Annotated in this window: 48 protein-coding genes, 3 tRNA genes and 1 riboswitch (1 of these 52 running past the window's edge); of the genes, 33 read left to right on the top strand and 18 right to left on the bottom strand. The window is 62.1% G+C overall.

Annotated elements, in window-relative coordinates:
* Both ACP7DE_RS18410 and ACP7DE_RS18405 read left to right on the top strand, forming a co-directional pair.
* On the top strand, positions 1-322 hold the 3' portion of the coding sequence (locus tag ACP7DE_RS18410; protein WP_426073436.1) for a type II secretion system protein N. 239 nt of this gene lie to the left of the window's left edge; the window shows 322 of its 561 coding nt (coding positions 240-561); the start codon falls outside the window, past its left edge; it ends in the stop codon at positions 320-322.
* Between the two features lie 58 nt (positions 323-380).
* Positions 381-2,636, top strand: coding sequence for a patatin-like phospholipase family protein (locus ACP7DE_RS18405; RefSeq protein ID WP_426073435.1), 2,256 nt, complete (start codon positions 381-383; stop codon positions 2,634-2,636).
* On the opposite strand, the gene ACP7DE_RS18400 is transcribed toward ACP7DE_RS18405, so the two are convergent.
* Positions 2,609-3,394, bottom strand: a complete 786-nt coding sequence (locus tag ACP7DE_RS18400) for a helix-turn-helix domain-containing protein (protein WP_426073434.1) — start codon at positions 3,392-3,394, stop codon at positions 2,609-2,611. The genes ACP7DE_RS18405 and ACP7DE_RS18400 overlap by 28 nt on opposite strands.
* Before the next feature lie 168 nt (positions 3,395-3,562).
* On the opposite strand from ACP7DE_RS18400, the gene ACP7DE_RS18395 reads away from it, so the two are divergent.
* Positions 3,563-4,183, top strand: a complete 621-nt coding sequence (locus ACP7DE_RS18395; protein ID WP_426073433.1) for an outer membrane protein — start codon at positions 3,563-3,565, stop codon at positions 4,181-4,183.
* Positions 4,184-4,250: 67 nt separating this feature from the next.
* On the opposite strand, the gene ACP7DE_RS18390 is transcribed toward ACP7DE_RS18395, so the two are convergent.
* The 8 genes from ACP7DE_RS18390 to ACP7DE_RS18355 form a co-directional block, all read right to left on the bottom strand.
* Complete coding sequence (locus tag ACP7DE_RS18390) at positions 4,251-4,445, bottom strand: hypothetical protein (protein WP_426073432.1); 195 nt, start codon at positions 4,443-4,445, stop codon at positions 4,251-4,253.
* 18 nt (positions 4,446-4,463) lie between these two features.
* The gene (gene hslU, locus ACP7DE_RS18385) at positions 4,464-5,822 is read right to left on the bottom strand and encodes an ATP-dependent protease ATPase subunit HslU (protein ID WP_426073431.1); all 1,359 of its coding nucleotides are present in this window, start codon (positions 5,820-5,822) and stop codon (positions 4,464-4,466) included.
* Between the two features lie 134 nt (positions 5,823-5,956).
* Positions 5,957-6,493 (bottom strand): ATP-dependent protease subunit HslV, encoded by a 537-nt coding sequence (hslV, locus tag ACP7DE_RS18380; RefSeq protein WP_010394217.1) that lies wholly within the window; start codon positions 6,491-6,493, stop codon positions 5,957-5,959.
* Positions 6,494-6,714: 221 nt separating this feature from the next.
* A complete protein-coding gene (dksA, locus tag ACP7DE_RS18375) occupies positions 6,715-7,167 on the bottom strand; it encodes an RNA polymerase-binding protein DksA (protein WP_034753066.1) in 453 nt (150 codons plus the stop codon).
* Between the two features lie 481 nt (positions 7,168-7,648).
* Entirely contained in the window at positions 7,649-8,767 is a 1,119-nt protein-coding gene (locus ACP7DE_RS18370) for a CobW family GTP-binding protein (RefSeq protein ID WP_426073430.1), read from the bottom strand.
* Between the two features lie 139 nt (positions 8,768-8,906).
* Positions 8,907-9,854, bottom strand: a complete 948-nt coding sequence (locus tag ACP7DE_RS18365; protein ID WP_426073429.1) for a tyrosine recombinase XerC — start codon at positions 9,852-9,854, stop codon at positions 8,907-8,909.
* Positions 9,855-9,861: 7 nt separating this feature from the next.
* Positions 9,862-10,539 carry a DUF484 family protein gene (locus ACP7DE_RS18360; protein ID WP_426073428.1) on the bottom strand — a complete coding sequence of 226 codons (678 nt, stop codon included), beginning with the start codon at positions 10,537-10,539 and terminating at the stop codon, positions 9,862-9,864.
* Between the two features lie 183 nt (positions 10,540-10,722).
* Positions 10,723-11,802 carry a porin gene (locus ACP7DE_RS18355; protein ID WP_426073427.1) on the bottom strand — a complete coding sequence of 360 codons (1,080 nt, stop codon included), beginning with the start codon at positions 11,800-11,802 and terminating at the stop codon, positions 10,723-10,725.
* Positions 11,803-12,217: 415 nt separating this feature from the next.
* Here ACP7DE_RS18355 and ACP7DE_RS18350 point away from each other — a divergent pair, with 415 nt between their 5' ends.
* Positions 12,218-13,720, top strand: coding sequence for a hypothetical protein (locus tag ACP7DE_RS18350; RefSeq protein WP_426073426.1), 1,503 nt, complete (start codon positions 12,218-12,220; stop codon positions 13,718-13,720).
* Positions 13,721-13,743: 23 nt separating this feature from the next.
* Here ACP7DE_RS18350 and dapF read toward each other — a convergent pair whose 3' ends face one another.
* The 3 genes from dapF to ACP7DE_RS18335 are packed head-to-tail and all read right to left on the bottom strand — an operon-like array spanning position 13,744 to position 16,360.
* Positions 13,744-14,607 carry a diaminopimelate epimerase gene (gene dapF, locus ACP7DE_RS18345; RefSeq protein WP_426073425.1) on the bottom strand — a complete coding sequence of 288 codons (864 nt, stop codon included), beginning with the start codon at positions 14,605-14,607 and terminating at the stop codon, positions 13,744-13,746.
* An 11-nt stretch (positions 14,608-14,618) separates the two neighbouring features.
* Positions 14,619-15,494, bottom strand: a complete 876-nt coding sequence (locus ACP7DE_RS18340) for a lipid A biosynthesis acyltransferase (RefSeq protein ID WP_426073424.1) — start codon at positions 15,492-15,494, stop codon at positions 14,619-14,621.
* Positions 15,491-16,360, bottom strand: a complete 870-nt coding sequence (locus ACP7DE_RS18335; RefSeq protein ID WP_426073423.1) for a lysophospholipid acyltransferase family protein — start codon at positions 16,358-16,360, stop codon at positions 15,491-15,493. Before ACP7DE_RS18335 ends, ACP7DE_RS18340 begins: the two co-directional genes overlap by 4 nt.
* 188 nt (positions 16,361-16,548) lie before the next feature.
* Between ACP7DE_RS18335 and metK the strand changes: the two genes are divergently transcribed.
* From metK to metF, 5 genes are all read left to right on the top strand, one after another.
* A complete protein-coding gene (gene metK, locus ACP7DE_RS18330) occupies positions 16,549-17,715 on the top strand; it encodes a methionine adenosyltransferase (RefSeq protein ID WP_071079821.1) in 1,167 nt (388 codons plus the stop codon).
* A gap of 143 nt (positions 17,716-17,858) precedes the next feature.
* Complete coding sequence (locus ACP7DE_RS18325; RefSeq protein ID WP_426073422.1) at positions 17,859-18,386, top strand: hypothetical protein; 528 nt, start codon at positions 17,859-17,861, stop codon at positions 18,384-18,386.
* 86 nt (positions 18,387-18,472) lie between these two features.
* Positions 18,473-18,541, top strand: a riboswitch (S-adenosyl-L-homocysteine riboswitch).
* A 24-nt stretch (positions 18,542-18,565) separates the two neighbouring features.
* Positions 18,566-19,990: an adenosylhomocysteinase gene (gene ahcY / locus ACP7DE_RS18320; RefSeq protein ID WP_426073421.1), complete on the top strand. Its 1,425-nt coding sequence runs from the start codon at positions 18,566-18,568 to the stop codon at positions 19,988-19,990.
* A 195-nt stretch (positions 19,991-20,185) separates the two neighbouring features.
* Positions 20,186-20,542, top strand: a complete 357-nt coding sequence (locus ACP7DE_RS18315; protein WP_131687970.1) for a phage holin family protein — start codon at positions 20,186-20,188, stop codon at positions 20,540-20,542.
* Positions 20,529-21,359 (top strand): methylenetetrahydrofolate reductase [NAD(P)H], encoded by an 831-nt coding sequence (gene metF / locus ACP7DE_RS18310; RefSeq protein WP_426073420.1) that lies wholly within the window; start codon positions 20,529-20,531, stop codon positions 21,357-21,359. Before ACP7DE_RS18315 ends, metF begins: the two co-directional genes overlap by 14 nt.
* A gap of 15 nt (positions 21,360-21,374) precedes the next feature.
* Here metF and ACP7DE_RS18305 read toward each other — a convergent pair whose 3' ends face one another.
* Positions 21,375-21,974: a 5-formyltetrahydrofolate cyclo-ligase gene (locus tag ACP7DE_RS18305; protein ID WP_426073419.1), complete on the bottom strand. Its 600-nt coding sequence runs from the start codon at positions 21,972-21,974 to the stop codon at positions 21,375-21,377.
* Positions 21,975-22,006: 32 nt separating this feature from the next.
* On the opposite strand from ACP7DE_RS18305, the gene ACP7DE_RS18300 reads away from it, so the two are divergent.
* The 4 genes from ACP7DE_RS18300 (at position 22,007) to ACP7DE_RS18285 (ending at position 26,640) form a co-directional block, all read left to right on the top strand.
* Entirely contained in the window at positions 22,007-23,986 is a 1,980-nt protein-coding gene (locus ACP7DE_RS18300; RefSeq protein WP_426073418.1) for a transglycosylase SLT domain-containing protein, read from the top strand.
* A 22-nt stretch (positions 23,987-24,008) separates the two neighbouring features.
* Complete coding sequence (locus ACP7DE_RS18295; RefSeq protein ID WP_426073417.1) at positions 24,009-24,725, top strand: glutathione S-transferase family protein; 717 nt, start codon at positions 24,009-24,011, stop codon at positions 24,723-24,725.
* Between the two features lie 13 nt (positions 24,726-24,738).
* Positions 24,739-25,836, top strand: coding sequence for a multifunctional CCA addition/repair protein (locus ACP7DE_RS18290; protein WP_426073416.1), 1,098 nt, complete (start codon positions 24,739-24,741; stop codon positions 25,834-25,836).
* Between the two features lie 87 nt (positions 25,837-25,923).
* Positions 25,924-26,640, top strand: a complete 717-nt coding sequence (locus ACP7DE_RS18285) for a GNAT family N-acetyltransferase (protein WP_426073415.1) — start codon at positions 25,924-25,926, stop codon at positions 26,638-26,640.
* On the opposite strand, the gene ACP7DE_RS18280 is transcribed toward ACP7DE_RS18285, so the two are convergent.
* Positions 26,641-27,165 carry an Lrp/AsnC family transcriptional regulator gene (locus ACP7DE_RS18280; protein WP_070220829.1) on the bottom strand — a complete coding sequence of 175 codons (525 nt, stop codon included), beginning with the start codon at positions 27,163-27,165 and terminating at the stop codon, positions 26,641-26,643.
* 125 nt (positions 27,166-27,290) lie between these two features.
* Here ACP7DE_RS18280 and hppD point away from each other — a divergent pair, with 125 nt between their 5' ends.
* The 11 genes from hppD (at position 27,291) to kefC (ending at position 44,417) form a co-directional block, all read left to right on the top strand.
* The gene (gene hppD / locus ACP7DE_RS18275) at positions 27,291-28,418 is read left to right on the top strand and encodes a 4-hydroxyphenylpyruvate dioxygenase (protein ID WP_099377883.1); all 1,128 of its coding nucleotides are present in this window, start codon (positions 27,291-27,293) and stop codon (positions 28,416-28,418) included.
* A 206-nt stretch (positions 28,419-28,624) separates the two neighbouring features.
* Entirely contained in the window at positions 28,625-32,221 is a 3,597-nt protein-coding gene (locus ACP7DE_RS18270) for an indolepyruvate ferredoxin oxidoreductase family protein (RefSeq protein ID WP_426073414.1), read from the top strand.
* A gap of 116 nt (positions 32,222-32,337) precedes the next feature.
* On the top strand, positions 32,338-33,837 hold the full coding sequence (locus ACP7DE_RS18265; RefSeq protein ID WP_426073413.1) for a S41 family peptidase: 1,500 nt from the start codon (positions 32,338-32,340) through the stop codon (positions 33,835-33,837).
* A 128-nt stretch (positions 33,838-33,965) separates the two neighbouring features.
* Positions 33,966-36,686, top strand: coding sequence for a TonB-dependent receptor plug domain-containing protein (locus tag ACP7DE_RS18260; RefSeq protein ID WP_426073412.1), 2,721 nt, complete (start codon positions 33,966-33,968; stop codon positions 36,684-36,686).
* A 134-nt stretch (positions 36,687-36,820) separates the two neighbouring features.
* A complete protein-coding gene (locus ACP7DE_RS18255) occupies positions 36,821-38,632 on the top strand; it encodes a M14 family metallopeptidase (RefSeq protein WP_426073411.1) in 1,812 nt (603 codons plus the stop codon).
* A gap of 120 nt (positions 38,633-38,752) precedes the next feature.
* The gene (locus tag ACP7DE_RS18250) at positions 38,753-39,898 is read left to right on the top strand and encodes an ankyrin repeat domain-containing protein (RefSeq protein WP_426073410.1); all 1,146 of its coding nucleotides are present in this window, start codon (positions 38,753-38,755) and stop codon (positions 39,896-39,898) included.
* Between the two features lie 111 nt (positions 39,899-40,009).
* The gene (locus ACP7DE_RS18245; protein WP_426073409.1) at positions 40,010-41,137 is read left to right on the top strand and encodes an MGDG synthase family glycosyltransferase; all 1,128 of its coding nucleotides are present in this window, start codon (positions 40,010-40,012) and stop codon (positions 41,135-41,137) included.
* Positions 41,138-41,145: 8 nt separating this feature from the next.
* The gene (locus ACP7DE_RS18240; RefSeq protein WP_230540300.1) at positions 41,146-41,616 is read left to right on the top strand and encodes a hypothetical protein; all 471 of its coding nucleotides are present in this window, start codon (positions 41,146-41,148) and stop codon (positions 41,614-41,616) included.
* Positions 41,613-42,188 carry a dual specificity protein phosphatase family protein gene (locus tag ACP7DE_RS18235; RefSeq protein ID WP_426073408.1) on the top strand — a complete coding sequence of 192 codons (576 nt, stop codon included), beginning with the start codon at positions 41,613-41,615 and terminating at the stop codon, positions 42,186-42,188. Before ACP7DE_RS18240 ends, ACP7DE_RS18235 begins: the two co-directional genes overlap by 4 nt.
* 91 nt (positions 42,189-42,279) lie before the next feature.
* Positions 42,280-42,453, top strand: a complete 174-nt coding sequence (locus ACP7DE_RS18230; protein ID WP_426073407.1) for an SRPBCC family protein — start codon at positions 42,280-42,282, stop codon at positions 42,451-42,453.
* A 140-nt stretch (positions 42,454-42,593) separates the two neighbouring features.
* The gene (kefC, locus tag ACP7DE_RS18225; RefSeq protein WP_426073406.1) at positions 42,594-44,417 is read left to right on the top strand and encodes a glutathione-regulated potassium-efflux system protein KefC; all 1,824 of its coding nucleotides are present in this window, start codon (positions 42,594-42,596) and stop codon (positions 44,415-44,417) included.
* Positions 44,418-44,635: 218 nt separating this feature from the next.
* On the opposite strand, the gene ACP7DE_RS18220 is transcribed toward kefC, so the two are convergent.
* Positions 44,636-45,964: an amidohydrolase gene (locus ACP7DE_RS18220; protein ID WP_426073405.1), complete on the bottom strand. Its 1,329-nt coding sequence runs from the start codon at positions 45,962-45,964 to the stop codon at positions 44,636-44,638.
* A 196-nt stretch (positions 45,965-46,160) separates the two neighbouring features.
* Between ACP7DE_RS18220 and ACP7DE_RS18215 the strand changes: the two genes are divergently transcribed.
* Positions 46,161-47,858 (top strand): methyl-accepting chemotaxis protein, encoded by a 1,698-nt coding sequence (locus ACP7DE_RS18215; RefSeq protein ID WP_426073404.1) that lies wholly within the window; start codon positions 46,161-46,163, stop codon positions 47,856-47,858.
* Between the two features lie 49 nt (positions 47,859-47,907).
* Here ACP7DE_RS18215 and ttcA read toward each other — a convergent pair whose 3' ends face one another.
* The 3 genes from ttcA to ACP7DE_RS18200 are packed head-to-tail and all read right to left on the bottom strand — an operon-like array spanning position 47,908 to position 50,113.
* Entirely contained in the window at positions 47,908-48,870 is a 963-nt protein-coding gene (gene ttcA, locus ACP7DE_RS18210; protein ID WP_426073622.1) for a tRNA 2-thiocytidine(32) synthetase TtcA, read from the bottom strand.
* Between the two features lie 5 nt (positions 48,871-48,875).
* Positions 48,876-49,274 (bottom strand): dihydroneopterin aldolase, encoded by a 399-nt coding sequence (locus tag ACP7DE_RS18205; protein WP_426073403.1) that lies wholly within the window; start codon positions 49,272-49,274, stop codon positions 48,876-48,878.
* A gap of 53 nt (positions 49,275-49,327) precedes the next feature.
* Positions 49,328-50,113: an SDR family oxidoreductase gene (locus ACP7DE_RS18200; protein ID WP_426073402.1), complete on the bottom strand. Its 786-nt coding sequence runs from the start codon at positions 50,111-50,113 to the stop codon at positions 49,328-49,330.
* Between the two features lie 99 nt (positions 50,114-50,212).
* Here ACP7DE_RS18200 and ACP7DE_RS18195 point away from each other — a divergent pair, with 99 nt between their 5' ends.
* From ACP7DE_RS18195 to ACP7DE_RS18160, 8 genes are all read left to right on the top strand, one after another.
* Positions 50,213-51,364 (top strand): class I SAM-dependent methyltransferase, encoded by a 1,152-nt coding sequence (locus ACP7DE_RS18195; protein ID WP_426073401.1) that lies wholly within the window; start codon positions 50,213-50,215, stop codon positions 51,362-51,364.
* Positions 51,365-51,512: 148 nt separating this feature from the next.
* Complete coding sequence (locus ACP7DE_RS18190) at positions 51,513-52,601, top strand: J domain-containing protein (RefSeq protein ID WP_426073400.1); 1,089 nt, start codon at positions 51,513-51,515, stop codon at positions 52,599-52,601.
* Positions 52,602-52,664: 63 nt separating this feature from the next.
* Positions 52,665-54,260: a DUF3369 domain-containing protein gene (locus ACP7DE_RS18185; protein ID WP_426073399.1), complete on the top strand. Its 1,596-nt coding sequence runs from the start codon at positions 52,665-52,667 to the stop codon at positions 54,258-54,260.
* Between the two features lie 145 nt (positions 54,261-54,405).
* Positions 54,406-56,052, top strand: coding sequence for a response regulator (locus ACP7DE_RS18180; RefSeq protein WP_426073398.1), 1,647 nt, complete (start codon positions 54,406-54,408; stop codon positions 56,050-56,052).
* A gap of 233 nt (positions 56,053-56,285) precedes the next feature.
* Positions 56,286-56,370, top strand: a tRNA-Tyr gene (locus ACP7DE_RS18175).
* Between the two features lie 71 nt (positions 56,371-56,441).
* Positions 56,442-56,515: transfer RNA gene (locus ACP7DE_RS18170), tRNA-Gly, on the top strand.
* A gap of 43 nt (positions 56,516-56,558) precedes the next feature.
* Positions 56,559-56,633 (top strand) — tRNA-Thr (locus ACP7DE_RS18165).
* An 88-nt stretch (positions 56,634-56,721) separates the two neighbouring features.
* On the top strand, positions 56,722-57,023 hold a 302-nt coding region (locus tag ACP7DE_RS18160; RefSeq protein ID WP_426073397.1), incomplete at its 3' end, for a GTP-binding protein.

The following is a 57,023-nucleotide window of genomic DNA, read 5'->3' as shown; positions in this document are numbered from 1 at the left end:
CAGCGTGGCCATCATCTCGACTGACGGCAAGCCGTCCGTAGCCCTGCCCGAAGGCGCCGAGGTGGCGCCTGGCGTGACGGTGCTGGAAGTACATGCGCGCCATGTGCTGCTGCGTGATGGCGGCGTAAGCAAGCGCATCGACCTGGTGGCCGACGACAAGGCGCTGGCCTTGCCGGCGCAAATGTCTGCCACCCCATCGCCGTCCGCCGCCCCCGCGCCGACAAACAGCCTGGTGCCGCCGCCGCTGCCGATGGAGCAGCAGCGTGCGGCGACCATGATGCCGGCGCCGCAAGTGAGCAGCAGCGTGCCGCCGTCAAACTAACGCTGTTTTTATCGTATTTTGCCGATGGCGCCGTGCCGCCATCGCCACAGGAGTCAACATGTTCTTGATCCGTGCCGTCCTGGCGGGCTGCGTGGCGGCGCTGTGCGTCTTGCCGCCGGCTGCCGCAGCAGACGTCTCCGCTGCCACAGTCTCCCCCGCTGCCACCCTTGCCGTCCCCGCGCCGGTATCGGCGCGTCCGCGCATCGCCTTGGTGCTGTCGGGTGGTGGCGCGCGCGGCCTGGCGCATATCGGCGTCTTGAAAGTGCTGCAGGAGCTGCATGTGCCGATCGACATGGTGGTCGGCACCAGCATGGGCGGCGTGGTGGGCGGCGCGTATGCGGCCGGCGCTTCCGTGGCGGACCTGGAAAAGATGGCGCGCGAGACCAACTGGGCGCGCGTGGTGGCCGACCGGCCGCCGCGCGACGAGCTGGCTTTCCGCCGCCGCGAGGAAGATTTATTACTGCCGTCGCGCATCGAATTTGGTGTGAGCCGCAATGGCATTTCCACGCCGCCGGCCGCGGCCAGCAATGCGGCGCTGGAGATGGCCTTGAACCGGCTGCTGCCGGCCGGCATGCGCGACCGCCCCGCCAGCCAGTTGCCGCTGCCCTTCCGCTCGGTGGCGTCGGACCTGGTCAATGGCGAGCTGGTGGAACTGGTCGACACGCCGCTGTTCCTCTCGATGCGCGCCTCGCTGGCCGTGCCGGGCGTGTTTTCCCCCGTGCGCGTGAATAACCGGCTGGTGGTCGATGGGGGCCTGGTGCGCAACCTGCCGGTCGACATGGCGCGCGCCATGGGCGCCGACATCATCATCGCCGTCAACGTGGGCACGCCGCTGGCGCCGGAAAAAGATCTGGGCAGCGCCATCGGCGTGGCGCAGCAGATGCTGCAGATCCTCACGGAGCAGAATGTGCAGCGCTCGCTCAAGGAATTGCGCGCGCAGGATATCCTGGTGGCGCCGAATTTGACGGGCGTCAGTTTCCTCGACTTTGAAAACTATGCGCGCGCCATGCGCGCCGGCGAACAGGCGGCGCAGGCATTGGCCGCCCGCCTGGCGCCGCTGGCCCTGCCGCCGGAACAGTATGCGGCGCGCGAGCAGCTGCGCCTGGCCGCGCCGGCCTTGCTGGACGTGGCCCTGCCGCTCACGCGCCTGGCCGTGGAGAGCGAAGGCGACATCAATCCGCGCATCCTGCAGGCGCAATCGGGCCTGGTGGAAGGGCAGGCCGTCAGCCAGGAAGATGTGCTCAAGGCGGCGGCCAGGCTGTATGGCCGGGGCGACGTGGCGCGCGTGGAGACGGACGTGATCGATTCCGGCGACCAGCGCGCGGTCACCATCAAGGCGGTCGAAGCGCCGTGGGCCAGCAACCGCCTGCGCGTGGGCCTGGAACTGGCCAGCGATTTCAGGGACAGCAATAATTTCGCCCTGAAGCTGCTGCATGCGCGCTCGAACCTGAACAGCTGGGGCGGCGAGCTGCGCAGCACGGCGCAGATCGGTAATACGCGCGGCTATGGCGTGCAGTTCTGGCAGCCGCTGGGCGCCGGCAACCCGTGGTATATCGCGCCGCAGTTGCAATACACTTCGTCGGCGATAGATTTGTTCGACAATGGCCGGCGCAGCGCCCGCCTGGCCTATAACGGCCAGACAGCTGCACTGGTGCTGGGACGCCAGTTCGGTACCTGGGGTGATTTGCAGTTCGGCGTCGCTCGTACGGAAGTCAAGGGCAAGCTGGCGATTCCGGCCGACCCTACGCAGCCGGAGTCGCGCGCGCTGGGCACCACGCAGTTCGTGCGATTCCGCGCCGATACGCTCGATTCGCCGGGCTTTCCCACGCGCGGCGTCTTGCTTGAGGCCACCTGGGCGCGCGATACGACCACGGGGGCGGGCGAGGCGGCCCTGGGCCAATCGTCCATCACGGGGTTAAAGGCCTTTGGCCGCGGCAACTGGGCCGGTCACGTGTATGGCGAATGGGCGCGCTCACAGCGTGACGAAGCGCCGCTCAATCTCGGTGGTTTCCTGCGCCTGTCCGGCACGGAATTTGAATCGGTGAGAGGACGCAGTATCGCCTTCGCGCGCTTCGTGATGGCGCGCCGCATCGGTTCCCTGCCCAGCACCCTGGGCGGCGTCGTGCGGGCCGGCTTTTCGCTGGAGATGGGCGGCGGCTTCGATCAGAGCGAACGCTGGAAAGCCAGCAAGTTCACGCAGGCCAGCAGCGCCTTCATCTCCGTCGACACGCGCTTCGGTCCCGTGTATGTGGCGGCGGGCGCGACCAAGGGAGGCGAGAGCACGCTCTATCTGTTCCTGGGACCGGTCTGGTAAGCGGCGCCCGGCGCGGCGGCCGCCGTGCTGCGGCGCAGGGCCGTGAAGGCGGCAAATTCCCATGAGCGAAAGCCCAGCAGCAGGGTGAAGCCATCGCGTTCGGCGGGGGCCAGGCGCCGGTCGTTCTGGTGCAGCCGCGCCAGTTCCTCGGCCAGCTGGCGGATCTTTTGCACCAGTTCCTGCGCGCTCGACAGCGACAGGCGCGCCGGGATGCACATCAGGGTTTCGCCTGCGCCATCGAAATGCCCGCTGAAATAATCGGCCACCACGTGTTCGCGGAAGTACTGCTGCACCGGACCGTCGGCCAGCCAGTGGAAGGCGTTCGAGACGCGCAGGCTGTAGCGGTTCAGCGGTTTGAGTTCGATCAAGCCTAGCCGGTCCAGCTCGGCCAGGCAGCCGATGCATTCGGCCTGCGTCAGCGCATACGTTTCCACCACCTGCTCCAGGCTCCAGTGGCCCAGGCAGCAGATCGCCACCAGCAGCAGGCGCGGATGCGCCACCAGCGACTTTTCCTGCACCAGGGTGAGCGTGTCGGCATGCGGCGTGATGTCGGCCGCGCCGCGCAGCACGTCTTCCATGGCGATGCCCGAGGCCTTGCAGATCAGGGCCAGGCGCGACAGCGACATGTCGTGCTGGCCAAACATGCGCTTGACGCTCGACTCGCTCATGGCGATGCGTTCGGCCAGTACCTTGTACGTGATGCCGGCGGCGCGCAATTGGGTGCGCAGCACACGCAAAACCAGTTCAGGTGAACTCACGAGATATCCTTTTTTACAAGTTTAGTAGCGGATGACGGTACCGAATGTAGCCGCAAATGGCACTTTGCACAAGGTGATAGTACTTCTCGGCAAAAGAGATGACACTCCCGCTTGTGGCTCGCGCAGCGTGCTACAACCAGGCAATCCATCCACTTGTAGAGGTTATCCATGTTCCCATCTTTCCGTTTCCCCGCAGCGCTGCTGGCGCTGGCCGCCATCGCTCCCCTGCATGCCGTGGCGGCCGCAGCCGAGCCTGCACCGGGTCCCGTCTATGCGGGCGCCAGCTATGGCTTTCGCGCCAGTAGCGGCCTCGATTGCGTGCCAGGACAAGGCGATTGCGACAAAAGCAGCAAGCGCAATGGCAAGGCCTACCTGGGTTACAGTTTCAACGCGCTGCCGTTTCAGGGCGGCGTGGCCCTGCCTTCGGTTGAACTGGTGGGGTATCTGGGCGGTGAAGTCAAATCCGGCTTCGACACGGGTGCCGGCAAGCGCGCCGGCCGCGGCAAGTTCACGGGCGCCGGCGTGCAGGGCGTGCTTGGCTACCAGTTCGATGCTTTCACCCTGAGCGGGCGCGCCGGCGTGGCCTACACGCAGGGCAAGGTCGATTATGTGGGCGGCGGTTCCGACAAGAAGAACAAGGCAGGCCTGATCTATGGCATCGGCACGGCGTATGCGCTGAACCAGAACTGGTCGCTGCACCTCGATTGGGACCGCGTGCCCGTCAAGTACAACGACAAGCAAACGACCAAGGTCGATATGTTTTCGCTGGGCGCGTCCTACCGTTTCTAAGGGGATGCTGCTGCGGCAGAGAGTGGCCTGATGGCGGACGCCCCGATGGGGGGTGTCCGCAGGCGGCCTATTTATCCGTTGCGACCTTCAGCAGCAATTTCGCCAGCAGGCGTTTTTCCTGCTGGCGCTGGCCAGACACGGTTTTCACGTGCGCCCCGGCGGCGCGCTGCAAGGCCGCAGTGGCCACCGGATTGCGCGGTTTTTGCGAGGATTCGACGCGGAACTGCATTTTCTGCCGCGTCGCCAATGCCTTGTTTGCCATCGGTTTCCCCCTTTCTTCCTACAGCACGTAGCGCGACAGGTCCTCGTTGACCGACAGCGCTTCCAGGCGTTCGTTGACGTAGGCGGCATCGATCACCAGCAAGTTTTCCGTGCTGCTGCTGCCTTCGCTGGCTGTAAACGAGACTTCTTCCAGCAGTTTTTCCATCACCGTGTACAGACGGCGCGCGCCGATGTTTTCGGTGCGCTCATTGACCGAATAGGCGATTTCCGCCAGGCGCGTGATGCCTTCCGGCGCGAATTTCAAGGTCAGGTTTTCTGTCGCCAGCAAGGCTTCGTACTGCATCGTCAGGCAGGCGTCGGTGCTGGTCAAAATACGCTCGAAGTCCGAAATCGACAGCGATTCCAGTTCCACGCGGATGGGGAAACGCCCCTGCAGTTCGGGAATCAGGTCCGACGGCTTAGCCAGGTGGAAGGCGCCCGAGGCGATGAACAGGATGTGGTCCGTGCGTATCATGCCGTACTTGGTGTTGACGGTCGTGCCTTCGACCAGCGGCAGCAGGTCGCGCTGCACGCCCGCGCGCGAGACATCGGCACCGCCGGACTCCGAGCGCGAGGCGATCTTGTCGATTTCATCCAGGAAGACGATGCCGTTCTGCTCGACGTTCTGGATGGCTTTCTGTTTTAGCTCATCTTCGTTGACCAGCTTGGCCGCTTCTTCCTCGACCAGCAGTTTCAATGCTTCGCGGATCTTGACCTTGCGTGCCTTCTTGCGCTGCCCGCCCACGCCCGAGAACATGGACTTGATCTGTTCCGTCATTTCTTCCATGCCCGGCGGCGCCATGATTTCCATCTGCGGGCCCGCCTCGGCTAGCTCGATCTCGATTTCCTTGTCATCGAGCTCGCCCTGGCGCAATCGCTTGCGGAAGGTCTGGCGCGTGCTGTCGCCGCTACCGCTACCGCTATCCACTGCCGCTGGCATATTCGGCGTGAAGCCGAAGTCGCGTGCCGGCGGCACGAGAATGTCGATGACGCGGTCTTCCGCCGCATCTTCGGCGCGTGCGCGCACTTTCTTCATTTCCAGCGCGCGCGTTTGCTTGATGCCGATGTCGATCAGGTCGCGGATGATGGTGTCGACGTCGCGCCCCACATAGCCCACTTCCGTAAACTTGGTTGCTTCGATCTTGATGAAGGGCGCTTCGGCCAGCTTGGCCAGGCGGCGCGCGATTTCCGTCTTGCCGACGCCCGTGGGGCCGATCATGAGGATATTCTTGGGCGTGATTTCATGGCGCAGGGGCTCGGCCACCTGCTGGCGACGCCAGCGGTTGCGCAGGGCGATGGCGACGGCGCGCTTGGCTTTGGCCTGGCCCACCACGTGCTTGTCGAGTTCGGTGACGATTTCCGACGGGGTCATGTTCATGATCATAGTTAGCTTTCTGTCTTCTTTGCGTAGAGTGCCCGAAAAACGTTCAGGGCAAGGCGCGTGGCCGCAGGCAGTACGTTTTTGTACGCCCAGGCCATGCAACGCAGCCATGGGCGTTTTCTCGGGGACTCTTAGTCGAGGGTTTCGATAATGTGCGACATATTCGTATAGATGCAGAGTTCCGCAGCGATGGTCAGCGATTTCTTGACCACTTCGGCCGGCGACAAGTCCGTGTTTTCCTGCAGCGCCTTGGCGGCCGACTGGGCGTAGGTGCCGCCCGAGCCGATGGCGCCGATGCCGTCTTCCGGTTCCAGCACGTCGCCATTGCCCGTGATGACCAGGGTCGACTCGCTGTCGGCTACCAGCAGCATCGCTTCCAGGCGGCGCAGCACGCGGTCGGTGCGCCAGTCCTTGGCCAGTTCGACAGAGGCACGCAGCAGATTGCCCTGGTGCTTTTCCAGCTTGCCTTCAAAACGGTCGAGCAGGGTGAAGGCGTCGGCCGTGCCGCCGGCAAAGCCGACCAGGACCTTGCCCTGATACAACTTACGCACCTTGCGGGCCGTGCCCTTCATGACAATGTTGCCCAAAGTTACCTGGCCATCGCCACCCAGGGCGACTTGCTTGCCACGCCGGACGCAGAGGATGGTGGTGCCGTGAAATTGTTCCATAGTGACCTCAAAAGATTCGTGCCAATGCGTGCAGCGTCATGCGTCTGCGCGCCCATGACTCAAAAGTGGGGATGGAAAAGGCAATTGCAAGCGGCGCTTGCCGCTGCCGTGCCTGCTTCAGTGTAGTCGGCGCAGGACGAAAAAAAAGCACGCAACCGAGGTTGTGTGCTTTTTTTCGCCATCGCGGGACCGCCGGGGCGGCCGTGCAAGGGAAGGGGCGATCAGTCGCCGTACAGCTTTTGCTTCAGTTCGCGCCGCTGCTGGGCTTCCAGCGACAGGGTGGCGGTCGGACGGGCGATCAGGCGCGGGATGCCGATAGGCTCGCCCGTTTCTTCGCACCAGCCATAGTCGCCGGCGTCGATGCTGGCGATCGATTGCTGCACTTTCTTCAGCAATTTGCGCTCGCGGTCGCGCGTGCGCAGTTCCAGCGCATGCTCTTCCTCGATGGTGGCGCGGTCGGCAGGGTCCGGGACCAGCACGGTTTCACGCAAGTGTTCCGTGGTTTCGCCGGCGTTTTTCAGCAGGTCTTTTTCGAGCTGCTGCAGGCGCGCCTTGAAGAATGCCAGTTGTGCCGGATTCATGTAGTCATCTTCGCTCATGGCGCGAATTTGGTCTTCGCTGATGAGAGGGATGTCTTGGTTGGCGGCCGGGGTCGATTTATTAGTTTTGGTCATAACTTCGCTTACCTTCGATACGACAGAGTTTTCAAATTGATCAGTTGATGCGGCGATACCGAGCAACTGTACAGGTTCCGCTTGGCATTGCTGTCCCGCTGTACTGCTTGCGACCTTGGCTTGCCGGCGAAAGCCAGGATTACCGGCAGGCTATGGTGCCATGTTGATAACTTTTTACCGCTCTATGCCAGTCGCGCTATGCGCGCGCCAATGGGCGTGTTGGGTGGATCGCTTGCATGCCTGGCATGTGGCCAGTGGCAGTTTGCCAGCATTTCATGACAGGCGAACGACATGGGCCGTTTTCGTCGCTGATTTTGGCACGCTTTGCCTTATATTGCCATCCCGATTTGTTGCCTAGCCGATCAGAGACGGCTACTTGTTGGTTTATACCAGCAAGATGGGTGTCGGACAGCGGGAAAGCGTGCTTAACTTTCCCTTTTGTTTCTGCTTTGCAAAGGATAATTTGCAAAACCCGGCTAGTTTATACCAAACATTGTTCGAGTCCGCGAATAAAAATGTCTTTTGGTAGATTCTTGCCAATAAACACCATTTTGCTGCCACGCACTTCATTCTCGCCCCATTTGGCACCCAGGTCGCTGCCCATCAGCTGGTGCACGCCCTGGAATACCACCTTGCGTTCGGCACCCTGCATCAGCAGCACGCCCTTGTAGCGCAGCATGCGCGGGCCATACACTTGCACCAGGCCGCCGAGGAACTCGTCAAGCTTGGCGCTGTCGAACGGTTGCGTGCTCTTGAAAACAAAGGCGGCGATATCGTCGCTGTGCTGTGCATGGTGGTGGTCTACATGGCCACAATCGGTGGCGCAGGCGTCGCTGTGCTCATGTGCGTGCTCATCTGTGTGCTCATGTCCGTGTTCATGCTTGTGTTCATGTGCGTGATCGTGGTCGTGCGCTTTGTCGTGGTCGTGGACGTGTGCCGTTTCGGTGGCCAGGAAATCCGGGTCCAGTTCCAGCTTTTCATTCAGGTTGAAACCGCGAATGTCGAGCACTTCTGCCAGCGGCGCGCGGCCGAAATCGACCTTGGCAATGGGAGCGCGGGGATTGATGCGCTTTAGGCGGCGCGTCAGGGTGGTCACGTCCTCTTCACTGACGAGGTCGGTTTTCGACAGCAGCAGCTTGTCGGCAAAGCCCACTTGCCGCTGGGCTTCCTCATATTCATCGAGTTGCTTCATGGCATGGCGGGCATCGACCACCGTGATAATGGCGTCGAGCATGTAGTGGCTGCCCACTTCTTCATCGACAAAGAAGGTTTGCGCCACGGGGCCGGGGTTGGCCAGGCCCGTCGTTTCGATGACGACGCGGTCAAACGCCAGCAGGCCGGCGTCGCGCTTGCGCGCCAGTTCCGTCAGGCCCACGATCAGGTCGCCGCGCACGGTGCAGCAGATGCAGCCGTTGTTCATCTCGATGATGTGCTCGTTGCTATCCTGTACCAGGATTTCATTGTCGATGTTTTCCTGGCCAAACTCGTTTTCGATCACGGCGATGCGCATGCCATGGTCTTCCTGCAGTATGCGGTTGAGCAAGGTGGTTTTGCCGGCGCCCAGGAAACCGGTGAGGATGGTGGTTGGAATCAGTGCCATGAAGGATGCCTATGCTGTAATCGATGGTGCCGCCGCGCAAGCGGAAGAATGCGGACGATTATGCCGGAATTTTACAAAAGCTTGCAAATGCGCGCCCATCCGCTTGATATGGATCAGGCTGGTCTACTGGCGCGGCTGTCTATTTGAGCTTGGCGCGCGGATGCGCCTGGTCGTACACGTGCGCCAGGTGCTGGAAATCGAGGGCCGTGTAGACCTGGGTCGAAGTGATGCTGGAATGCCCCAGCATTTCCTGCACGGCGCGCAAGTCGCCCGACGATTGCAGCACATGCGAAGCGAACGAGTGGCGCAGCACGTGCGGGTGCACATTGGCGGGAATCCCGGTGGCCAGCGCGTGCGCCTTCAGGCGCAGCTGCAATACGCGCGGCGAGATGCGCGTGCCGCGCGTGCTTAAAAACAAGGCGGCGCTGCCATCCGCCGCGGGCGGGCGCACGGCCAGCCAGGCGGTCAATGCCACGAGCGCTGCCTTGCCGACGGGCACCTTGCGCATCTTGCTGCCCTTGCCCGTGACGATGACTTCGAAGCTGGCCATGTCGAGCCAGCCCAGCGAGGCGGGCTGGCCGGCCTCGGCCTTGCAGTAATGGCTGTCCAGGCTGGTCAGTTCGGATACGCGCAAGCCGCTCGAATACAGCAGCTCGAACATGGCGCGGTTGCACAGTTGTTCCGGCTCGGCGTTACCCTGCTGGTGTTGCGCTGGCGCCACGAGTCGCACGGCATCGTCCACCGACAGGGCTTTCGGTAATGTTTTGGCCCGCTTGGGCGCGCGGATACCGTCGACAGGGTTGGCGTCGAGCGTGGTCTCGCCACTGAGCCAGTTGAAAAAGCCTCGCCACGACGAGAGCTTGCGGGCGATCGAACGTGGGTTGAGGCCTCCGCTGTGCAGCTTGGCCGTGTAGCGGCGTATTTCGTTGTGCGCCAGCGCCGTCCAGGGCGTATTGCCGCTCAGTTCCAGCAAGGCGCGCAAGTCGCGCCCGTAGGCGTCCAGCGTATGCGGCGACAGCTTGCGCTGCGTGGCCAGCTGCGACAGGTAGCTAGCCAGCCATTCGGCCTTGCCGCGCGCCTCGCCCATGGCTGACTCAGGCTGGCGAGCCGGCGCGCAGCGCGGCCAGGGCGGCGCTGCCCGTGGCGCCGATGTGCACGAGGAAGTCCGTGCCCATGCTGGAGGTAAAGCGTTCGCTGTCGGGCGAGCCGAGCACCAGCAAGCCGAAGGTGCCCGTGGTGCCTGGCGCGCGCAGGGCGATCATGACGGTCGATTCGATCTTGTCGGCCTGCAACCAATGTACGGCTTCGAAATCGCGGTTGCTGCCGCAGTACGGCGCTTGCAAGCTGTTGGCGAACATGCGCACATCGGCCGTGACATCTTCCGTGAACCAGCCGTTGGCGTGTTCCGGCAGCACTTGCCACAGGCGCAGGCTGACATAAGGCACGTCGAAATTGCTTTGCAAGGCGTCAACCAGCACGCGCGGCATGTCTGCATCGTTGCGCACTTGCAGCATGGCCTGGTTCCAGCCATGGAATTTGCTGGCGATATCGCCATTTTCCTCGGCCAGGCGGCTCAGCTTGGACATGCGCAGTTCCAGTGCCTTGTACTTGTCGCGCATCACTTCCATCTGCCGCTCCTGCAGCGAGATGGTGCGTCCCGTCAGCGGGCTGCTCAGCTTGACCTCGCCGAGCAGGGCGGTATGCTCTTCGAAGAAATTCGGGTGCTCGCTCAGGTACTGGGCGACGGTGCTGGAATCGAGTGTGGCGGTCATTGATAAGGTCTGTCAGTGAAAGTTGAACACTTCATTCTAACCGAGAGTGCGGCGGCATAGGCGCAAAGGGCGCGGCATCGGTGCATTTTCCATGCGTCCATGAAAAAAGCGGCATGGTTGCCCATGCCGCTTTGTATTCCATGTACAGCGCATGTCACCCGCAGCGGGTGACATGCGACAGCATTAGAAGTTGTGGTGCAAGCCGAGGCCGACGTAGTTGGTCGTAGTCGAAACGTTGTAGTTGGTCGTGCTAGCAGCTTTCTTGTTCGAAATATCTGCGTACAGGTAGGTACGTTTCGACAGATTGTAGTCGTAGCCCAGCGATGCTTGCTTGGTTTTGACTACGCCATCCGGTGTTTTTTGACCATAGCCAGCGCGGATCTTGCCTGGGCCGACGTCATAGTTGGCGCCCAGTACCCACGATTTGGTGCCGGTATTGATGATTTTGAAGTCGTCATCTTTCTGGTGCTGAATCGACAGCATGACTTTCAGTTCAGGAATCGGATTGACCGACGCACCGACCGACCACAGCTTGGCTTGCAGGCCATTACGCTCGTAGGCAGCCATGGCTGCAAATCCTGGCGAGGCGTATGTCACGGATACCGAGTACGGATTCGATGCAGGCACGACATTGGCAGGCACGCCGAAGTTGCCGGAAGCATTCGTCGTTGCGTTAGGTACGGTCGCCAGGAAGACATTATTGTTGTTCGCTTCCTTAGCGGCCACGGTGGCGTTGAACTGGAAGCCGCTAATGACTGGCGAGTTGTAGAACACGGCGTTCGAGAAGCGGTTACGCGAGTTGCCTGGCGCGCTCAGCGGATCGCTGGTGTAGCCGGCCACGGTCAAGTCGGTTTGGAAACCGGCTGGCGTAGGCATGCCCGACCATGGTTCGAAACCGGTGCTCGTTTCCTGGAAAGCGGTCAGGCCACGGCCCAGGCGGACGGTACCGAAGTCGCCTTGCAGGCCGACGCGGCTTTGACCCTGGAACAGCGGACGCGAATTGGTGCCCGAAGTGTTCTCTACGGTGCCGGTATCGGATTCATAGCGAATTTCCAGTTGAAAAATAGCTTTCAAGCCATTGCCCAGATCTTCCGTGCCCTTGAAACCCAGCTTGTTGTTGTCGCGCTTGGTGACTTTGGTGGTTTCACCAGTCAATTTACCCAGGCCAGCATCGATCGTGCCGTAGATTTGGACGGACGACTGCGCTTGTGCGGTGGCGGCAAAAGCGCCGAAGAGTGCGAGGGCAACGAGTGATTTTTTCATGTCTTATTCCCTATTAAAAGTGAGTTCCGTCCGAGATCCGAGCAGATTGAAATGCGCTAACTGTCGCGTTTCGATGAATGAACCTTAATTCGTCGGCACGCAAGACGTGCGGGATTGGTCAAATATGCGTGAAAAAATTGGTGAAAAGCGTCATAAATCCATGGTCCTGTTGTATTTTTGTAACGCGCGGTTTCTGCCGATCCTGCGCCGATGGCCAGCGTTCTCCCATCGCCACGGTGGCGGCGCCTTGCCATCTTGGCGTGTTCCGGCCAGGAGATTGTTGCGTTGAATCAAGTTCTTAAGCCGGCTTTGGCGGATTTATGACACAAGAACGTTACACTAAGGGACGGCCTGCACTGATGGGCCCTGAGACGACGCACTATTATGAGAATCATTGACTCAATATCGAGAATCGATGGCAAATCGCGAAACATTAGGATTGATCAAGGGCGCACGTGCGGGCAATGTGGCTTGCCAGCTGGCGTTGGGACGGCTGTATCTGTTCGGGCAGGGTGTGCCGCAGAGCTTGCCCACCGCCTTGCACTGGCTGGCGCGGGCGGCCCAGGAAGATAGCCAGGAAGCATGCTTGCTGATTGGTATGCATGTACCTTTCGCAGTGGCGCAACCGGCAGCCAAGACGCTGATTCCGTATTACGCGCAGGCGTTCGATGCGGGCCAGGTGCAGGCGGGCTTGGTGCTGGCGCAATTGGTGCTGGGCAACGCCGCCAGCAGTTGTGAAACCTTGCGCGCCAAGGCGCGCGTGGCGCTGGACGCCGCCGTGCGCGCCGGCTTGCCCGATGCGCAATGGTTGTTATCCATGCAAGAAGGATCGTCCGAAGCCTCCGTACCGGCTACCAGCCTTGTTGCCGAGCATGCTCTCGATGGCGATACGCCGCTGTACGCCGGTCTGGAGCAGGCCTGGAGCCAGGGCGACCATGCAGGATTCCTGTCGCAAGGTTTGCCGCTGGCGCGCCAGCTGTTACAGCGCCAGGCAGCGGCCGGTGCGCGTGCCATCGCCCTCGACGCGCAGCAGTTACTGTTGTTGTCGCGTTGCGCCCAGGCACTGGCGCCTGTCGGCGATGCCGAGGGCTGGCAGTGTTGCGAGTTGGCCGCGCATGGCGGCGACCGCACGGCGCAGCTTGAGCTGGGGCTCGGCTATGCGCGCATGGATGCGCATGGCCAGCGCCTGGCCACGCGCAACGGCGCGGCCAATTTCAAGCGGGCCGTGCGCTGGCTGACGCAGGCGGGTGAGCAGGGCCTGGCAGAAGCCTGGTTCGTGCTGTCGCGCATCTATACAAAACCGGAATTTTCCCAGCGCAATGTGATCGAAGCCCATTCCTGCCTGGAGCGTGCCGCCGACCTGGGGCATGGCCCGGCTCAGCTCGAGTGCGGCATGCATGCCTGGCGCAATCGCCGCGATGGGCTCAACAACGATGTGCGTGCTGCCTATTGGTTGCTGCAGGCGCAGGCGCAAGGCAGCAGTGAAGCGGAGGTGGCGCTGGCGAAGATCGCGCCGCACGGCGAGCCCGGCGACTGGGGCCAGTACGCCGCCTTGCAAGCCGATGGGCACTTGCGGCAATTGGGCCAGCTCCACCCCCTGCTGGCGGCGCGGCTGGAGCTGGCGCGCCGCTTTCATCTGTCGCGTGCCGAGGCACTGCTGCTCGATCTCCATGCGGCCGACCAGGGGCATTGTTTATTGATCGATATTAGCGCCACGCATGGGCGCGGCAAGCGGCGCCTGGTATTGATCCGCACGGCGCAGGAGCGCCAGCTGCTCGATCAGGTGGTGCGCCTGTTCGACCGCGTCGATTGCGGCGTGACGGGGCCGGAAGGCAATTACCGGCAACGCCTGTACCGCCTGAAGTGTTACCTGGCCGAGCTGGGTGTTACGCAGGAACAGCAGTTCCTGGTGGCATGATGTGCGGCGGCTTGCCGCTTTGACTACAGGTCGATCGTGCCTTCGAACACGGTCACGGCCGGGCCCGTCATTAGCACTGGATGGCCCGGGCCTTGCCAGGCGATCGACAGTTCCCCGCCACGCGCGCTGATGCGCACAGGCGAGTCGAGCCGGCCGCGCAGGATGCCGGCCACGGCAGCGGCGCAGGCGCCCGTGCCGCAAGCGAGCGTTTCGCCCGCGCCCCGTTCAAACACGCGCAGTTTCACGTGACGGCGGTCGATGATCTGCAGGTAGCCGGCGTTGACGCGGCGGGGAAAGCGCGGATGGTGCTCGATCAGCGGACCCGATTGTTCCAGGTCTTGCGCGTCGACATCCTCGACAACTTGCACGGCATGTGGATTGCCCATCGAGACGACGGACACCAGCACGGTTGTATCGTTGCCCGGCAGCGCCAGGTCCAGCGGCCACAAGGTGTCGTTGCCTTCTGCTACACCGTCCAGGCCGTTTGCATCGAATGGCACCAGCTTTGGCTCCAGCACGGGCGCCCCCATGTCGACCGTGATGCTGCCATCGCGCTCCAGGCGCGGCGCAATGATGCCGGCCATGGTTTCCACGCGGATGCTGTCCTTGCTTGACAAGCCTTTTTCGCTGACGAACTTGACGAAGGCGCGCGCGCCGTTGCCGCATTGTTCGACTTCGCCGCCATCGTTGTTATAGATGCGGTAGCGGAAGTCGCAGCCAGGCAGGCGCGGCTTTTCCACCACCAGGATCTGGTCGGCGCCAATGCCGAAACGGCGGTCGGCCAGACGCTGCCACTGGGCCGGCGTGAAGGCTATGTCTTGATTGATTGCATCGATGACGATGAAGTCATTGCCGGCGCCATGCATTTTGGTAAATTGGAGTTTCATGGTCTGCCGTATCACTTGTGCTGGTTATAGAACGAGGCTTCGCCTTCCGGACGCGTCTTGAAGCGTTTATGGGTCCAGAAATACTCGGCCGGCGCTTCGCGCACGCGCTCTTCGATGAATTCGTTCATGCGGCGCGTGGCGGCCGTGATGTCGTCGCCCGGATAATCGTCCCAGGCTGGGTAATAGGTCACTTTCCAGCCCTGGTAATTGGGCAGGAAGGTGGCGATGACGGGAATCACTTGCGCCTTGGCGGCCAGCGCCAGGCGCGCCGTGGCCGTCAAGGTGGCGGCGGGCACGCCGAAGAAGGGCACGAATTCCGCATCCTTCTCGCCGAAATCCATGTCCGGCAGCATGAAGTACGGCAAGCCGTCGCGCAGGGCGCGCAGAATCGTCTTGATGCCGTCCTGGCGCGTAAACAGCTTGGGCGGCTTGAAGCGCGAACGGCCATTGCGCAAGGCCTGGTCGAAGGCGGCATTCTTTTGCTGCACATACATCGACGAAGCGGAAATTTCCATGGCCGTGGCGGCGCCGGCCACGTCGAGGCAGACAAAGTGCGGACACAGCAAGATGGTGGGCTTGGCCGCGATCTGCTGGCCCGGGAAGGCGGGCACCTTCTTGATCAGGCGGTTCAGGCGTGTTTCTGACGACCACCACAGGATGCTGCGCTCCCACACGCTGCGCGAATACGCCTGGAAATGCTGGCGCGCCAGGGCCACGCGTTGCTGTTCCGTCAATTCCGGCATGCACAGGCGCAGATTCGTCAGGGCGATCTTGCGCCGCGTGGGCATGGCGATGAATAGTACGTTGCCGACGGCCACGCCGAAGCGGCCGAGGATGGGCAAGGGCAGCCAGTGCAGCAGCCACATGAAGGCGATCAGCAGTCTCATGCCTGCTCCTTGGCGGCATCCGACGCCGCTGGCGTGGGTGGCGGCGCGCCGCGCGGTACCTTGTAGCGATTGTAGCTCCACAGGTATTGCGCGGGACTGCGCGCGATCAATTGTTCCATGGCCGCATTGATGGTGCGCGCCTGTTCGGCCGAGGTGCTGGCTAGCGACTCGGTGAAAGGCACGAAATGCACTACATAGCCGCGTCCGCCCGGCAGGCGCTCGGCGTAGGTGATGATGACTTCGGCGCCGCCCATCTGCGCCAGCTTGGCCGGCAGGGTCATGGTGTAGGCGGGGCGGCCGAAGAAATCGGCCCACACGCCTTCGCCCTCTTGCGGAACCTGGTCGGGCAGCAGGCCGATGGGCTGGCCTTTTTTCAGGCATTTGGCAAAGATGCGCACGCCCGACATGTTAGCCGGCGCCAGCATCAGGTTTTCGCGCGCACGCGCCCCTTCGATCAGCGGTTTCAGTGCGGCGCGCTTGGGCGGGCGGTACATCACGGTGAGCGGCGTGCGCAGGGCGATCTGCTGGGCGACGATTTCAAAGCAGCCCAGGTGTGGTGTCAGGAAGACGATGCCGCGGCCGTGCTGCAACGCTTTTTCCACCAGCTCCCAGTTTTCCACCGTCGCGTGGCGCGCCACGCGTTCGGCTGGCGCGCACCAGATAAAGGGCAATTCCAGCACGCTCTTGCCCGCTTCGGCCACGGCCGTGTGCAAGTGTTGCGTAAACCCCGCACCCCGCATATTCTCGCGCATGCGGCGCCGGTAGGACGGGGAAATGGCGTAAATCACCCAGCCTAGTGCAGCGCCCAGGCCATGCAGGACGGGCAAGGGAAAGAGGGATAAGAAGCGGAAAATTGGGACTAACATGAATAAGCTGTTTCCAGGAATGGCGTGTTGCTGTGCCAAAATTTTTTAAGAAGCGTAAAATACCACGTATGCAGTAACCGCTGAGTTAATAGACAACTTGCGAAGCGGAATATAAATATCGCTAAAGCGTCGCAGGCAACATCCTCTTTACTGCGACAGAACATTCACATAGTAATCAGGAGCTTGCAATGTCAAACGACTATCTCTTCACTTCCGAATCCGTCTCGGAAGGCCATCCCGACAAGGTTGCCGATCAAATTTCCGACGCCATCCTTGACGCCATCCTGACCCAGGATCCGACCGCCCGCGTGGCTGCCGAAACCCTGTGCAACACGGGTCTGGTGGTGCTGGCTGGCGAGATTACCACTTACGCCAATGTGGATTATATTCAAGTTGCGCGCGAAACCATCAAACGTATCGGCTACGACAATACGGAATACGGCATCGACTACAAGGGTTGCGCCGTACTGGTGGCCTACGACAAGCAGTCGCCGGACATCGCGCAAGGCGTCGATGAAGGTGCGGGGATTGACCTGGATCAAGGCGCTGGCGATCAAGGCTTGATGTTCGGCTATGCCTGCGATGAAACGGCCGAGCTGATGCCTGCCGCCATCCACTACGCGCACCGCCTGGTCGAGCGCCAGTCGCAGCTGCGCAAGGATGGCCGTCTGCCATGGCTGCGTCCGGATGCAAAATCGCAAGTAACCCTGCGCTACGTCGATGGCCGTCCCGTCGGCGTGCACACGGTCGTGCTGTCTACCCAGCATGCGCCGGAAATCTCGCACAAGCAGATCGAAGAAGCCGTCATCGAAGAAATCATCAAGCCCATTCTGCCGCGCGAATGGCTGACGGAGACCAAATTCCTCGTCAACCCGACGGGCCGTTTCGTCATCGGCGGTCCGCAAGGTGATTGCGGCTTGACCGGGCGCAAGATCATCGTCGATACCTACGGTGGCGCAGCCCCGCACGGCGGCGGCGCGTTCTCGGGCAAGGATCCATCGAAAGTCGACCGTTCGGCAGCGTATGCGGCCCGCTACGTGGCGAAAAACATCGTCGCCGCCGGCTTGGCGCGCCAATGCCAGGTGCAGGTCAGCTACGCCATCGGCGTGGCCAAGCCGATCAACATCACCGTCTACACGGAAGGCACGGGCGTGATTCCTGACGCGGAAATCGCCAAGCTGGTGCTGGCGCACTTCGACCTGCGTCCAAAAGGCATCGTGCAAATGCTCGACCTGCTGCGCCCGATCTACCAGAAGAGCGCCGCCTACGGCCACTTCGGCCGCGAAGAGCCGGAATTCACGTGGGAGCGCACCGACAAGGTCGCCCTGCTGCGCGATGCTGCCGGCCTGAAATAAGCTAGTCCGCTTGCAAGAAAAGCGCCCCGGCCATCTGGCCGCGGGCGCTTTTTTTATGGGTGCGCCCGCGACGGCGCGTACCGAACGGCGCTGCCATGGGGATACACTACAATTTATTGCAAATAAACTAATTGGAGAATTCCATGACCTTGTTGCGCGTACGCTCGTTGGCTGTTGTCCTGCTGGCCACATGGGGCCTGTCCGCTGTCGCGGCCGCGTCAGTCACGCCGCCGGCCACGCTGACGGTGGGACAATGGCTGGACAAGGCGGAGGCTGGCGATGGCCATGCCGTGCTGATCCTGGCGGCGGCCGGCAAATTTGTTTTTCCCGAGGGCTCGCGGGCAACGCCGGTCCAGATGCGGCCCGAACTCACCGAGTTGATGGGGCAGATGTCGGCACGCCAGGCCTTGCATGTGCTCACTATTTATGCGGACAGTGGTTTTCTCGCCACGGATCCCGATGCCTGGCGCTCGAATATCAAGCCCGATCCCGTGATCACCTGCAAATGGGCCATGCGCGCCGCGAATTACCCGACCGACGGCAGCAAGGCCGATAAAGACATGCTGCCCATCCTGCGCGACCTGGCCGATGAAATAGCGCGGCGCCTGGACGCTGACGAGCGCGCCAGTTGTATCAGTCAGGGCAAGAACTGGCCGCCGCAGAAACCATAGCGCGCCAGCGCGCGTCGCGGACCTGCCAGGCGGCCGGCCCGCTTGACTAATGGTTGCCGTCGGCACAAGGCCGATGTTATGATGCAGGGTCCGAGGAGCGTTGCGACGAAGAAATTCGCCAGGCTCGGAATTTCCTGCAACTGCGCTCACGTACCTTTTTCAACTGAAAGGAGGGCGTGATGAACGCCGTACTCAAATCGCAACACGACTACACCATCGCCGATATCACTTTGGCCGCATGGGGCGACAAAGAAATCAAGATTGCTGAAACGGAAATGCCTGGCCTGATGGCCATCCGCGAGGAATTCGCGGCAGCGCAGCCCCTGAAAGGCGCGCGCATCACCGGTTCCATCCACATGACCATCCAGACCGCCGTGCTGATCCATACCCTGGAAGCACTGGGTGCGCAAGTGCGTTGGGCATCGTGCAACATTTACTCGACGCAAGATCACGCTGCCGCCGCCATCGCTGCCGCCGGCACGCCGGTCTTCGCCGTCAAGGGCGAGTCGCTCGATGACTACTGGGAATACACGCACCGCATCTTCGAATGGCCGAACGTGGACGGCAAGGCTGTCTACTCGAACATGATCCTCGACGATGGCGGCGATGCGACCCTGCTGCTGCACCTGGGCGTGCGCGCGGAAACCGATCTGTCGGTGCTGGCCAACCCGGGTTCGGAAGAAGAAATCTGCATGTTCAACTCGATCAAGAAACACTTGCTGGTTGACCCGACCTGGTACTCGAAGCGTCTGCCGGAAATCCTCGGCGTGACGGAAGAAACCACCACCGGCGTGCACCGTTTGTATCAAATGCACAAGGAAGGCAAGCTGGCTTTCCCTGCGATCAACGTGAACGATTCCGTCACGAAATCGAAATTCGATAACCTGTATGGCTGCCGTGAATCCCTGGTCGACGGCATCAAGCGCGCCACCGACGTGATGATCGCCGGTAAAGTGGCCGTCATCGCCGGTTACGGTGACGTCGGCAAGGGTTCGGCCCAAGCCATGCGCGCCCTGTCGGCGCAAGTATGGGTGACGGAAGTTGATCCGATCTGCGCACTGCAGGCGGCGATGGAAGGCTACCGCGTGGTGACCATGGATTACGCCTGCGAACACGGCGACATCTTCGTGACCTGCACGGGCAACTATCACATCCTCACGCACGATCACCTGACGCGCATGAAAGACCAGGCCATCGTCTGCAACATTGGTCACTTCGACAATGAAATCGACGTCGCTTCGTTGAAGCAATACGAGTGGGAAAACATCAAGCCGCAAGTCGACCACATCATCTTCCCGTCGGGCCGCCGCATCATCCTGCTGGCCGAAGGCCGCCTGGTCAACCTCGGTTGCGGCACGGGCCACCCGTCGTACGTGATGAGCTCGTCGTTCGCCAACCAGACGATCGCCCAGATCGAGCTGTACGCAAACACGGCCAACTACCCGGTCGGCGTGTACACCTTGCCAAAACACCTGGATGAAAAAGTCGCTCGTTTACAACTCAAAAAGTTGAATGCGCAGCTGACGGAACTGACGCAAGAGCAAGCCGACTACATCGGCGTGCGCACGGAAGGTCCATACAAACCAGAGCATTACCGCTATTAATTGGTTGCTTGCCTCGGGAACCTACTGCGCGGCGCGGGGCGCGGCCGGCGATGCTCGCTGTACCTTCGTACAGCTGCGCTTCTCGGCCACGCCGCGCATCCGCTCGCTACGGTTCGCGAGGCAACGAGGCTCACTTGTGTAATTTGAAAAGTCCGGCCTTCGCCGGTCTATTATCACTTTTGACAGGCTAGAGAAATGCGCTTGCTACTGATTTGGTTTATCAATGCGGCAGCCCTGTTTGCCGTCCCTTATTTGATGCACTCGGTGACGATGAGCAGCGGCTGGACCGCGCTGCTGGCCGCTGCCGTGCTGGGACTGGTTAATGCGCTGATCCGTCCTTTGCTGATCTTGCTGACCCTGCCCGTGACGTTCTTGTCGCTGGGCCTGTTCATTTTGATCATCAATGGCTTCATGTTCTGGCTGGTGGCGCAAGTGATCGACGGTTTCCATGTCGCCAGTTTCTGGTCTGCCGTGGGCGGTGCCATTTTGTACAGCATCATTTCCTGGGCCCTGTCGACCTTACTGTTGAGTAATGACGATGGAAAAGCATAATTTCAGTATTGAGTTTTTCCCGCCGAAAACCCCGGAAGGGGCGGAAAAGCTGCGCGCCACGCGTATCAAGTTGTCTGAATTGCATCCGAAGTATTTCTCGGTGACGTTTGGCGCCGGTGGCACCACGCAGCAGGGTACCCTGGACACCGTGCGCGAAATCCTGGCGGCCGGCGAACAAGCCGCGCCCCATCTGTCTTGCGTCGGCGGTTCGCGCGCATCGATCCGCACCGTGCTGGCCGACTTCAAGGCGGCCGGCGTGAGCCGTATCGTGGCCTTGCGGGGCGACTTGCCGAGTGGCTACGGCGCCTCGGGCGAGTTCCGCTACGCCAACGAGCTGGTGGAATTCATCCGCGCCGAGACGGGCGACCATTTTCATATCGAAGTGGCCGCCTATCCGGAAGTGCACCCGCAAGCCCGTTCGCCGCAGGATGACTTGAACGCGTTTGCGCGCAAGGTGCAAGCCGGCGCCGATGCGGCCATCACCCAGTACTTCTACAATGCCGACGCGTATTTCCAGTTTGTCGAGCAGACGCAGAAGATGGGCATCAACGTGCCCATCGTGGCCGGCATCATGCCGATCACGAATTACACGCAGCTGATGCGCTTTTCGGACATGTGCGGCGCGGAAATTCCACGCTGGGTGCGTCTGAAACTGGCCAGCTTCGGCGACGACAGCGCCTCCATCAAGGCCTTTGGCCTGGACGTGGTGACGGGCTTGTGCGAGCGTTTGCTGGAAGGCGGCGTACCAGGCTTGCATTTCTATAGCATGAACCAGGCGGCTGCCACGACGGCTTTGTGGCAGCGCCTGGTGAAGTAATATCGTTCTGATTCGTCAGAACAGATCGCCCTCGGTCATGATGTGATCGAGGGCGATGTCGTATTCGCCGTTGGGAAAGCTGGCCGCCTGGCAAACATAGGCGATGCCGAGCGTGCGCGGACGCGGCGTTTGCGCCAGGGTACGGTCGTAGTAGCCGCCGCCATAGCCGAGGCGATACCGTTCTCCATTGAATCCCAGGCAAGGCACCAGCAGGGTGGCGGGCGCCGGGCGCAGGCGCAATTGTGCCGGCACGGCCACGCCCATGCCATCCTTCACCATGGGCTCGCCCGGCGTCCAGGCGGAAAAGGCCAGCGGCGCATGCTTTTCCAGCACCACCGGCAAGCTTAATTGCACGCCGCGAGCGGCCAGCTGCGCATACGCGCCGTGCAAGTCCGGCTCGCCATGCAGGGGCCAGTACACGCCCAGCTCCTTGACGTTTTCCTGCGCGCACCAGTCCAGCAGGCGCTGCGCGATGGCCGTATCCCACCCTGCGCGCGTGGTCTCGGGCAGGGCGCGGCGGGCCGCCAGCAGGGCCTTGCGCAAGCCGGCCTTGTCCTGTGGCGCAATGGGTGGCCGTGTAGCCGGATCGCATGTTATTCTAGGGTCGCTATTCATATCACCATCAAGTTAAGATTGAGAGTCGTACATTGATTTCCCCACTGAAATGGATTGCCGGCACGATGCTGTGTGTTGCATCGGCCTTGTCTCCCCTGGCCGCCCTGGCCCAGGTATCCGCCACCGTCTCTCCTGCCGCCCCCGACACGCGCAGCGAGGATGATGCCTTCCTGCTGCTGCGCGACGCCGCGCGCAAGGATGACGCCGAAAAAGCCGACTTTTATGCGGGACGCCTGACGAATTACCAGATTCCATCGTATGTTGACTATTATCGGCTGAAACCGCGCATCAAACAGTTGACCGAGGCGCAATTTCGCGATTACCTGAATCGCTACAAGGGCAGCGCCATCGCCGACCGTTTCCGCAACGACTGGCTGCTGGAGCTGGGCCGCAAGCGCGACTGGGTCGTGTTTGACGAGCAATATCCGCAATTCGCCCTCGATGACGACACCCAGCTCAAGTGCTACGCGCTGATGTCGCGTGCCGCCAAAGGCCAGAACGTGGCACCCGAGGCGCGCAACCTGCTGGTGTCGCCACCCGGCTATGGCGAAGCGTGCGGCAGCCTGATTGCCGCCTTGGCGCAAAATGGCCAGTTCGACACGAATGACCTGTGGGCGCAGATCCGCCTGGCGGGCCAGACGAATGCCACGGGCCCGGCGCGCCGCATCGCGCTGCTGCTGGGTGCGTCCGATGCGAAGATGGCGCAAGCCATCGATTTGCCCGCGTTGATGCTGGCCAAAGGACCGGGGCCAAGTCGCGCCGACCATGAGATGTACCTGGTGGCCGTGGGGCGCATGGCGAAAAGCACCCTGAAGCTGGGCGTGGTGGCGTTGCAAAAGGCCAGCGGACAACTGACGGCGCAGGAGCAAGCCATCGGCTGGGCCAGCCTGGCCTTGCAGGCATCGTATTCGCTGGCGCCGGAAGCGTTTGAATATTGGCAAAAAACCAATGGCGCACCGTTGACCCAGGAGCAGATGCAGTGGAAAACGCGCATTGCCTTGCGCGAAGGCAACTGGCCCATGGTGAAGTCGTCCATCCAGGCCATGCCGGCCTCCCTGCGCACGGACCCCACCTGGGTCTATTGGCTGGCGCGCGCGCAGCAGGCGGAAACGCCGGACCGCCCGAATGCGCAAGCCGATACCCTGTATCGCACGATTTCCGAGCAATCGAACTTTTACGGCTTGCTGGCCAATGAAGAGCTGGGCAACCATTTGGTGCTGCCGCCGCCGGGCCAGCCCGTCACGCCGGCGGAAATCGCCGCCATGGCCGCCAATCCGGGCTTGCAGCGGGCCTTGAAATTCTTCAACATGCGCTTGCGCTTTGAAGGCACGCGCGAGTGGAACTGGGAATTGCGTTCGATGACGGATCGCCAACATCTGGCGGCTGCGGAATTTGCGCGTCAGAAGAACGTGCTCGACCGCATGGTCAACACCTCGGACCGCACGCGCCTGGAAGTCGATTACACGCAGCGCTATCCGACGCCGCACGACGACGTCATGCACCCGGCCACGCAAACCCTGGGCCTGGACAAGGCCTGGGTGTATGGCTTGATCCGCCAGGAATCGCGCTTCATCATGGATGCGCAGTCGCATGTGGGCGCCTCCGGTTTGATGCAGGTGATGCCGTCGACGGCCCGTTATGTCGCCAAGAAGATCGGCCTGACCGATTTCGTGACGGAAACCTTGAGCGATGTACGCACCAACGTCTTGCTGGGCACGAATTACCTGAACATGGTGCTGGGCGGCCTCGATGGTTCGCAAGTGCTGGCCAGCGCCGCCTACAACGCGGGGCCGGGGCGCTTGCGCATCTGGCGCGCCACCATGACGCGTCCGCTGGAAGGCGCCGTCTTCGCCGAGATCATTCCGTACACAGAAACGCGCGGCTATGTGAAAAACGTGATGGCCAACGCCACCTATTACGCGGCCCTGTTCGAGAAGCGCCCGCAATCGCTGAAAGCGCGCCTGGGTACCGTGGGGCCGAAAAACAGCGCCATCGCGGCCGATTTGCCTTGAACCATACCTTTGATACCCGACCATGCAAACGACCATCCTTGACCCCAGCCTGACGCAAACCCTGGCCGCCGCGCGCGAGCCGGGCCTGACCCTCATCATCGGCAACAAGAATTACTCTTCGTGGTCGATGCGCCCGTGGGTGGCCATGACGGCCTTCGGCATCCCGTTCCAGGAAGTGCGCGTGCTGCTCGACCAGAGCGACACGGCCACCAACATCGCCGAGTATTCCGCCTGCGGCCGGGTCCCCGTGCTGCTGGCGGGCGAGATCACGATCTGGGATAGCCTGGCCATTTGCGAATACCTGGCCGAGCAGTTTCCCGATAAACACATGTGGCCGCAAGATGTGGCCGCGCGCGCCATGGCGCGCTGTGTCTGCGCGGAAATGCATTCCGGTTTCTCCGGCTTGCGCACGGATATGTCGATGAATATCAAGGCCAAGTTGCCGGGACGGGGCCGCACGGCCGCCGCGCAGGCCGACATTGGCCGCATCAGCGAAATCTGGGAAGAGTGCTTGTCGCGTTTTGGCCACCACCAGTTCCTGTTTGGCGAGTTTTCCATCGCCGATGCGTATTTCGCCCCCGTCGTCATGCGTTTCCGTACCTATGGCGTGAGCCTGGCGCCGGCGCTGAACGCGTATTGCGAGCGCGTGCAGGCGCACCCTGCCGTGGCCCGCTGGATCACGGAAGCGCTGGCGGAGACGGAAGTCGCTGCCAAGCACGACGCGGAATTGCCCGATTAAAGAGAAGTTCACCATGAAGATTTACACGGTCGGTGGCGCGGTGCGCGACCAACTGCTGGGCTTGCCCGTGAAAGACCACGACCACGTCGTCGTGGGCGCTACGCCGGAAGACATGCTGCGCCAGGGTTTTCGCCCCGTGGGCAAGGATTTCCCCGTGTTTTTGCACCCGAAGACGCAGGAAGAATACGCCTTGGCCCGCACGGAGCGCAAGACGGCGCCCGGCTATCGGGGCTTTGTCTTCCACACGGCGCCCGACGTCACCCTGGAAGATGACTTGGTGCGGCGCGATCTCACCATCAACGCCATTGCCCGGGCCGAAGACGGCAGCCTGACCGACCCGTTCGGCGGCATCGAGGATATCCAGAATAAAATCTTCCGCCACGTTTCCGACGCGTTCGGCGAAGACCCCGTGCGCATCTTGCGCCTGGCCCGCTTTGCCGCCCGTTTCGACGCTTTTACGGTTGCGCCCGCTACCATGGCGCTGATGCGCCAGATGGTGGCCGACGGCGAAGTCGACGCCCTGGTGGCTGAGCGCGTGTGGCAGGAAGTGGCCAAGGGGCTGATGGAAAGCCACCCTTCGCGCATGCTGACGGTGCTGCACGAATGCGGCGCGCTGGCGCGCATCATGGGAGAAATCCAGCTGAGCGAGCACTTGCTGCAGGTCATCGATCATGCCGCCGCGCAAGGTCATGACTTGCCCGTGCGCTTCGCCGCCTTGATGCTACATATAAGCAAGGATGCCATCGAGCAGCTGAGCGAGCGCCTGCGCGTGCCCAACGAGTGCCGCGCGCTGGCCGTCATGGCAGCGCGCGAGCTGGACCATATCAATGGCGCGCTGGAGTTGAGCGCTGAAGCCATCGTCGCCTTGTGCGAACGCTGCGACGGCTTGCGCAAGCCGCAGCGCTTTGCGCAACTGCTACAGGCCGTGGCTTGCGATGGGCTGGTCAGCGGCGACTTTGCGCCGGCGGCACGGCTGCAGGGTGGCCTGGACGCGGCGCGCGCCGTCAACGCAGGGGCGCTGGCGCAAGGTTGCGCGGAGCCGAAACGCATCCCTGAAGTCATCCATGCGGCGCGGGTGGCGGCCGTGCAAGCATTCCTGGCCCAGGCTTGAATGGCGGGAATAGGCTACAATGGCGCCACAATGTTGCGCTGCACAATGCCGGCCTGACGTGCCGCAGCACCGCCCCCAGGAGTCGTCGTGACCTTACCCAAGCTGTTTCAAAACCCGTTTCGCCGTTGGCTCAGCCGTAGCGGCGGTGGGCGTCCGACCGTGCTGGTCAAGCAGTTGCATGAGCGCGACCGGCGCCGCATGATGAAGCATTTCCTGTCGCTCGAGAAAAGCGACCGGCTGCTGCGCTTCGGCAGCGCCTTGCCCGATGAACTGGTGGCGCAGTACGTACAGAAGATGGATTTCTCGCGCGACATGATTTATGGCGTCTACAACAGTCTGTTCAAGCTGGTGGGCGTGGGGCATCTGGCGTTCGCGCCGAAAGACAAGTCGCCGGCGAAAAGTGTCGTCACGGACAAGGAGCAGGTGGCCGAGTTTGGCGTGTCCGTGTCGAAATCCATGCGCGGCATGGGCGTCGGTTCGAAACTGTTCGAGCGGGCGGCGATTCACTGCCGTAACAACGATGTCGATACCCTGTACATGCATTGTTTGTCGTCGAACAAGACGATGATGCATATCGCCAAGAAGGCGGGCATGGAAATCCAGCGCGACTATGGCGAAGCCGATGCCTATTTGAAACTGTTGCCGCCGAATCCATCCAGCATGCTGCAGGAAGCCGTGCAGGAGCAGTTTGCCATGTTCGACTACACGCTCAAGGCGAACGCGCGCGCCGCGTATAAACTGTTCGAACGCTTGCCGGGACGCAAGAGACCAGCGCCGCCCCCGCCATCCCCGCCAGCAGAGTAATTACAGCAGCGGCAGGGCCGTCGTATCCTTGATGCGCTGCAAGGCAAAGCTCGATTTGACGTCCAGCACGGCCGGGTGGCGCAGCAGGGTCGCCATCATGAAGCGCGAAAAGTGCTCCATGTCTTCTACGTGCACGCGCAACAGATAATCCATTTCGCCCGTCATCGCATAGCAAGCCACCACTTCCGGCCAATGCGCCACGGCCACGGCGAAGTCGGCGCGCGGCGAGGTATTCGTCACCAGGTTGGGCGCCAGCACGCGCGCCGTGCTGTGGGCGGTGGCGTCGCTGTGCTTTTCCAGCCGCACATTCACGTAAGCGAGCAAGCCCAGGCCGATCTTTTCCGGGTCCAGCAAGGCCACGTACTGGCGGATGACGCCCGCTTCTTCCAGCCGTTTGACGCGGCGCAAGCATGGCGACGGCGACAGGCTGACCTGCTCGGCCACGTCCTGATTCGACAATCGGCCATCGGCCTGCAGGACGGCAAGGATCTTGCGGTCCGTTTTATCCAGCGTAATTTTGCTCATGCTCCCTCCGGTGGTTCTCGTTTCACGCAATATTATTGCGCAAATCATGATTGTTCGGGAGATCTTTGGCATTTAATGCCCGTGACCCACGCCTATACTGTGCGCTACTTCTTGGAGGAGACATCATGCAATTTCAGCCTTGGGATAACCCGATGGGTACCGATGGTTTCGAGTTCGTCGAGTATGCAGCACCAGACCCAAAAGCATTGGGCAAGCTGTTCGAGAACATGGGCTTCACGGCCATCGCGCGCCACCGTCACAAGGATGTGACCCTGTACCGTCAGGGCGACATCAATTTCATCATCAATGCCGAACAAGATTCGTTCGCGCAGCGTTTTGCCCGCCATCATGGCCCGTCCGTGTGCGCCATCGCCATCCGTGTTGACGACGCGGCCTTTGTGTATCGCCGCGCGCTGGAACTGGGCGCCTGGGGTTTCGACAATAAAACGGGGCCGATGGAGCTGAATATCCCCGCCATCAAGGGCGTGGGCGATTCCCTGCTGTACTTCGTCGACCGCTGGCGCGGCAAGGGCGCCGACAAGCCGGACGCGGCCGCTCCTGGCGGCATCGGCGACATCAGCATCTATGACGTCGACTTCGTCGCCATTCCCGGCGCCGTCGCCAACCCGGTCGGCCATGGCCTGACCTATATCGACCACCTGACGCACAATGTGCACCGTGGCCGCATGAAGGAATGGGCGACGTTCTATGAAAGCCTGTTCAATTTCCGCGAGGTGCGCTATTTCGACATCGAAGGCAAGCTGACGGGCCTCAAATCCAAGGCCATGACTTCGCCGTGCGGCAAGATCCGCATTCCGATCAATGAATCGTCGGACGATAAGTCGCAGATCGCCGAATACCTGGACCAGTACCATGGCGAAGGCATCCAGCACATCGCCCTGGGCACGGACAATATCTACGCGTCGGTGCAAGGCATGCGCGATACGGGTATCGATTTCCAGGACACGATTGAAACTTACTATGAACTGGTCAACCGCCGCCTGCCGAATCACGGCGAACAGCTGGAAGAACTGCGCCGTTTGCGCATCCTGATCGATGGCCACAGCACGGAAACGGAACGCGAACTGTTGCTGCAAATCTTCACGCAGACGGTGATCGGCCCGATCTTCTTCGAGATCATCCAGCGCAAGGGCGACCAGGGCTTCGGCGAAGGCAATTTCCGCGCCCTGTTCGAATCGATCGAGCTGGACCAGATCAAGCGCGGCGTGCTGAAAGATACGAATGCGGCGTAATGTTGCTTTGTAACAAGCAGTAGTGAAAATAGCAGCAAAAAGGTAACAACGCAGGAGTGCAGCGCAGCAAAGAACTGCGCGCATTCCTGTGGTAGTCTACGACAAACAAGTCATTTTTCCGCACCGGCATGCTCACAAAGCGCGGCCGGTACGTGTGAGTTCAACCGACTTTGCACGCGTAGCACAGAGAATAATGGAGACAAGTAATGAATGCACCAATCAAGGGCTCGAGTCTTGAGCCGGGCGCGCACGCGTCTGAAATTTCCCTGAACGACAAATACACGCTAGAGCGTGGCCGCGCCTTCATGACGGGCACACAAGCGCTGATCCGCCTGCCCATGTTGCAGCGCGAGCGCGATCTCAAGGCTGGCCTGAATACGGCTGGCTACATCACCGGTTACCGCGGTTCGCCTGTGACGTCTGTCGACATGACGGCGATCAAGGCCAAGAAATACCTCGATGAACACCACGTCAAATTCCACCCGGGCCTGAACGAAGACCTGGCCGCCACGGCTGTCTGGGGCACGCAGCAAACGAATCTGTTCGAAGACGCGAAATACGACGGCGTGTTCGGCATGTGGTACGGCAAGGGTCCCGGCGTCGACCGCTGCGGCGACGTCTTCAAGCACGCGAATAACGCCGGCTCCGCCAAGCACGGCGGCGTGCTGGTGCTGGCCGGCGACGACCATGCGGCGAAATCCTCGTCCACGGCGCACCAGTCCGACCATATCCTGAACGCTTGCGGCATCCCCGTGCTGTACCCGTCGTCGGTGCAGGAGTACATCGATTACGGCTTGCACGCCTGGGCCATGAGCCGCTACACGGGCCTGTGGGTCTCGATGAAATGCGTGACCGATATCATCGAGTCGGGCGCCGCCGTCGATTTCGACCCGGACCGCGTGCAGATCACCTTGCCGACCGACTTCGAGATGCCGGCTGGTGGCTTGAACATCCGCTGGCCCGACACGGTGCTGGAACAAGAAGTCCGCATGAACAGCTACAAATGGTATGCGGCGCTGGCCTATGCGCGTGCCAACAAACTCAATAAAATCATCTGGGACAGCCCGAAGGCGCGCATCGGCATCATCACGGCCGGCAAATCCTACCTGGACACGCGCCAGGCGCTGGCCGACCTGGGCATCGACGAGCAGACGGCGTCCGACATCGGCATCCGCCTGTACAAGATCGGCATGACCTGGCCGCTGGAAGCGGACGGCGTGCACGAATTTGCCAAGGGCCTCGATGAAATCCTCGTGGTGGAAGAAAAGCGTCAAATCCTCGAATACGCGCTGAAGGAAGAACTGTATAACTTGAAGGATGGCGAGCGTCCGCGCGTGGTCGGCAAGTTCGACGACACGGGCGAATGGAGCAACCAGAAGGGCACGGGTCACGGCGACTGGCTGCTGCCTGCCACGTATGAGCTGAACCCGGCCATGATCGCGCGCGCGATTGCCAGCCGCATTTCGCGCTACTATGCGGGTCATCCGGTCGAGCAGCGCGTGAAGGAACGCATCGCCTACCTGGAAGCCAAAGAGAATGTGCTGAAAGCGATCAGCGTGAAACCCGATCCGCAAAAAGACCGCACGCCGTTCTTCTGCTCCGGCTGTCCGCACAATAGCTCGACCAAGGTGCCGGAAGGCTCGCGCGCGCTGGCCGGCATCGGCTGTCACTACATGGTGCTGTGGATGGACCGCGAGACGTCGACGTTTACCCACATGGGCGCCGAAGGCGTCACGTGGGTGGGGCAGGCGCCGTTCACGAATGAAAAGCACGTGTTTACCAACCTCGGTGACGGCACGTATTTCCACTCGGGCATCCTGGCGATCCGCGCCGCCGTCTCGGCCAAGGTGAACATCACTTACAAAATCCTGTTCAACGATGCGGTGGCCATGACGGGCGGCCAGGAATTCGACGGCCCCCTGTCGCCGGCCATCATTTCGCGCCAGATCGCCGCCGAAGGCGTGGGCCCCATCATCGTCGTCACTGACGAACCGGAAAAATACCCGGACGATTACGCCTGGGCCGAAGGCGTCACCGTGCGCCACCGTTCGGAACTGATGGACGTGCAGCGCGAATTGCGCGACATGCCCGGCGTGTCGGCCATGATTTACGACCAGACCTGCGCCTCGGAAAAACGCCGCCGCCGGAAACGCAATGAGTATCCGGACCCGGCCAAGCGCGCCGTCATCAACGAAGCCGTCTGCGAAGGCTGCGGCGACTGCTCCGTGCAATCGAACTGCCTGTCGGTGGAACCGCTGGAAACGGACCTGGGGCGCAAGCGCCAGATCAACCAGTCGTCCTGCAACAAGGATTTCTCGTGCACGACGGGTTTCTGCCCCAGCTTCGTGACAGTGGAAGGCGGCGGATTGAAAAAGCCGAAGAAAGCGGCGAGCGCCGACAAGGATGCGCCAGCCGCACCGGCCTTGCCGACGCCAGTCATTCCTTCGACGGCGGAGCCGTTCGGCATTTTAGTCACCGGCATCGGCGGCACGGGCGTGGTCACTGTCGGCCAGATCCTGGCCATGGCGGCGCACGTGGAAGGCAAGGGGTGTTCCGTGCTCGACATGAGCGGCCTGGCGCAAAAGGGCGGCCCCGTGATGTCGCATGTGCGCCTGGCGGACCGCCAGGAAGATATCCACTCGACGCGCGTCGGCACCGGTGCGGCCGATCTCGTCATCGGCTGCGATTTGATCGTCACGGCCAGCCGCGACGCCCTGTCGCGCATGGGTGAAGGACGCAGTTGGGCCATGATCAACTCGACCAGCTCGTCGACGGCCGCCTTCGTGAAAAACCCGGACTGGCAATTCCCCGGTGCTTCCGCGCGCATGGAAATCGAAAAGGCGTGCGGCAGCGACCACGTCGACTTCATCGACGCGGGCCAGATCGCTACGGCGCTGATGGGCGACTCGATCGCGACGAATATGTTCATGCTCGGTTATGCCTGGCAAAAGGGCAAAGTGCCGCTCACCGAAGCGTCCATCATGAAAGCCATCGACTTGAACAACGTCTCGGTGGCATTCAACAAGGCCGCCTTCAACTGGGGCCGCACGGGCGCCCACGATACGGCCAGCCTGGTGCGCATGACGACGCCGGCGAAAGTGGTGGAATTCAAGCGCATCGACACGCTCGACGACATCATCGAAAAGCGCGTGGCTCTGCTGACGGCCTACCAGGATCGCGCGTATGCGCAACAGTACCTGGACTTCGTCGGCCAGGTGCGCGCGGCCGAAAGCGCCCTGAATGGCCCGCAGCTGCGCCTGACGGAAGCCGTGGCCCGCTATTTCTACAAGCTGATGGCTTACAAGGACGAATACGAGGTGGCGCGCCTGTACACGGACGGCGCCTTCCAGGCGAAGATCGCCGCCATGTTCGAAGGCGACATCAAGCTCAAATTCCACCTGGCGCCGCCGATCATGGCGAAAACGGATGCCCAGGGCCATCTGATCAAGAAGGAATATGGCCCGTGGATGCTGAAGGCCTTCGGCGTGCTGGCCAAGTTCAAGGGCTTGCGTGGCACGGCCTTCGACGTGTTCGGCCACACGGCCGAGCGCAAGATGGAACGCGCGCTGATTCTTGAATACCGTGCAACGGTGGGCGGCTTGCTGCCGAAACTGACGACGGCCAAGCTGGCGCAAGCCGTGGCCATTGCCAGCATCCCGGAAGACATCCGCGGCTATGGTCACGTGAAGGAGCGTCATTTGAAGGCGGCGAAAGAGAAGGAAGCCAGTTTGCTGATCGCCTTCAACGCGCCGACGCCGCTGCCGCCCATCGTGGCAGCACCCGTGGCGGCCACCGTGGCGTGATGGTGAGCGAGACACTCTAGCAATGGCGCCTGCGGGCGCCATTGTGTTAAAGAAAACAACGCCTGTTGGTAAAACGCCTTATAATTTTTCGATAATTTCTTTTCGGAAAGTTTGCTATGTCTTCCCTGCGCCTCTCTTCCCTGGCCGTTCCTCTCGTATTGTTGTTGAGCGCCTGCGGCGGTGGTGGCGGCAGCAGCGACAGTGCGGCCGTCGTGCCGCCCTTGACGCCGACGGGTCCCACGGCGCTGGTCGCTTCCTCCACGGTCGCGAACCGCTGCGAGGCACCGCGCAGCGGCAGCAGCATCGACAAGCAGGGTAGCTTGCTCGATGAACTGACGTGGGTGCGCAGCTGGATCGATGAAACCTATCTGTGGTACCGCGAAGTGCCGACCACCTACCAGCCGCAAAGCTTCACCACGCCCATCGCGTATTTCGACGTGCTGAAAACAACGGCCACGATGGCGTCCGGCAAGCCGAAGGACCAGTTCCATTTCACGTACACGACGGCGGAATGGGAAGCCTCGCTCAATGGCGTGGAGTTGGGCTACGGCATGTTGCTGGCGCTGACGCGCACCACGCCGCCGCGCAAGGCGGTGATCTCGATCGTCGAGCCGGGCTCGCCGGCGGCACTGGCGGGTTTGCAGCGCGGCGACCTGCTGCAAACCATCGATGGCGTCGATTTCGTCTATGCCCCCGATACGGCCAGCGTGAAGATCATCAACGCGGGACTGTTCCCCAAGGCACAAGGCACGCACACGCTGGGATTCAGCCGCAACGGGGCACCCATGTCCGTGAGCCTGACGGCGGTGGACGTGAACACCAGCGCCGTGCAGAACGAGCGTATCATCGACACCCCCACGGGCAAGGTGGGCTATCTGACCTTCAACACCCACAATAATGTCGCCGAGCGCCAGCTGGTCGAGACCATGCGCCGCTTCCAGGCGGCCGGCATCAGCGACCTGGTGCTTGACGTGCGCTACAACGGCGGCGGCTACCTGGATGTCGCCAGCGAACTTGCTTACATGATTGCCGGCCCGCAAGTCACCACCGGCAAGACCTTCGAGCAGGTGCTCTTCAACGACAAGACGCGTCCGGAAGCGCCCGTGCCATTCCATGCGCAAAGCCAGGGCTTTGCCGGGCCGAACCCTCTGCCCAAGGGGACGGTGCTGCCCTCCCTGGGGCTCAAGCGGGTGACCTTGCTGACAACGGGCAATACCTGCTCGGCCAGTGAAGCCATCATCAATGGCTTACGCGGCGTGGACGTGCAAGTCAACCTGATCGGCGGCACGACGTGCGGCAAGCCCTACGGTTTCTACCCCAGGCCGAACTGCGGCACCACGTACTTCGCCGTGCAGTTCCAGGGTGTCAACGCCAAGGGCTTTGGCGACTTCGCCGATGGCATGGCGCCGACCTGCGACGTGGCGGACGATTATCAGCACCAGTTGGGCGACACGGCCGAAGGCATGCTGGCGGCGGCGCTGCGCTACCGCAGCAGCGGCAGCTGCACGCCGGCCACGGGGGCGACCAGGCTGTTGAGTTCGATGCAGAATCCGGCCGATACGTCCATGCGCCTGCTGCGGCCGGCCTACCAGGAAATTGCGATAAGGCAACGATAGCGCGCGCCTTTTTCTCGAATATATTTCTATATAACAATTATGATATATGGAAAGACAAATCCATTCGTTCTATAAACACTGGCATTTTGATATCTTTCGCTTTCTCCCTAACCTTGAGAAGCGCAAAGATGCCTATACAATTCAAGTTGCCACCGCTCACCATCGCCGTACTGGCCATCCTGGGCGGCTCCGCATGGCAGGCGCATGCGCAAACACAAGCGCCCGCAGCGGATCAGCAGCCGGCGGCCACCCCGCCAGCCGTCGTGGTCACCGGTTCGCGCATTCCCCGCGCCAGCCTGGAAGGCCCGTCTTCGGTCACCATCCTGACCGGCGATGAAATCACCAAGCAGGGCTACAAGAACGTCTTCGATGCGCTGACCAACCAGGTGCAGAACAGCGGCTTCACGCAAGGCGAGGACTTTGGCAATACCTTCACGCCATCGGCAAATACCATCAGCCTGCGCGGCCTGGGTCCGAACCATACGCTGATCCTCTTGAACGGCCGCCGCCTGGCCGATTTCCCCGTCGCCTATGAAGGCACGGTCAACTTCACCAACCTGGCCAATATTCCGTCGAGCATCGTCGATCGCATCGAGATCCTCAACGGCGGCGCCTCGGCCATCTATGGCTCGGACGCGATCGCCGGCGTGGTCAACGTGATCCTGAAAAAACAGACGGAAGGTTTTGACATCAACGTCAAGGCGGGCGGCACCACGCGCGGCGGCGGCGGCAACCAGCGCGTGCAACTGACGGGCGGCGGCAATTTCGACAAGCTGCACACCCTGTTCAGCGTGGAGCTGAGCCAGCGCGATCCGCTGTCCAGCCTGGACCGCGACTTCATGTCCAGCAAATCGGGCACGCCGACGAATATCGTTTCGCGCCGCGTGGTGCAAGCCGGCACGTCCGGTACTTACGTGGACCTGGGCGACACGTGCAGCCAGTTTGGCGACATGTACGGCGGCAGCGTCATCAAGTACCAGGCCAAGAACGGCAGCTATTGCGCCAGCCCGAAAGTGGGACCGACCTACTGGACCACGCAGACCAAGAACCGCAGCCAGAACGTCTTCGGCAGCGCCAACTACGAGCTGTCGTCGGAAACGACCCTGTTTGCCGACTTCCTGATCGGCAAGAACTCCACGGAAAACAATACGCGCGGCCCCACGTGGACCTCGTCGTCGACGGGCAGCAGTTATTTCCGCAACCAGAATACGGGCAAGTATGAAGCGTGGACGCGCTATATTTCGCCTGAGGAAATAGGCGGCGTATCGCGCTACAACCGCAAGTGGGACGACTTGGCCACGGCCATCTCGCTGGGTGCCAAGGGCCGCATTCCAGGCACGGCATGGCAGTACGAAGCCAATTACAATGCCTCGATGTACAAGAGCGAAAGCCATACGCCGCGCGCGCTGGCCAATATCGACAGCTTCTTCCTGGGTCCGAAACTGGGCGTGGACGCGAGCGGCGTGCCGATCTACGCACCCGATCCGGCCCGTTTGTCGCGCCGCGTGACGGCGTCCGAGTTCGACAGCATCACCGGCAATTCCGACAGTGACGACAAGGCCTGGACGAATACCCTGAGCCTGGCCACGAATGGCGACCTGTTCCAGCTGCCGGCCGGCGTGGCAAAGATCGCTACCATCGCCGAAGTGGGCAAGCAAGGCTTCAGCAATGTGCCCGACGCGCGCCTCAACGACGGTTATTTCAACGTCGCCACCAAGTCTGACATCACGGCCGGCACGCGCACGCGTTATGCGCTGGGGGCGGAATTGAATCTGCCGCTGCATGAAAAGCTGATCGGCACACTAGCAGGCCGTTATGACCGCTACAGCTTTGCCGGCCGCCACGAAGGCAAGTTCACCTATAACGGCGGCCTGGAGCTGCGTCCGGCACCGGACCTGCTGTTCCGCGCCAACTACGCTACCAGCTTCCGCGCGCCGGACATGAACTACATTTACAAGGCGCGCGGCACGGGCTATTACTCAAGCACCACCGACTACTACCGCTGCAACGCGGCCGGTCAGGCCATCGACAAGTGCGAGTTCGCCAGCAAGTCGCCGGGCGCCGACTATGTGCAGAATGGCAGCAAGGATCTGCAGTCGGAAAAAGGCAAGTCCTTCGGCGTGGGCGCCGTCTGGTCGCCAAGCTCCAATTTCGACGTCTCGATCGACTACTGGAACATCCAGATTGACGACCTGGTGACCAACCTGAGTTCTGACAAGATCTTGCGCGATGAATCCGATTGCCGCCTGGGCAAGCTCGATATCGCTTCGCCGACCTGCGTCGACACCCTGGGCCGCGTGGAGCGCTTTGCGGCCAATGCCTTGAACCGCGCCGGCGAGATCAAGACCATCACCGTCAATCCCATCAATGCGGCGAAACAAAGCAGCAGCGGCATCGACGTCAGCCTGAAGTATTTGCTGCGCACGACGGACTATGGCCGCTTTGCCTTCAAGGCCAATTACGCCAAGGTGCTGAGCAACAAATCGCAGCAATTTGCCGGCGACGAGGAGATCGACGAGCTCAAGTCGCTGAACAATTCGGATTGGCGCGACAAGCTGAACCTGAGCGTGAACTGGAGCGCTGGCGACTGGTCGAACACCTTGCTGGTCAGCCGCTACAGCAAGATCCCGAACGCTGCCGGTAAGGGCTATTTGACGCCGACGGCCCTGGCCAATATCAGCACGGTCTACCGCATCAATGACCGCGCCACCCTGTCGCTGATCGTCAACAATGTGTTCGACAAGATCAAGCGCGACGACAGCGGCGGCTGGCCGTACTATCCTGTGGGCAGCTACAGCCCGCAAGGTCGCCAGGGCTGGGTTGAATTCAACTATCATTTCGGCTCATAATGCGATCTGCCAGTAGCTAGGCACATCAAGCCGGGACAGCAATCGCTGTTCCGGCTTTTTTGCTTTTCGGCGCGTTTTTCCCCGGCCCGCCATCCTATAATTGCTCGCTTGTCCCTCTTGATGGAGCTAGCCCGATGCTACGCCATGTCCTGCTGTCCGCCGCCGTATTTTCCCTGTTTTCCGTCAACGCGCATGCCGCGCGCGATATGCGGCAGTTTTCCCTGAAGACGGTGGCCGAGTACTCGGGTTTCCAGAATACGGGCCGCTACGAGGAGGTGGAAGCCTTGTGCCAGCGTTTCGAGGACCACCATCCGAAACAGGTGCGCTGCTTTGAGTATGGCCGCACACCGGAAGGACGGCGCATGCTGGCGCTGGCCGTTTCCAACACGGGCGCGCTGACGCCGGAGGCGGCCAAGCTGCGCAAGATACCGGTACTGCTGGTGCAGGGCGGCATCCATGCGGGCGAAATCGATGGCAAGGATGCGGGCTTCCTGGCCCTGCGCGAAGTTTTGGAAGGCAAGGCAGCCGCCGGCGCGCTGGACAAGCAGGTGCTGCTGTTCGTGCCTGTCTTTAATGTCGACGGCCATGAGCGCTTTGGCGCGTGGAACCGCCCGAACCAGCGGGGGCCGCAGGAAATGGGCTGGCGCAGCACGGCGCAGAATTTCAATTTGAACCGCGACTATATGAAGGCCGACTCTCCCGAGATGCAGCACATGCTGGCGCTGGTCAATGCCTGGGATCCACTGGCGTATGTCGACCTGCACGTGACGGATGGCGCCCAGTTCGAACCCGATATCTCGATCCAGGTTGAACCCGTACATGCGGGTGATGCGGCCTTGCGCGTGGCGGGGAAGGCGCTGCGTGACGGTGTGCTGGCCGACCTGGCAAAGCAGGGTTCCGATCCGAAGCCGTTCTACATGTCGTTTGCCGAAGAAGACAATCCGCAGTCGGGTTTTGTCGATTCGACGCCGAACCCGCGCTTTTCGCACGGCTATTTCCTGTTGCGTAACCGTTTCGGCGTGCTGGTGGAAACTCACTCGTGGAAGGACTACCCGACCCGTGTGCGCATCACGCGCAACACCATCGTTTCCCTGCTGTCGCACATGGCGCAGCACGGCGCCGCATGGCGACAAACCGCAGTGGAGGCTGACCTGCGCGCGATGCGGCTGGCCGGTAGCCAGCTTCCCCTCAGCTACAAGACGACGGAGACAAGCCGCATGATCGCGTTTCGCGGCTATGCCTATACGCGCACGCCGTCCGAAGTGTCGGGCGCGCTGATGACGCGCTATGACGAAAAGACGCCGCAAATCTGGAACGTGCCGCTACGCGACGAGATCGTGCCCGACCTGCAGGCGACCGCGCCGAAGGCCGGCTACCTGGTGCCATGCGCGCAGGCGAAGATGGTGGGCGCCAAATTGCGCCAGCACGGCATCGCTTACAAGGAAATGACCGGCTTCTTCTCCAGGCAGAATGTGGAAATCTTCCGCGCCACGCAGGTGAAGTTCGGCGCGCAGTCGTTCGAAGGACGCCAGACGGTGGCGGTACAGGGCGAATGGCAGAAGGCAGTGCGCCTGGTCGATCGCTGCGTGCTGTACGTGCCCGTTAACCAGCCGAAGGCGCGCCTGGTGATGGCGCTGTTCGAGCCGCGCGCGCCCGATTCGCTGCTGGCCTGGGGCAGCTTCAACACGGCGTTCGAGCGCAAGGAATACATGGAGGACTATGTGGCCGAGGATGTGGCGCGCGCGCAGCTGGCGGCCGACCCGGTGCTGGCGGCGCAGTTCCGGCAGAAGCTGGCCGATGAGCCCGCGTTTGCAAAGAATCCGCACGCGCGCCTGGAGTTTTTCGCCCGCCGCCACGCCTCGTGGGACGAGCGGCTGAACCTGTATCCGGTCATGCGCGTCGACGTGGCGCCTGTCAGTTTCATGGATTTACAAGGCCCAATATGAGCGCGCCCGATGCACGCTGCCGCCGCGCGCGCACGGAAGTTGCCGGCGCATGCAGATTCACTTGAAGAAATGCTATCCTGCGCCCGATCATGGCGCCGCCACGACGAGCAAAGGCCAGCGATGGGCAACAAGACACTGTACAACCAGCACCGGGAGGCATTTTTTCGCCTCTGCGACGCCGTGGGCGAGAATCAGGTGGAACAGGTGCGCAGCCTGCTCCAGGCCACGCCGCTGCTGTTGACCTTGCGCCGCTACAACATGGATGACGGCGAATCGCTGCTGCATCTGGCCGCGGCCGGCGGCAGCCGCGACGTCTGCGCCCTGCTCGTATCGCTGGGCATGGACATCGATCTGCCCTTGCCCGGTTATCGCAACCATACGCCGCTGGACGCGGCGGCAGGCGATGGCCATCTCGATACCTGCCGCTGGCTGCTCGAGCATGGCGCTGCCGTCGATGGCCTGCCGGACAATATCCTGTCGCCGCTGGACAGCGCCTGCGTTGGCGGCCACCAGGACGTCGTCGCATTGCTGCTGCAGCGGGGCGCCAATCCGAACCGCCTGCATACGCGCTGGAACCAGGCGCCAGTCGATATCGCCACTGGCTGGGGCTTTCCCGCTATCGCCCAATTGCTCGCTGCCGCCGGCGGCATCAGCATACTGGACGTGCCGCAGCAAGCGTCCGCCTCGCCGCCGGATGTGATCCGCACCTTCATGCACAATAGCGCCGGCTGGGTACTGCCTGCCGTGTTCAGCCCGGACAGCGGCGACCCGCGCTTTTCGCTGGGGATCAGCTGCATTGCCGGCAAGGGCGATTTCAAGCTGCTGTTTACGGTCGGCCTGTTCCAGCAATCCCCGATGACCGAACTGGCCATTTGCCTGCCGGCCCGCTGGCCGCTGACCGTGCACGGCTTCACGGAACACAGCCCATGGCGCTTTCCGGTGGCGCTGCTGGCACGCCTGGGACGGCGCACGCTCGACCAGGCCAGCCTGGCGGCGGGCGAGCTGCTGCGGCGCGACGATCCGCGCCTGACGGACCTGGCCTGGCCGGACGGTGTCGATGCGCTGCTGGCCATCGACAAGCGGTGGAATCCGGCGCCAGAGGAAGAAGACATGGCCGACGATGACAAGGTCACCATCTATCTGCTGATGCCGGTGAAATTCACCAAGAAAGGCGCGCCCGACGCCAGCACCATGCCGGCTTTGATGGAGCGCAAGCTCAATGGCAGCTGGAAAGTGTCGGCCTTGCCCGTTCCCGTCATTGCTTAGGGCCGACATGCACGCGCGCGTGGCCATATCAATCCGGCCGGCTTGCGGCAATGTTATCCTGCCAATTCCTCTTCCGCGTCCGCGCTAAGCTGTTTCACGCATCGGTTTTTCATGACAAAAAAAATACTTCTTTTGAGCGTCTCGGCCGGCGCAGGCCACATGCGCGCGGCGCAAGCCATCGAGGCGTATGCGGCGCGCGATGGCGGCACCGGCCCTGCGGCGCAAGCCCTGCATCTAGACGTAATGGATTTCGTCACGCCCGCATTTCGCAAGCTGTACACGGATTTCTATATCAAGCTGGTCAACAAGGCGCCCGCGCTGTGGGGCTATCTGTACCATGCCACCCACGATGCGCCGCGCGACAGCTCGATGCAGCGCCTGCGCCGCGCCGTCGAACGCCTCAACACGCGTGCGCTGATGGCGCAGATCGCAGCCTTCCAGCCCGACGCCATCATCTGCACGCATTTCCTGCCGGCCGAACTGCTGTCGCGCGCACTGCGCCAGGGACAGCTGGCTTGCCCCGTGTGGGTGCAGGTCACCGATTTCGACTTGCATCGCATGTGGGTGCACGAACAGATGCAGGGCTATTTCGCCGCCACCGACGAAGTGGCATTCCGCATGCGCCACGAAGGCATCCCCGCCGACCGCATCCACGTGACGGGCATCCCCATCATGCCCGCGTTTGCGCAGTTGCCCGAGCGCGTGCAGTGCGCGCACGCATTTGGCCTCGATCCGCAGCGCACGACGATACTGTTGATGGGCGGCGGGGCGGGACTGGGCAGCCTTGAAACGGTCGCCGCGCGCCTGCTGGCCTTGCCCGGCGACTTCCAGCTGATCGTGCTGGCGGGGAAAAACGCCGCCGCGCTGGCGGCGCTGCAGGCACTGGCCGGCCAGTATCCGGGCCGCCTGCTGGCGCAGGGATTTACCAGCGAAGTCGAGCGCCTGATGGCGTGCGCCGACCTGGTGATCACCAAGCCGGGCGGGCTGACCACCTCGGAATGCCTGGCCTTGGGCTTGCCCATGATCGTCAACTCGCCGATTCCAGGGCAGGAAGAGCGCAATGCCGATTATCTGCTGGAGCAGGGCGTGGCATTGAAGGCGTTTGACGCCGTGACCCTGGAGTACCGCGTGCGCCTGTTGCTCGATCATCCTGAGCAGTTACAATCGATGCGCGCAAAAGCGCTGGCCCTGGGCCGCCCGCGCGCCGCTTGTGACGTGCTGGCGCAAGTGCTGGCGTGATGGGCGCCGTGGCAAAACCCTGGCAGATCGCCCTGACCCTGGCCTGGGTGGCGCTGCTGGGATTATTTTTTGCGCAGGTGGAAATCCAGATCGAAGGGGCGGCCGGCTGGGCCGCGAACCTACCCACCTGGCGCATCGAAAGCCATTGGCTGCTCGATATTTTCTGGGGCGGACGGCCCATGACCGGCTACCATGCCTGGGTCTTTCCCTTTATCGCCCTGTTCTTCCATTTCCCCATGATCTTCCTGGCGCAATGGTCGCTGCGCCTCGAGTGCCGCGCCATCGGCTGCATCATGCTGTTCTGGATCATCGAGGATTACCTGTGGTTCGTGCTCAATCCCGCCTATGGCGTGGCGCACTTCAATCCGGCCCACATCGCCTGGCATAAGCACTGGCTGTGGTGGGCGCCGACCGATTACTGGGTATCGCTGTTGCTGGCCGGCGTACTGCTGTGGTTTTCATACAAGAGGAAGTCATGACCTTGTCGCATCTCCTGCTGTTCTCGCTGGCCATGGCGGCCAGTTCCGCCGACGCGCAGGCGCCGCTGTCACCGGAGCGCAATACCGCGTGGGCCACACCGCTGCCGCAGGTGTCGAATCTGCACCAGGTCACGCCCGTCCTGTACCGCAGCGCAAAGCTGGACAGTACCGACGTGGCCCAACTGCAGGCACTGGGCGTGAAGACGGTGATCAGTCTGCGCTCTTTCCACTCCGATACGCAGGTTCTGGAAGGCAGCGGCATCCGCGCTGTCCGCATTCCCATCAATACCTGGGCCATCCGCGATCGCCATGTGATCGAAACCATGCGCAGTATCCGTAGCGCCGAACAGCAAGGTCCCGTGCTGCTGCACTGCCTGCATGGCGCCGACCGCACGGGCATGATGGCCGCCATATACCGCATGCTGTACCAGGGCTGGCCGCGCGAGAAGGCGATCGATGAGCTGAAACATGGCGGTTACGGCTACCACGCCGTGTGGAAAAATATCGAAAGCTACCTCAAGCGCGTCGATGTGGCAGCACTGCGCGCGCAGATCGACGGGGAAAAGCCATGAAGACCTTGCTGTTCGCATTGGCCGCCTGTTCCGCTTGTTATCCGCTGACCACACGCCTGCGCTGGATTTGCGCGATGTCAGCAAAGCTGGCATGCCCGGCAAGACCTTTGCCGCCACGACCAGCATGCCGGCCAGCGTGGCCACCGTCTGCGCGGCCATCCAGGATTTTGCCGGCTATCCGCAATTCATGCCCAACGTGGACAAGATCAAGGTGACGGCAGCGGGCGGCGGCGCCTCGCTGGATCGTCGACAGCATGAGCCGTGACAGCATCCCGAAAAATGTTCGACGCGCTGCGGCTGCGGGTGGCCGCGCGTAAATAGCCGGCCTGGCGCGGCAGCAAATTCATGCTGGTGCGTCACTTCAGGCATGATGTCGTTTCATCCACATATCTGCCCTGAATCCGCATGGAACACCACAGCTTTCTCATCAACATACTGTTTTACCTGGTGGCCGCCATCATCATGGTGCCGCTGGCCAAGCGCCTGGGCATGGGCGCCGTGCTGGGCTACCTGGTGGCTGGCGTCGTCATCGGCCCCTGGGGCCTGGGCCTGATCAAGAATGTCGAGGTGATCCTCAGCTTTTCCGAATTCGGCGTGGTGCTGCTGTTGTTCCTGATCGGCCTGGAGCTCGAACCCAAACGATTGTGGCTGTTGCGCCGCCCCATTTTCGGCTGGGGCGGGGCGCAGGTGGGCGTCGTCAGCGCGGGACTATGCGCAGCCGCCATGGCGTTCGGCGTGGACTGGCGCACGGCGCTGGTGGGCGCGCTGGGGCTATCGCTGTCATCGACGGCCATCGTGCTGGCCACCCTGGGTGAACGAAAACTGATGAGCACGCCGGCCGGTTCCGCCGGCTTTTCGATTTTGCTGTTCCAGGATATCGCCGCCATTCCCATGATCGCGCTGGTGCCGCTCTTGGGCGGGCTGGTCACGCATAGCGGTGAACCGGGCTGGCTGCGCGTGGCCAAGCTGGCCGCCGTGCTGGCGGCGCTGGTGATCGGCGGGCGCTTTCTCGTCAACCCCATCCTGCGCTTCATCGCCAAGACGGACTTGCGCGAAATCTTCACGGCCTTTGCCCTGCTGCTGGTGATCGCCATCTGCGTGCTGATGGAATCGGTGGGCTTGTCGATGGCGCTGGGAACCTTCATGGCGGGCGTGCTGCTGGCCGATTCCGAATACCGGCATGAGTTGATCAGCGACCTGGAACCGTTCAAGGGGCTGCTCTTGGGTCTGTTCTTCATCGCCGTGGGCATGTCCGTCGATTTCGGCGTGCTGCGCGCCCAGCCGCTGCTGATACTGGCGCTGGTGGCCGGTCTGTTGGCGGTCAAGATCGCCTTGCTGTATGGCCTGTCGAAGTTTGTCGACATTCCCCGCGGCCAGCAGCTGTTCTTCGCGTTGCTGCTGTCGCAAGGGGGCGAATTCGCCTTCGTCGTGTTTGCCGCCGCCGAGGCGGCGCATGTCTTTGCGCCGCAGACGGCCGCGCTGCTGGTCGTGGTGGTGACCCTGTCGATGGTGGCTACGCCCTTGCTGCTGCTGTTGCACGACAAATTCGTCGCGCCGCGCCTGCAAGGCGAAAAGAAGCGCCGCCCCGACGACCATATCGAGGCGCAGGACAACCCCATCGTTATCGCCGGCTTTGGCCGCTTCGGCCAGATCATCGGCCGCCTGCTGGCAGCCAACAAGATCGGCGTGACGGTGCTCGACCACGACCCGGACCAGATCGAGCTGCTGCGCAAGTTCGGCTTCAAGGTGTTTTATGGCGACGCCACGCGCGTGGACCTGCTGGTGGCGGCGGGCATCGAGAAGGCGAAGGCGCTGGTGATCGCCATCGACAATGTGGACGACAGCCTGGCCCTGGTCGACGCCGTGCGCCTGCGCCTGCCCGAACTGACGATATTGGCGCGCGCGCGCAATGTCACGCATTACTATGAATTGATGAAGCGCGGCGTGACCCTGATCGAGCGCGAGACCTTCGCCGCGGCGCTGCTGCTGGGCGAGCAGACCTTGCTGCAGGTGGGCTACAGCGCGGAACGGGCGCAGCGCGCCGCCGGCATCTTTGGCCGGCATAACCTGAAGACCCTGCTGGAAGTGGCGCCGCACTTCCAGGACCAGCAAAAAGTCATGTCGCTCACGCGCCAGGCACGCGAGGAGCTGGAAGACATGTTCGAGAGCGATGCGGCCGCGTTTGCGGCGGCGGAAGCGGAAACTCCGGGGGCAGAGCCTCGGGTCTGACGGGGACGCCGAGTCCCCGGCCTTTGCCTGGGGTTTTATTTCCCCCGGCGGCTTTCGATCGCCTCGATTTGGTCCATGATGGCGTTCATGCGCGCCACCATCGCCTGGTATTGTTTTGCGGCAGATAGCTGGCATTTACACGAAGTGGCTATCCGACCAACCTGACGGGAATGGGAGACGAACCGGGAGAGGAAGCTCCCCCGGATGCAGCTGCCTGCTTACTGTTTCTTGCCCAGCAAGTCGAGCAGGATCGACGTTTCCGCCGTGATCGCCGCCTTGATGGTCGGCTGGTACTCGGGCGCCCATTGCGGCGAGTGCGGGCCGGCCAGCGGTTTGCCGCTGGCCTTGGCGGCCGCCAGCTTGCCTGGCTCCACCGCGCCGATATGCAGCAGCACCGCCTTCACGCCGGCCTGGCCGTAGTTGGCGAAGTCTTCCGATGTCATCTTGGCCGGCATTTCCGTCACGTTGGCCGCGCCCAGCGATTTTTGCAGGGTAGACACCATGCGCTGGGTCAGTTCCGGGTCGTTGTAGACGGCGTCCGTGCCGGGGCGAATCTCCACCAGCGGCTCTTTCGGCGCACCGGCGGCAAACGCCTCGCCCTTGACTTCGCGCGCGATGCTGGCCAGCACGCGCTTGCGCACGGCATCCTTGAAGGTACGCACTGTCAGTTGCATGGCGACCTGGTCGGGCACGATGTTGGCCTGCGTGCCGCCATGGATGCTGCCTACCGTGATGACAACGGGGTCCATCGGATTGTTTTCGCGCGAGACCAGCGTTTGCAGTGCCAGCACGATGCGCGCGGCCATCACGACGGGGTCGCGCGTGTCGTGCGGTGCGGCGCCGTGGCCACCCTGGCCATACACGGTGATGCTGATGGTGTCGGCGGCGGCGCGGAAGTAGCCGGCATGGTAGCCGACGGTGCCCGATGGCAGCGTGGCTTCATCGTGGAAGGACAGCGCGTAGTCCGGTTTCGGGAAGCGCGTAAACAAGCCGTCCTTCAACATGGCGGCCGCGCCCAGCAGCGGTTCCTCGGCCGGCTGACCCACCAGCATCAAGGTGCCGCTCCATTGCTGGCGGTTGTCGGCCATCAGCTTGGCGCTGCCATACCAGGCCGACATGTGCACATCGTGGCCGCAGGCATGCATCACGGGCACGCTTTCGCCGGCCGCGTTCTTGGCGACCGCGCTGCTGGCAAACGGCAGGCCGGTTTTTTCCAGCACGGGCAGAGCGTCGATTTCCGTGCGCAGCATGACGACGGGGCCGGGGCCGTTGCGCAGGATGGCGACAACGCCCGTGCCGCCGACGCCGGTGGTCACGTCAAAACCGAGCGCCTTGACCTTGTCGGCCAGCTTCTTTGCCGTTTGAACTTCCTGGAACGCCAGCTCCGGGTGGCGGTGCAAATCCAGGTACAAGCTTTCGACGGCCGGGTAGTTGGCCGCGAGCTGGGCCGCGATGGCGTGCGGCAGGGCTGCGCCCTGGGCGCTGCCGGCACAGACGAGGGTGGCGGCGAGGGTAATTTGTTTCAGGGGCAATGCGGAAAATTTCATAGATTTCTTTGAGAGACAGACGGGCGGATACGCACGGCGCGCCTGTAGTTGCAGAGGAGATTTTTAACTTAACAGAAACATTTCCCAAAATCAATAAATCAGCTACATATATTTCAATAATGTATAATCTGCAATATATTAAATTCCATATGGAATTAAATATATCTTCGATGCACTTACTTAGAGAAAAGACACCATGGGCTTTATCGCAAATATCAAGATCGGCAAGCGCCTAAGCATCGGCTTTGTCCTGATCCTGGCAATGACCGTTCTGATCGCTACTGTGGGCGTGTGGCGCCTGAATGAGGTGGCGACGTCGACGCGCGCCATGATGGCCGAACCTCTGACCAAGGAACGCCTGATTACCGACTGGTATGGCTTGAACTTTGCCTCGATCCGCCGCACGGCCGCCATCGTCAAGAGCAGCGACCCGGCGCTGGGACCGTATTTCAAGGAAGACTCGGCCGCCTCGGTGAAGAAGGCGGCCGAATTGCTCAAGCAGATCGAGCCGCTGGTCGCGGGCGACAAGGAAAAAGCCCTGTTCGCCAAGATCCTTGAGCAGCGCAAGGTATACAGCGCCTCGCGCGACGGCGCCGTCAAGGCCAAGGCCGATGGCGACGTGGAAGGCGCGGCGAAAATCCTCGACAGTGCGTTCACGCCGGCCGCCCAGGTTTACCAGGATTTGCTGCAGGAACTGGTGACCTTGCAGCGCGAAAGCATCGATGCGACGGCCAAGCAGATCGATGCCTCCGCCGTGCATGACACTACCGTCATCAGCCTGCTGACCCTGTTTGCGGTAGCGTTCGGCGTATTGTGCTCGTGGCTGCTGACGACGGGCATCATGCGTCCGCTGCGCCAGGCGCTGGCGCTGGCCGAAACGGTGGCTGCCGGCGACCTCACGCAGACCGTTGCTACGACGGCAAAGGATGAAATGGGTGCGCTGCTCACGGCCCTGGGCAATATGAACAACAACCTGGTCAGCATCGTCAGCCAAGTGCGCAGCGGCACGGACAGCATCGCCACGGCATCGTCGGAAATCGCCGCCGGTAACCTGGACCTGTCATCGCGCACGGAACAGCAGGCCGGTTCGCTGGAAGAAACGGCGTCGTCGATGGAAGAACTGACCAGCACCGTCAAGCAGAACGCGGACAATGCGCGCCAGGCCAACCAGTTGGCGATCACGGCGGCCGGCATCGCCAGCCGCGGCGGCTCGGTGGTGGCCGAAGTGGTGGCGACCATGGGCTCGATCAACGAGTCGTCGCGCAAGATCGTCGACATCATCAGCGTCATCGACGGTATCGCCTTCCAGACGAATATCCTGGCGCTTAATGCAGCGGTGGAAGCGGCGCGGGCCGGCGAGCAGGGGCGCGGCTTTGCGGTGGTGGCGTCCGAAGTGCGCAACCTGGCGCAGAGGTCAAGCCAGGCGGCCAAGGAAATCAAGGGCTTGATCGACGATTCCGTCAGCAAGGTGGGCATGGGCGCCAAGTTGGTCGACCAGGCTGGCGCGACGATGGATGAAGTGGTCTCCAGCGTCAAGCGCGTGACCGATATCATCGGCGAGATTTCCAGTGCCAGCCAGGAGCAGACGCACGGCATCGAGCAAGTCAACCAGGCCATCACGCAGATGGACCAGGTGACCCAGCAAAATGCGGCGCTGGTGGAAGAGGCGGCAGCGGCCGCCGGTTCGCTGCAAGAGCAGGCGCACGGCCTGGCGCAAGTGGTCAGCGTATTCAAGTTGCGTGAACAGCCAGGCTTGCTGCGCCGCCCGGCACCACAGCCAGCAGTGGCGCGCCCTGCGCCGGCGCCGCGTGTTGCAGCGCGCAGCATAGCCGTCAAGGCGAAGCCACCTGCGCCCGCGAAAGCGCTGGCCGGCGACGACTGGGAAGCGTTTTAAATTAGGACAGGCGATGGCGCCATCGCCATGATGGCGCCGTGCCTCAATGTCAGCCTTGCTGCAGCGCGATGGTACCGAACGTCGTCGGCGTCGAGCACGGCTCTTCATCGAAGGCGATGTCGCCCATGGGGTTGGCCATGCCATCGGCCTTCAAATCTTTGAAGCCGAACAGTTTCGGGTCCATCAGGTGCGATGGCGCCACGTTTGACAGGGACGAGAAGATGCTTTCCACGCGGCCGGGGAATTTCTTGTCCCATTCGCGCATCAGGCCCTTGATCTGCTTGCGCTGCAGGTTTTCCTGCGAACCGCACAGGTCGCATGGAATGATGGGGAAGCCTTTGACTTCCGCATAGCGCTGCGTGTCTTCTTCCTTCACATAGGCCATCGGGCGGATGACGATGTGCTTGCCGTCGTCCGATTGCAACTTGGCTGGCATGCCTTTCAGTTTGCCGCCGAAGAACATATTCAGGAAGAACGTTTCCAGGATGTCATCGCGGTGGTGGCCCAGGGCAATCTTGTTGGCGCCCAGCTCGTCGGCCACGCGGTACAGGATGCCGCGGCGCAGGCGCGAGCACAGCGAGCAAGTCGTCTTGCCTTCCGGGATCAGGCGCTTGACGATGCTGTAGGTATCCTGGTTTTCGATGTGGAAGGCCACGCCCAGTTCCGTCAGGTAGGCGGGCAGGATTTCCGGCGGGAAGTTCGGCTGCTTCTGGTCCAGGTTGACGGCGACGATATCGAAGTGTATCGGTGCGCGTTCGCGCAAGGTCATCAGGATGTCCAGCAGCGCGTAGCTATCCTTGCCGCCGGACAGGCACACCATCACCTTGTCGCCGTCTTCAATCATATTAAAATCGCCGATGGCTTGCCCCACCAGGCGGCACAAGCGCTTGTGCAGCTTGTTGTTTTCCAGGGCGATCTTTTCCGCCTTCTTGCGCGCCAGTTTCTGCGCTTCCACGTTGGCCGGGAATTCCACGGCCGTTGTCGTCGTTTCCATCACTGCGTTGTTGTTCATGTTGCTCATGCTTCATCCTTGATCTTGAATACTTCCACGCCCACGCCTTCGCAGTCGGGATACACGTCCGGTTTCATGCTCGACACGCGCGCGGCGCGCACGCGCGGGTGCGCCAGCATGGCAGCGAGCACGTCGTCGACCAGGCTTTCCTGCAGCTGCACGTGGCCTTGCGCCATGCGTTTGGCGATGGTTTCGCGCATGAAGTCGTAATCGACCACCTCGTCCAGCTGGTCATCCTTCGGCGTCGACAGGGCCAGGGGAATGTACAGGTCGACGTTGATGAGGACGCGCTGCTCGCCCTTTTTCTCGAAGTCATAGACACCGATGTTGATGAGGACTTCGTAATTGCGCAGGAACAGGCGGCGGCAATCGGCCAGGCGAGGGTGGGACAGGGCGGACGACATAGTTTTACCTTTTAGGGGATGCTGGAATGCTGGTTGTTTGGTATGGCTACTGATTATTTGGTCAAAAACATGACGTCGCGCGGCAAGCCGATCAAATGCTGACCGCCATCGACCAGCAGGGTCGTGCCCGTCAGCGCGCGCGCGCCGGCCACGTAACAGACGCAGTCGGCCACATCCTCGGGCGTGCTGGAGCGTCCCAGCGGCGTGTTTTCATGCGCCTTGGCAAAGTTCGCTTCCGTCTGCTCGCCGGAAACCATGGTGATGCCGGGGGCGATGCCCACCACGCGCACTTTCGGCGCCAGCGCCTGGGCCAGCATGGTAGTCGCCGACAGCAGCGCCGCCTTGGACAGGGTGTACGATAAAAAATCAGGATTGAGATTGTACAGTTTTTGATCCAGCAAGTTGATGACCACGGCTTGCCCGCCGCTTGGGGTGGCCTGGTACAAGGCTTGCGCCAGCAGGATGGGGGCGGCCAGGTTGGTGTGCATGTGGGCGTCGAGCGCGGCGACGGAAAAATCGCCGGCATTGTCGTATTCAAACAACGAGGCGTTGTTGACCACGCAAGTGACCGGTCCCAGCGCCGCCTGTGCTTGCGGCAACAGCTGGCGCACGGCGTCTTCCCGCGCCAGGTCGCAGGGGAACGCTTGCGCGCGGCGGCCCAGCGCAGCGATTTCCGCCACCAGGCTGAGCGCTTCCTCGTGCGAGTTGCGGTAGTGCACGGCGATATCCCAGCCGTCGCGCGCCAGGCCCAGCGCGATGGCGCGGCCGATGCGGCGCGCCGCGCCCGTGACGAGGGCGACTCGGTGAGTGCTGTGTGGCAGTGTCGATGCTGGAGTCATGTCTTTATTTACTGTGCTTGAGTGTGAAGTGCGCCTGGCCACCATGGCCTTCATAGCCGACACTGGCGCCGTGGCCCGCCGATTCGCTACAATGCGGGAATGTCTCTTCCCGCACCCGATAGCGACGCGCTGGCCGCGTCCCATGCCTTGCAGCACCAGATTGCCGCCGAAATCGCGCGCAATGACGGCGCCATTCCCTTTGTCCGCTTCATGGAGCTGGCGCTGTATGCGCCTGACCTCGGCTATTACAGCGGCGGCGCCGCGAAGCTGGGCAAAGATGGCGATTTTACAACCGCGCCGGAGATTTCGCCCCTGTTCGGCGCCACGCTGGCCCATGTGGCAGCCGCTATTATGGCGCAAACGGCCCCGCGCATCCTCGAATTCGGCGCCGGCACGGGCAAGCTGGCCTGCGATATCCTGACGGAAGCGGCCAGCGCCGGCATCCCTGTCGAACAGTATGCGATCGTCGAATTGTCCGGCGAATTGCGCGCGCGCCAGGAGCTGGCGCTGGCCAGTTTCCCGCAAGTGGTGTGGCTCGACGGCTTTCCCGACAGTTTCGAAGGCGCCGTGTTCGGCAATGAAGTGTTGGACGCCATGCCCGTCAACCTGATTAGCAAGACGCCCGCCGGCTGGTGCGAACTCGATGTCAGCATTGCCGATGGCCAGTTCGTGTTTGTCGAGCGCCTGGCCGGTGCCGACGTGGCCGCGCAGATCGCCGCCCAGGTGCCTGAGGCTGATGCCTTGCCGGTCGGCTATGTCAGCGAAATCCACGGCGTCGCCTGCGGCTTCATGCGCTCGCTGGCGCGCATGCTGACCAATGGCAAGGGTGGCGCGGCCGTGCTGTTCGATTATGGCTTCCCGGCGCATGAATATTACCTGGACTTGCGCGCCACGGGCACCCTGATGTGCCATTACCGCCACCACGCCCATGCGGAGCCGTTTTATCTGCCCGGCTTGCAAGACATCACGGCCCACGTCGACTTCACGGCCATGGCGGTGGCGGCGCAGGATGCGGGTCTCGATGTGCTCGCGTACATGAACCAGGCGTCCTTCCTGCTGGGCGCTGGCATCGGCGACTTGCTGCTGCGCACCGATCCGGAGCAGGTCAAAACGTACTTGCCGCAGGCCAGCGCCGTACAAAAGCTGGTGTCGCCGGCCGAGATGGGGGAATTGTTCAAGGTGCTGGCGGTGGGGCACCGCGTGGAGTTGCCGGAAGCCCTGTTGTCCGCTGACCGCAGTCATCGCTTGTAAGCACTGCAATATCAAGGCAGGGCAGTCTCGCCCTGCAATTTCCTCTCCGCCGGTGGTTATTATCTTGTCATATCGTTTATGATGACCGACACAGCACGGTTCCATCCTGCAAGAACCCGTCGCCGCGCACCGATTTCAAGATAGAACGATGGGAAAGATACATACACACTATGACAACCTGAAAGTGGCGCGCCTGGCGCCGCAGGAAGTCATACGTGCCGCGTACAAAGCCCTCAGCCAGAAATACCACCCGGACAAGAATCCCGGCGACGAAAAGGCCGCCCGCATCATGGCGATCCTCAACAGCGCCTATGGCACCTTGTCCGATCCACAACGTCGCAGGGAACACGACGAGTGGATCGCTGCCGAGGAGTGGGAAATCGAATGGCTGGAAAGCACCCACCAGGAAGAGGGCAAGAGCCGCGATGGCCGCGCGAAAGGTCATGCCCAATCGCATGAACACGCCTGGGCGCAGGACGTGCCGCCACCAAAGGGCCAGCCGCGGCGCGGCCTGCAGCCCGTCTGGCGCAACTGGCGTTGGTGGCTGAGCCTGTTTGTCTGCCTGTTGCTGGGCTGGCTGGGCGCCTTGCTGATGCTCGATACCTCCCAGCCCGTGCCGGCCGCACTGGCATCGGCCTGGAGCGGGCTGGCCCGCGATGGCGCCAAACTCCATGCAGAAGCGGCCACGTCAGCGGCCACTGCCGCGCCGCCGCCATCGAAAGACGAGACCGTGGCAGTCGACAGTTGGGCGGTGGGCAAGCCATATGCACCGGAACCCCATGAAGCGAAGACGCCCGAGATCCGTGTGCTGGCCGTTTCCCAGCTGAGTCTGAAAGCCATCCAGCCTGCCTGCGATGGCGCAGGCAAGGCAGAATCCGCATCGCTGGTGGCGCCGAACGGCGAACCCTGGCCAGTGCATTCCGGCTATGTCGATGGATTTCCGATCAGTAACAAGGGTGAGGAGCTGGCCGTCAGCATCGACAACAGCAATAATGCCGCGCCCGTGTTCGTCAAACTGTATGACACGGAGCGGCGCTCGAACGTGCGCTACCTGTATATCCTCGCCAACGACAAGCTGCTGGTGGAACAGCTCAGCGCAGGCAAGTATGAAGTGCGCTACCAGGCAGTCGGGCCGGGCCAGGACAATTGTGGCGGCACCACGCGCGGCGGTGCATCGGTGCCAGCGCCGGCCGCTGGCGAAGGCGGTACGCAGAATCCTGTTGTAAGCAGCATCTAATCTGATTATGCTTGCTATGCCTCAACGCAGCGTCCACATCGAACTTATCCATTAGGAGTATTCATGACCGACCTCAAAGCCGATGCAGATGATAACTGGCTGCTCGACGAGGATGAGCCGGTGGCCAGTCCTGCCGGGCTGGCCGCGCCCGACCAGCGCCTGTGGCGTGTCTTGATCGTCGATGATGATGTGGATGTGCATGCGGTCACGCGGCTGGCGCTGCGCAATGTCAGCTTCAAGGGGCGCGAACTAGAACTGTTTTCCGCCTACAGCGGCCGCGAAGCGTATGACATCCTGCGCGACACGCCCGATATCGCGCTGGTGCTGCTCGACGTGGTGATGGAAACGGATGACGCAGGCCTGATCCTGGCCAAGCGCATCCGCGCCGACCTGAACAACTCCATCGTGCGCGTCGTGCTGCGCACGGGCCAGCCGGGCCAGGCACCCGAACAGCGCGTCATCATCGAATACGACATCAACGATTACAAGGCCAAGACGGAACTGACGACGCAAAAGCTGTTTACCACCGTCATCTCGGCCCTGCGCGCCTACGAGAGCCTGATGATGCTCGAGCGCAGTCGCATCGGCCTGGGCAAGATACTTGCCGGCGCCACCAATCTGTACCAGATCCATTCGCTGCGCGAATTCGCTTCCGGCGTGCTGAACCAGGTCAGCGCCATCCTCGACGTGGGTGCCGACGGCGTGCTGTGTCTGATGCAGGGTGGCGCCGGGCGGCCCGAGGTGGTCGCCGCCACGGGCAGCTATGCCATGTTGGCCGAGTCGGAAGCCCTGCCGGCCGACCATGCGCTCACCCCTACGATCGCCAAGGCGTTTGCGGAAAAGCGCAGCCAGTTCGAGCATCCGGCCAATGTGCTGTTCATCCACACGGAAGGCAACCGCGAGCTGGCCATCTCCGTCACGCCGCCGTGGCCGCTGGCGCAGATCCAGCGCGATTTGCTGGAAGTGTTTTGCCAACGCATCGCCGCCGCCTTTGACAACCTGTACATGTTCGGCCAGCTGCGCAAGGCGCAGGAAGCGACCGTGGTGGCGCTGGCCGACCTGGCCGAATTCCGCGACAGCAACACGGGCGGCCATGTGCGGCGGGTGCAGCAATTGTCTGACGCCATCGCCCGACGCATGCAGCAGCGCGGCGTGTACCCGGACGAGCTCACGCCGCAACTGCTCGACATGATCGGCCTGGCCAGCATCTTGCACGACGTGGGCAAGGTGGCCACGCCGGACGCCGTGCTGCTGAAACCGGGCAAGCATACCGACGAGGAGCGGACGCAGATGCAGCTGCATGCCAGCGTCGGGCGCACCATCCTCGAGCGGGCTGCCAACATGGTCGACGGCGATAGCTACCTCACGTATGGTGCGCAAATCGCCGGCGGCCACCACGAGCATTTCGATGGCGCCGGCTATCCGAATGGCATCAAGGGGCGCGCCATTCCCGTGGCTGCGCGCATCGTTGCCGTGGTCGACGTCTTCGATGCTTTGCTGCACGAGCGGCCCTACAAGGAGCCGTGGCCGTATCCGCAGGTGCGCGAATACATCGAACAGCGCAGCGGCAGCCAGTTCGATCCGGAAGTGGTGACGGCGCTGCTGGACCTGATCGACTACGCGCCGCAACTGTGGCATCCGGAGCGCGCCACCGCTTGAGTTGCAACTTCCTTGCCAACTTCCTTGGCGTTTTTTGGCACGACACCATTCCCTTGCGGGCGGCGCCGTCATATACTCGGCTGCCTCATGCTGGCCGGCGCCACGCACCAGTGTGGCGCGCCGCAGAGTTTTCGGACATTACGACATGAAAGAACTCAAGGGCCTTAGCGCACTGATCATCGAGCCGCATCCGGGCATGCGCGCCAGCCTGCACAATATGCTCAACCTGTGCGGCCTGGCGAAGATCGATGACGCGGCCAGCTCGGGCCAGGCGATCCGCATGCTGGGCAGCAAATCGTATGATTTGATCTTGTGCGAATACGATCTCGACGGCGGGCAGGATGGCCAGCAGATGCTGGAAGACTTGCGCCACCACAAATTAATGCACGCGTCGACCATGTTTTTCATGGTCACGGGGGAAGGCAGCTTCGCCAAGGTGGTCAGCGCTGTCGAACTGTTACCCACCGACTACATCCTCAAGCCATTTACCGCTGACAACATGCTGGAGCGTATCGGTCGCGCGCTGGACAAGCGCAATGCCTTCGTGCCCGTGTATGAGTTGATCGACGTGGGCAATGAGCGCGCGGCGATTGCCGCCTGCGCCGAGGGCGCCAGCCTGTATCCCCGCTACGCCACCGATTTCCTGCGCCTGCGCGCGGAATTGCATTTGCTGCTGGGCGAGGCGGCCGACGCTGAGCCGATCTACGCAGCCCTGTACGACGCCAAGGCCATCGGCTGGGCGCGCCTGGGGCAAGCCAAGACGCAGTTCCTGTTGGGCGAGTACGAAGCGGCGCAGGGCACGTTGGAAGGGCTGCTGGAAAACAACAAGCGTTTTCTCGACGCGTATGACTGGCTGGCGCGCACGCATTTGGCGCAAGGCAAGCCGGCACTGGCGCAGGCAGCCCTGAGCGAGGCGGTGGCCCTGTCGCCGCATGCCGTGCGCCGCTTGCGCCGCCTGGGCGAGGCGGCCCTGGCGGCCGACGATGTCGAGATGGCGGAAAAAGCCCTGAGGCTGGTGGTCAGCAAAGCCAAGTATTCGGAATTCCGCGACCCGGAAGACCATGTGCGCCTGGTGCAGACCCTGGTGCGCAAGGGCGACCCGCTGCAGGTGGGTGCCGTGATCCGTGACCTCGACAAGTCGATGGGCGGGCAAAAGAATACGGAACTGTGCAGCGCCCTGTGCAGCGCCATGCTGCATGCGCATACAGGCAACGAGGAGCGGCTGCAGCAGTCGCTCGACGCCGCCCTGACCGCCAACCGCCACAGCGTGGGCGGCTCGAACATGCTCAAGACGGAACTGGCGCGCCATTGCCTGGCGCATGGGCGTGAAGACGGCGCGGCCGAGGTGATGCGCGAAGTCATGCGCAATGCGCCCGACAGCGCCGCCATGACGCGCGCCATGGCCGTGTTCGAGCAGGCGGGGCGCGAGGAGCTGGCCAAGGCGCTGGCGCGGCAAAGCCGCCAGGAAGTGGCCGACATGGTGGCGGCCGGCGCCGCCAAGGCGGGAGAAGGCGATTTCCGCGGTGCCGTCGATCTGATGGGTGAAGCCGTCACGCGCCTGCCCGACAATCCGCAAGTGGTGTTCAATGCGGCCGTGGCGGTACTGAAATGCCTGGAACACGAAGGCTGGGATGAACGCATGGGGCAGCAGGCGCTGACGTTTATTGCCGGTGTACGCCGCCTGGATCCGCGCAACCCCAAATTGCCCGTGCTGTCCGGCCTGCATCAGCAGTTGTTGCGTAAATATAAGCCCCTTGGCAACGCCTGGATGCATCCGCCTGACGCCCGGTAAACAGGAAAAATGCGGGGTGAATGACGGAGAAATGCGGCTTGCCGGCAGGGGCGATAAAAAAAATGCGAAAAAAGTCGACTTTTTCGCGCCAACCCTTGCACATTCTCAAATCGGGAGCTTATAATCACGCCCCGAAGCAGCCAACTTCTTCTTTATACGCAAATGCAGCAGTCAGGCATCAGTAAATAAGGTTGACAGTTGTGAGTAGATGCTTCATACTCTGCGGTTCCCGCGGAGGGGTGGCCGAGTGGTTAAAGGCGACAGACTGTAAATCTGTTCTCTATGAGTACGCTGGTTCGAATCCAGCCCCCTCCACCAAGTTTTTGCAAGGAAAACTGGGTAGTAGCAAAGTAATAGCAAGTAAGTGAAGATAAAGTGAACGATACCTCGCGGGTGTAGCTCAATGGTAGAGCAGAAGCCTTCCAAGCTTACGACGAGGGTTCGATTCCCTTCACCCGCTCCAGTTTCCGTTCAGATGCTTGATGCATCGCATGCAACAAATTACAGCCCTTGTAGCTCAGTGGTAGAGCACTCCCTTGGTAAGGGAGAGGCCACGTGTTCGATCCACGTCAAGGGCACCAGAATTCGCAGCAGGCAGCACAGAAGCAATTCAAACCAGACCGTCGGGCGTGTGCCTGAGCAATCTAATCAAATCATTAGGAGTTCAAAATGGCAAAAGGTAAATTCGAACGGACCAAGCCGCACGTCAACGTCGGCACCATCGGCCACGTCGACCACGGTAAAACCACGCTGACCGCTGCAATCGCAACGGTTCTGTCGAAGAAATTCGGCGGCGAAGCTAAAGCATACGACCAGATCGATGCGGCACCAGAAGAAAAAGCGCGCGGTATCACGATTAACACCGCTCACGTCGAGTACGAAACGGCAGCGCGTCACTACGCGCACGTTGACTGCCCAGGCCACGCCGATTACATCAAAAACATGATTACCGGTGCTGCGCAGATGGACGG

The sequence above is a fragment of the Janthinobacterium sp. DSP2-3-3 genome (assembly GCF_049897325.1).
Lineage (GTDB): Bacteria > Pseudomonadota > Gammaproteobacteria > Burkholderiales > Burkholderiaceae_D > Janthinobacterium.
Note: the sequence above shows the minus strand (reverse complement) of the source record. Positions and strands in the feature narration are given on the sequence as shown.

What these genes read in the sequence shown, in the direction of transcription:
- ACP7DE_RS18295 (WP_426073417.1), top strand. Translation starts at nt 24,009, where the DNA reads ATGCAAACGACCATCCTTGACCCCAGCCTGACGCAAACCCTGGCCGCC.
- ACP7DE_RS18315 (WP_131687970.1), top strand. Translation starts at nt 20,186, where the DNA reads ATGCGCTTGCTACTGATTTGGTTTATCAATGCGGCAGCCCTGTTTGCC.
- ACP7DE_RS18235 (WP_426073408.1), top strand. Translation starts at nt 41,613, where the DNA reads ATGACCTTGTCGCATCTCCTGCTGTTCTCGCTGGCCATGGCGGCCAGT.
- ACP7DE_RS18190 (WP_426073400.1), top strand. Translation starts at nt 51,513, where the DNA reads ATGGGAAAGATACATACACACTATGACAACCTGAAAGTGGCGCGCCTG.
- ACP7DE_RS18205 (WP_426073403.1), bottom strand. Translation starts at nt 49,274, where the DNA reads ATGTCGTCCGCCCTGTCCCACCCTCGCCTGGCCGATTGCCGCCGCCTG.
- ttcA (WP_426073622.1), bottom strand. Translation starts at nt 48,870, where the DNA reads ATGAACAACAACGCAGTGATGGAAACGACGACAACGGCCGTGGAATTC.
- ACP7DE_RS18220 (WP_426073405.1), bottom strand. Translation starts at nt 45,964, where the DNA reads ATGAAATTTTCCGCATTGCCCCTGAAACAAATTACCCTCGCCGCCACC.
- ahcY (WP_426073421.1), top strand. Translation starts at nt 18,566, where the DNA reads ATGAACGCCGTACTCAAATCGCAACACGACTACACCATCGCCGATATC.
- ACP7DE_RS18405 (WP_426073435.1), top strand. Translation starts at nt 381, where the DNA reads ATGTTCTTGATCCGTGCCGTCCTGGCGGGCTGCGTGGCGGCGCTGTGC.
- ACP7DE_RS18350 (WP_426073426.1), top strand. Translation starts at nt 12,218, where the DNA reads ATGGCAAATCGCGAAACATTAGGATTGATCAAGGGCGCACGTGCGGGC.
- hppD (WP_099377883.1), top strand. Translation starts at nt 27,291, where the DNA reads ATGCAATTTCAGCCTTGGGATAACCCGATGGGTACCGATGGTTTCGAG.
- ACP7DE_RS18215 (WP_426073404.1), top strand. Translation starts at nt 46,161, where the DNA reads ATGGGCTTTATCGCAAATATCAAGATCGGCAAGCGCCTAAGCATCGGC.
- ACP7DE_RS18340 (WP_426073424.1), bottom strand. Translation starts at nt 15,494, where the DNA reads ATGAGACTGCTGATCGCCTTCATGTGGCTGCTGCACTGGCTGCCCTTG.
- ACP7DE_RS18280 (WP_070220829.1), bottom strand. Translation starts at nt 27,165, where the DNA reads ATGAGCAAAATTACGCTGGATAAAACGGACCGCAAGATCCTTGCCGTC.
- ACP7DE_RS18270 (WP_426073414.1), top strand. Translation starts at nt 28,625, where the DNA reads ATGAATGCACCAATCAAGGGCTCGAGTCTTGAGCCGGGCGCGCACGCG.
- ACP7DE_RS18180 (WP_426073398.1), top strand. Translation starts at nt 54,406, where the DNA reads ATGAAAGAACTCAAGGGCCTTAGCGCACTGATCATCGAGCCGCATCCG.
- ACP7DE_RS18355 (WP_426073427.1), bottom strand. Translation starts at nt 11,802, where the DNA reads ATGAAAAAATCACTCGTTGCCCTCGCACTCTTCGGCGCTTTTGCCGCC.
- ACP7DE_RS18335 (WP_426073423.1), bottom strand. Translation starts at nt 16,360, where the DNA reads ATGTTAGTCCCAATTTTCCGCTTCTTATCCCTCTTTCCCTTGCCCGTC.
- hslV (WP_010394217.1), bottom strand. Translation starts at nt 6,493, where the DNA reads ATGGAACAATTTCACGGCACCACCATCCTCTGCGTCCGGCGTGGCAAG.
- ACP7DE_RS18250 (WP_426073410.1), top strand. Translation starts at nt 38,753, where the DNA reads ATGGGCAACAAGACACTGTACAACCAGCACCGGGAGGCATTTTTTCGC.
- ACP7DE_RS18290 (WP_426073416.1), top strand. Translation starts at nt 24,739, where the DNA reads ATGAAGATTTACACGGTCGGTGGCGCGGTGCGCGACCAACTGCTGGGC.
- ACP7DE_RS18325 (WP_426073422.1), top strand. Translation starts at nt 17,859, where the DNA reads ATGACCTTGTTGCGCGTACGCTCGTTGGCTGTTGTCCTGCTGGCCACA.
- kefC (WP_426073406.1), top strand. Translation starts at nt 42,594, where the DNA reads ATGGAACACCACAGCTTTCTCATCAACATACTGTTTTACCTGGTGGCC.
- ACP7DE_RS18260 (WP_426073412.1), top strand. Translation starts at nt 33,966, where the DNA reads ATGCCTATACAATTCAAGTTGCCACCGCTCACCATCGCCGTACTGGCC.
- ACP7DE_RS18395 (WP_426073433.1), top strand. Translation starts at nt 3,563, where the DNA reads ATGTTCCCATCTTTCCGTTTCCCCGCAGCGCTGCTGGCGCTGGCCGCC.
- metF (WP_426073420.1), top strand. Translation starts at nt 20,529, where the DNA reads ATGGAAAAGCATAATTTCAGTATTGAGTTTTTCCCGCCGAAAACCCCG.
- ACP7DE_RS18195 (WP_426073401.1), top strand. Translation starts at nt 50,213, where the DNA reads ATGTCTCTTCCCGCACCCGATAGCGACGCGCTGGCCGCGTCCCATGCC.
- ACP7DE_RS18370 (WP_426073430.1), bottom strand. Translation starts at nt 8,767, where the DNA reads ATGGCACTGATTCCAACCACCATCCTCACCGGTTTCCTGGGCGCCGGC.
- ACP7DE_RS18255 (WP_426073411.1), top strand. Translation starts at nt 36,821, where the DNA reads ATGCTACGCCATGTCCTGCTGTCCGCCGCCGTATTTTCCCTGTTTTCC.
- ACP7DE_RS18265 (WP_426073413.1), top strand. Translation starts at nt 32,338, where the DNA reads ATGTCTTCCCTGCGCCTCTCTTCCCTGGCCGTTCCTCTCGTATTGTTG.
- dapF (WP_426073425.1), bottom strand. Translation starts at nt 14,607, where the DNA reads ATGAAACTCCAATTTACCAAAATGCATGGCGCCGGCAATGACTTCATC.
- hslU (WP_426073431.1), bottom strand. Translation starts at nt 5,822, where the DNA reads ATGAACATGACCCCGTCGGAAATCGTCACCGAACTCGACAAGCACGTG.
- ACP7DE_RS18185 (WP_426073399.1), top strand. Translation starts at nt 52,665, where the DNA reads ATGACCGACCTCAAAGCCGATGCAGATGATAACTGGCTGCTCGACGAG.
- ACP7DE_RS18390 (WP_426073432.1), bottom strand. Translation starts at nt 4,445, where the DNA reads ATGGCAAACAAGGCATTGGCGACGCGGCAGAAAATGCAGTTCCGCGTC.
- ACP7DE_RS18365 (WP_426073429.1), bottom strand. Translation starts at nt 9,854, where the DNA reads ATGGGCGAGGCGCGCGGCAAGGCCGAATGGCTGGCTAGCTACCTGTCG.
- ACP7DE_RS18200 (WP_426073402.1), bottom strand. Translation starts at nt 50,113, where the DNA reads ATGACTCCAGCATCGACACTGCCACACAGCACTCACCGAGTCGCCCTC.
- ACP7DE_RS18230 (WP_426073407.1), top strand. Translation starts at nt 42,280, where the DNA reads ATGCCCGGCAAGACCTTTGCCGCCACGACCAGCATGCCGGCCAGCGTG.
- metK (WP_071079821.1), top strand. Translation starts at nt 16,549, where the DNA reads ATGTCAAACGACTATCTCTTCACTTCCGAATCCGTCTCGGAAGGCCAT.
- ACP7DE_RS18360 (WP_426073428.1), bottom strand. Translation starts at nt 10,539, where the DNA reads ATGACCGCCACACTCGATTCCAGCACCGTCGCCCAGTACCTGAGCGAG.
- ACP7DE_RS18305 (WP_426073419.1), bottom strand. Translation starts at nt 21,974, where the DNA reads ATGAATAGCGACCCTAGAATAACATGCGATCCGGCTACACGGCCACCC.
- dksA (WP_034753066.1), bottom strand. Translation starts at nt 7,167, where the DNA reads ATGACCAAAACTAATAAATCGACCCCGGCCGCCAACCAAGACATCCCT.
- ACP7DE_RS18245 (WP_426073409.1), top strand. Translation starts at nt 40,010, where the DNA reads ATGACAAAAAAAATACTTCTTTTGAGCGTCTCGGCCGGCGCAGGCCAC.